This is a genomic window from Allokutzneria multivorans (assembly GCF_039537405.1).
Classification (GTDB): domain Bacteria; phylum Actinomycetota; class Actinomycetes; order Mycobacteriales; family Pseudonocardiaceae; genus Allokutzneria; species Allokutzneria multivorans.
The window spans coordinates 1-55916 of the sequence record NZ_BAABAL010000021.1 but is presented as its reverse complement, the minus strand read 5'-3'; the positions used below and the strand labels follow the sequence as shown (position 1 = coordinate 55916).

The 55916-nt window shown below is 70.2% G+C and carries 53 protein-coding genes, 1 tRNA gene and 1 pseudogene (1 of these 55 running past the window's edge); 30 read left to right on the top strand and 25 right to left on the bottom strand.

Annotation, left to right across the window (positions count from 1 at the left end; all coding sequences use genetic code 11):
* Window positions 1–459, top strand: the end of a protein-coding gene (locus tag ABD798_RS33355) for an aminotransferase-like domain-containing protein (protein ID WP_344884185.1). 942 nt of this gene lie to the left of the window's left edge; only the last 459 of its 1401 coding nucleotides appear in the window; its start codon lies off the left edge, out of view; its stop codon occupies window positions 457–459.
* A gap of 137 nt (window positions 460–596) precedes the next feature.
* Here the strand turns inward: ABD798_RS33355 and ABD798_RS33350 are convergent, their stop codons facing one another.
* The 3 genes from ABD798_RS33350 to ABD798_RS33340 all read right to left on the bottom strand — a co-directional run bounded on the left by ABD798_RS33350 (window position 597) and on the right by ABD798_RS33340 (window position 2466).
* Window positions 597–1286, bottom strand: a complete 690-nt coding sequence (locus ABD798_RS33350; protein ID WP_344884182.1) for a lysophospholipid acyltransferase family protein — start codon at window positions 1284–1286, stop codon at window positions 597–599.
* Window positions 1287–1291: 5 nt separating this feature from the next.
* On the bottom strand, window positions 1292–1750 hold the full coding sequence (locus tag ABD798_RS33345) for a hypothetical protein (RefSeq protein WP_344884179.1): 459 nt from the start codon (window positions 1748–1750) through the stop codon (window positions 1292–1294).
* Between the two features lie 125 nt (window positions 1751–1875).
* Complete coding sequence (locus ABD798_RS33340; protein WP_344884176.1) at window positions 1876–2466, bottom strand: TetR/AcrR family transcriptional regulator; 591 nt, start codon at window positions 2464–2466, stop codon at window positions 1876–1878.
* Between the two features lie 182 nt (window positions 2467–2648).
* Between ABD798_RS33340 and ABD798_RS33335 the strand changes: the two genes are divergently transcribed.
* Both ABD798_RS33335 and ABD798_RS33330 read left to right on the top strand, forming a co-directional pair.
* The gene (locus ABD798_RS33335; protein ID WP_344884173.1) at window positions 2649–4844 is read left to right on the top strand and encodes a putative bifunctional diguanylate cyclase/phosphodiesterase; all 2196 of its coding nucleotides are present in this window, start codon (window positions 2649–2651) and stop codon (window positions 4842–4844) included.
* A gap of 50 nt (window positions 4845–4894) precedes the next feature.
* Window positions 4895–5206: a transcriptional regulator gene (locus tag ABD798_RS33330; protein WP_344884170.1), complete on the top strand. Its 312-nt coding sequence runs from the start codon at window positions 4895–4897 to the stop codon at window positions 5204–5206.
* Between the two features lie 119 nt (window positions 5207–5325).
* On the opposite strand, the gene ABD798_RS33325 is transcribed toward ABD798_RS33330, so the two are convergent.
* From ABD798_RS33325 to ABD798_RS37285, 3 genes and pseudogenes are all read right to left on the bottom strand, one after another.
* Window positions 5326–5399, bottom strand: a tRNA-Arg gene (locus tag ABD798_RS33325).
* Between the two features lie 207 nt (window positions 5400–5606).
* Window positions 5607–8321 (bottom strand): ATP-binding protein, encoded by a 2715-nt coding sequence (locus tag ABD798_RS33320; protein ID WP_486303721.1) that lies wholly within the window; start codon window positions 8319–8321, stop codon window positions 5607–5609.
* Window positions 8295–8498, bottom strand: a pseudogene (locus tag ABD798_RS37285) (AfsR/SARP family transcriptional regulator); the annotation flags it as partial. The gene ABD798_RS33320 and the pseudogene ABD798_RS37285, both read right to left, overlap by 27 nt.
* 112 nt (window positions 8499–8610) lie before the next feature.
* Here ABD798_RS37285 and ABD798_RS33315 point away from each other — a divergent pair.
* The gene (locus ABD798_RS33315; protein ID WP_344884163.1) at window positions 8611–9483 is read left to right on the top strand and encodes an NAD(P)-dependent oxidoreductase; all 873 of its coding nucleotides are present in this window, start codon (window positions 8611–8613) and stop codon (window positions 9481–9483) included.
* 247 nt (window positions 9484–9730) lie between these two features.
* Here ABD798_RS33315 and ABD798_RS33310 read toward each other — a convergent pair whose 3' ends face one another.
* Window positions 9731–10147, bottom strand: coding sequence for an Imm1 family immunity protein (locus ABD798_RS33310; protein ID WP_344884160.1), 417 nt, complete (start codon window positions 10145–10147; stop codon window positions 9731–9733).
* 69 nt (window positions 10148–10216) lie between these two features.
* Window positions 10217–11179 (bottom strand): heme o synthase, encoded by a 963-nt coding sequence (locus ABD798_RS33305; RefSeq protein WP_344884156.1) that lies wholly within the window; start codon window positions 11177–11179, stop codon window positions 10217–10219.
* Window positions 11180–11495: 316 nt separating this feature from the next.
* Here ABD798_RS33305 and tkt point away from each other — a divergent pair, with 316 nt between their 5' ends.
* From tkt to ABD798_RS33275, 6 genes are all read left to right on the top strand, one after another.
* Window positions 11496–13583 carry a transketolase gene (gene tkt / locus ABD798_RS33300; RefSeq protein ID WP_344884153.1) on the top strand — a complete coding sequence of 696 codons (2088 nt, stop codon included), beginning with the start codon at window positions 11496–11498 and terminating at the stop codon, window positions 13581–13583.
* Between the two features lie 70 nt (window positions 13584–13653).
* Window positions 13654–14766 (top strand): transaldolase, encoded by a 1113-nt coding sequence (gene tal / locus ABD798_RS33295; protein WP_344884150.1) that lies wholly within the window; start codon window positions 13654–13656, stop codon window positions 14764–14766.
* A 1-nt stretch (window position 14767) separates the two neighbouring features.
* Window positions 14768–16450, top strand: a complete 1683-nt coding sequence (locus ABD798_RS33290) for a glucose-6-phosphate isomerase (protein ID WP_344884147.1) — start codon at window positions 14768–14770, stop codon at window positions 16448–16450.
* Window positions 16447–17979, top strand: coding sequence for a glucose-6-phosphate dehydrogenase (zwf, locus tag ABD798_RS33285; protein ID WP_344884144.1), 1533 nt, complete (start codon window positions 16447–16449; stop codon window positions 17977–17979). Before ABD798_RS33290 ends, zwf begins: the two co-directional genes overlap by 4 nt.
* Window positions 17976–19043 (top strand): glucose-6-phosphate dehydrogenase assembly protein OpcA, encoded by a 1068-nt coding sequence (opcA, locus tag ABD798_RS33280; RefSeq protein ID WP_344884141.1) that lies wholly within the window; start codon window positions 17976–17978, stop codon window positions 19041–19043. Before zwf ends, opcA begins: the two co-directional genes overlap by 4 nt.
* A 94-nt stretch (window positions 19044–19137) precedes the next feature.
* On the top strand, window positions 19138–19521 hold the full coding sequence (locus ABD798_RS33275) for a hypothetical protein (RefSeq protein ID WP_344884138.1): 384 nt from the start codon (window positions 19138–19140) through the stop codon (window positions 19519–19521).
* A 243-nt stretch (window positions 19522–19764) separates the two neighbouring features.
* On the opposite strand, the gene ABD798_RS33270 is transcribed toward ABD798_RS33275, so the two are convergent.
* Window positions 19765–20340: a TetR/AcrR family transcriptional regulator gene (locus ABD798_RS33270; protein WP_344884135.1), complete on the bottom strand. Its 576-nt coding sequence runs from the start codon at window positions 20338–20340 to the stop codon at window positions 19765–19767.
* 66 nt (window positions 20341–20406) lie between these two features.
* Between ABD798_RS33270 and ABD798_RS33265 the strand changes: the two genes are divergently transcribed.
* Both ABD798_RS33265 and ABD798_RS33260 read left to right on the top strand, forming a co-directional pair.
* On the top strand, window positions 20407–21495 hold the full coding sequence (locus tag ABD798_RS33265) for a cytochrome P450 (RefSeq protein WP_344884132.1): 1089 nt from the start codon (window positions 20407–20409) through the stop codon (window positions 21493–21495).
* 55 nt (window positions 21496–21550) lie between these two features.
* On the top strand, window positions 21551–22441 hold the full coding sequence (locus ABD798_RS33260) for a phosphotransferase (protein WP_344884129.1): 891 nt from the start codon (window positions 21551–21553) through the stop codon (window positions 22439–22441).
* 335 nt (window positions 22442–22776) lie between these two features.
* Here ABD798_RS33260 and ABD798_RS33255 read toward each other — a convergent pair whose 3' ends face one another.
* The gene (locus tag ABD798_RS33255; protein ID WP_344884126.1) at window positions 22777–24438 is read right to left on the bottom strand and encodes an FAD-binding dehydrogenase; all 1662 of its coding nucleotides are present in this window, start codon (window positions 24436–24438) and stop codon (window positions 22777–22779) included.
* Window positions 24439–24545: 107 nt separating this feature from the next.
* Here ABD798_RS33255 and ABD798_RS33250 point away from each other — a divergent pair, with 107 nt between their 5' ends.
* From ABD798_RS33250 to ABD798_RS33230, 5 genes are all read left to right on the top strand, one after another.
* Window positions 24546–25025, top strand: a complete 480-nt coding sequence (locus tag ABD798_RS33250) for a universal stress protein (protein WP_344884123.1) — start codon at window positions 24546–24548, stop codon at window positions 25023–25025.
* 60 nt (window positions 25026–25085) lie between these two features.
* A complete protein-coding gene (locus tag ABD798_RS33245) occupies window positions 25086–26102 on the top strand; it encodes a FecCD family ABC transporter permease (protein ID WP_344884120.1) in 1017 nt (338 codons plus the stop codon).
* Window positions 26099–27088: a FecCD family ABC transporter permease gene (locus ABD798_RS33240; protein WP_344884117.1), complete on the top strand. Its 990-nt coding sequence runs from the start codon at window positions 26099–26101 to the stop codon at window positions 27086–27088. Before ABD798_RS33245 ends, ABD798_RS33240 begins: the two co-directional genes overlap by 4 nt.
* A gap of 16 nt (window positions 27089–27104) precedes the next feature.
* On the top strand, window positions 27105–28067 hold the full coding sequence (locus tag ABD798_RS33235; RefSeq protein ID WP_344884114.1) for an ABC transporter substrate-binding protein: 963 nt from the start codon (window positions 27105–27107) through the stop codon (window positions 28065–28067).
* A 123-nt stretch (window positions 28068–28190) separates the two neighbouring features.
* Complete coding sequence (locus ABD798_RS33230) at window positions 28191–28571, top strand: peptidase inhibitor family I36 protein (RefSeq protein WP_344884111.1); 381 nt, start codon at window positions 28191–28193, stop codon at window positions 28569–28571.
* 265 nt (window positions 28572–28836) lie between these two features.
* Here ABD798_RS33230 and ABD798_RS33225 read toward each other — a convergent pair whose 3' ends face one another.
* The 7 genes from ABD798_RS33225 to ABD798_RS33195 are packed head-to-tail and all read right to left on the bottom strand — an operon-like array spanning window position 28837 to window position 35528.
* Window positions 28837–30090 carry a condensation domain-containing protein gene (locus ABD798_RS33225; RefSeq protein ID WP_344884106.1) on the bottom strand — a complete coding sequence of 418 codons (1254 nt, stop codon included), beginning with the start codon at window positions 30088–30090 and terminating at the stop codon, window positions 28837–28839.
* A complete protein-coding gene (locus ABD798_RS33220) occupies window positions 30087–31169 on the bottom strand; it encodes an MFS transporter (protein ID WP_344884104.1) in 1083 nt (360 codons plus the stop codon). Before ABD798_RS33220 ends, ABD798_RS33225 begins: the two co-directional genes overlap by 4 nt.
* Window positions 31166–31885: a class II aldolase/adducin family protein gene (locus tag ABD798_RS33215; protein ID WP_344884101.1), complete on the bottom strand. Its 720-nt coding sequence runs from the start codon at window positions 31883–31885 to the stop codon at window positions 31166–31168. Before ABD798_RS33215 ends, ABD798_RS33220 begins: the two co-directional genes overlap by 4 nt.
* Window positions 31882–32589: a dihydrodipicolinate reductase C-terminal domain-containing protein gene (locus ABD798_RS33210; RefSeq protein ID WP_344884098.1), complete on the bottom strand. Its 708-nt coding sequence runs from the start codon at window positions 32587–32589 to the stop codon at window positions 31882–31884. The genes ABD798_RS33215 and ABD798_RS33210 overlap by 4 nt, the downstream gene beginning before the upstream one ends.
* Window positions 32582–32815: a phosphopantetheine-binding protein gene (locus ABD798_RS33205; protein ID WP_344884095.1), complete on the bottom strand. Its 234-nt coding sequence runs from the start codon at window positions 32813–32815 to the stop codon at window positions 32582–32584. Before ABD798_RS33205 ends, ABD798_RS33210 begins: the two co-directional genes overlap by 8 nt.
* Window positions 32802–34190 (bottom strand): class I adenylate-forming enzyme family protein, encoded by a 1389-nt coding sequence (locus tag ABD798_RS33200; RefSeq protein WP_344884092.1) that lies wholly within the window; start codon window positions 34188–34190, stop codon window positions 32802–32804. Before ABD798_RS33200 ends, ABD798_RS33205 begins: the two co-directional genes overlap by 14 nt.
* 9 nt (window positions 34191–34199) lie before the next feature.
* On the bottom strand, window positions 34200–35528 hold the full coding sequence (locus ABD798_RS33195; RefSeq protein WP_344884089.1) for a nitroreductase family protein: 1329 nt from the start codon (window positions 35526–35528) through the stop codon (window positions 34200–34202).
* 239 nt (window positions 35529–35767) lie between these two features.
* Between ABD798_RS33195 and ABD798_RS33190 the strand changes: the two genes are divergently transcribed.
* From ABD798_RS33190 to secD, 4 genes are all read left to right on the top strand, one after another.
* Complete coding sequence (locus ABD798_RS33190) at window positions 35768–36730, top strand: GlxA family transcriptional regulator (RefSeq protein WP_344884086.1); 963 nt, start codon at window positions 35768–35770, stop codon at window positions 36728–36730.
* Between the two features lie 107 nt (window positions 36731–36837).
* Window positions 36838–38208, top strand: coding sequence for a cytosine permease (locus ABD798_RS33185; RefSeq protein WP_344884084.1), 1371 nt, complete (start codon window positions 36838–36840; stop codon window positions 38206–38208).
* A gap of 18 nt (window positions 38209–38226) precedes the next feature.
* Window positions 38227–38598, top strand: coding sequence for a hypothetical protein (locus ABD798_RS33180; protein WP_344884081.1), 372 nt, complete (start codon window positions 38227–38229; stop codon window positions 38596–38598).
* Window positions 38599–38700: 102 nt separating this feature from the next.
* Complete coding sequence (gene secD, locus ABD798_RS33175; protein WP_344884078.1) at window positions 38701–41001, top strand: protein translocase subunit SecD; 2301 nt, start codon at window positions 38701–38703, stop codon at window positions 40999–41001.
* A 98-nt stretch (window positions 41002–41099) separates the two neighbouring features.
* Here the strand turns inward: secD and ABD798_RS33170 are convergent, their stop codons facing one another.
* The gene (locus ABD798_RS33170; protein ID WP_344884075.1) at window positions 41100–42812 is read right to left on the bottom strand and encodes an ABC transporter ATP-binding protein; all 1713 of its coding nucleotides are present in this window, start codon (window positions 42810–42812) and stop codon (window positions 41100–41102) included.
* Between the two features lie 123 nt (window positions 42813–42935).
* On the opposite strand from ABD798_RS33170, the gene ABD798_RS33165 reads away from it, so the two are divergent.
* Window positions 42936–43508, top strand: a complete 573-nt coding sequence (locus ABD798_RS33165; RefSeq protein WP_344884072.1) for a TetR/AcrR family transcriptional regulator — start codon at window positions 42936–42938, stop codon at window positions 43506–43508.
* A gap of 260 nt (window positions 43509–43768) precedes the next feature.
* Here ABD798_RS33165 and ABD798_RS33160 read toward each other — a convergent pair whose 3' ends face one another.
* Window positions 43769–43912: a hypothetical protein gene (locus ABD798_RS33160; protein WP_344884069.1), complete on the bottom strand. Its 144-nt coding sequence runs from the start codon at window positions 43910–43912 to the stop codon at window positions 43769–43771.
* Between the two features lie 119 nt (window positions 43913–44031).
* On the opposite strand from ABD798_RS33160, the gene ABD798_RS33155 reads away from it, so the two are divergent.
* The gene (locus tag ABD798_RS33155) at window positions 44032–45066 is read left to right on the top strand and encodes a zinc-dependent alcohol dehydrogenase family protein (RefSeq protein WP_344884067.1); all 1035 of its coding nucleotides are present in this window, start codon (window positions 44032–44034) and stop codon (window positions 45064–45066) included.
* 17 nt (window positions 45067–45083) lie between these two features.
* Window positions 45084–45425, top strand: a complete 342-nt coding sequence (locus ABD798_RS33150; RefSeq protein ID WP_344884064.1) for a DUF3024 domain-containing protein — start codon at window positions 45084–45086, stop codon at window positions 45423–45425.
* 8 nt (window positions 45426–45433) lie between these two features.
* Here ABD798_RS33150 and ABD798_RS33145 read toward each other — a convergent pair whose 3' ends face one another.
* The gene (locus ABD798_RS33145) at window positions 45434–46807 is read right to left on the bottom strand and encodes a serine/threonine-protein kinase (RefSeq protein ID WP_344884061.1); all 1374 of its coding nucleotides are present in this window, start codon (window positions 46805–46807) and stop codon (window positions 45434–45436) included.
* A 493-nt stretch (window positions 46808–47300) separates the two neighbouring features.
* Here ABD798_RS33145 and ABD798_RS33140 point away from each other — a divergent pair, with 493 nt between their 5' ends.
* The 3 genes from ABD798_RS33140 to ABD798_RS33130 all read left to right on the top strand — a co-directional run bounded on the left by ABD798_RS33140 (window position 47301) and on the right by ABD798_RS33130 (window position 49146).
* Entirely contained in the window at window positions 47301–47705 is a 405-nt protein-coding gene (locus ABD798_RS33140; RefSeq protein ID WP_344884058.1) for an RlpA-like double-psi beta-barrel domain-containing protein, read from the top strand.
* A 14-nt stretch (window positions 47706–47719) separates the two neighbouring features.
* Entirely contained in the window at window positions 47720–48316 is a 597-nt protein-coding gene (locus tag ABD798_RS33135; protein WP_344884055.1) for a DUF5666 domain-containing protein, read from the top strand.
* Between the two features lie 77 nt (window positions 48317–48393).
* Window positions 48394–49146, top strand: a complete 753-nt coding sequence (locus ABD798_RS33130) for a MauE/DoxX family redox-associated membrane protein (protein WP_344884052.1) — start codon at window positions 48394–48396, stop codon at window positions 49144–49146.
* Between the two features lie 117 nt (window positions 49147–49263).
* Here the strand turns inward: ABD798_RS33130 and ABD798_RS33125 are convergent, their stop codons facing one another.
* Window positions 49264–50451 (bottom strand): alpha/beta fold hydrolase, encoded by a 1188-nt coding sequence (locus ABD798_RS33125; RefSeq protein ID WP_344884049.1) that lies wholly within the window; start codon window positions 50449–50451, stop codon window positions 49264–49266.
* Window positions 50452–50580: 129 nt separating this feature from the next.
* On the opposite strand from ABD798_RS33125, the gene ABD798_RS33120 reads away from it, so the two are divergent.
* Together ABD798_RS33120 and ABD798_RS33115 are read left to right on the top strand one after the other, a co-directional pair.
* Window positions 50581–51207, top strand: a complete 627-nt coding sequence (locus ABD798_RS33120) for a TetR/AcrR family transcriptional regulator (protein ID WP_344884046.1) — start codon at window positions 50581–50583, stop codon at window positions 51205–51207.
* 26 nt (window positions 51208–51233) lie between these two features.
* Window positions 51234–51953, top strand: coding sequence for a PCRF domain-containing protein (locus ABD798_RS33115; RefSeq protein ID WP_344884043.1), 720 nt, complete (start codon window positions 51234–51236; stop codon window positions 51951–51953).
* Between the two features lie 47 nt (window positions 51954–52000).
* Here ABD798_RS33115 and ABD798_RS33110 read toward each other — a convergent pair whose 3' ends face one another.
* The 3 genes from ABD798_RS33110 to ABD798_RS33100 all read right to left on the bottom strand — a co-directional run bounded on the left by ABD798_RS33110 (window position 52001) and on the right by ABD798_RS33100 (window position 53664).
* Entirely contained in the window at window positions 52001–52534 is a 534-nt protein-coding gene (locus ABD798_RS33110; RefSeq protein ID WP_344884040.1) for a hypothetical protein, read from the bottom strand.
* Window positions 52535–52671: 137 nt separating this feature from the next.
* Window positions 52672–53151: an FAD-dependent monooxygenase gene (locus ABD798_RS33105; protein ID WP_344884037.1), complete on the bottom strand. Its 480-nt coding sequence runs from the start codon at window positions 53149–53151 to the stop codon at window positions 52672–52674.
* A gap of 33 nt (window positions 53152–53184) precedes the next feature.
* A complete protein-coding gene (locus ABD798_RS33100; RefSeq protein ID WP_344884035.1) occupies window positions 53185–53664 on the bottom strand; it encodes a MarR family winged helix-turn-helix transcriptional regulator in 480 nt (159 codons plus the stop codon).
* Window positions 53665–53727: 63 nt separating this feature from the next.
* On the opposite strand from ABD798_RS33100, the gene dprE1 reads away from it, so the two are divergent.
* A complete protein-coding gene (gene dprE1, locus ABD798_RS33095; RefSeq protein WP_344884032.1) occupies window positions 53728–55095 on the top strand; it encodes a decaprenylphosphoryl-beta-D-ribose oxidase in 1368 nt (455 codons plus the stop codon).
* Window positions 55096–55199: 104 nt separating this feature from the next.
* On the opposite strand, the gene ABD798_RS33090 is transcribed toward dprE1, so the two are convergent.
* Window positions 55200–55724, bottom strand: coding sequence for a hypothetical protein (locus ABD798_RS33090; protein WP_344884029.1), 525 nt, complete (start codon window positions 55722–55724; stop codon window positions 55200–55202).
* Between the last annotated feature and the right edge of the window lie 192 nt (window positions 55725–55916).

Here is a 55916-nt window from a genome sequence, read left to right as displayed (position 1 = left end):
CGCGTGGCCGCCGTCGGTGCTCGCGGGGTCGCCGGGGCTCGGCTGCGCACCGCTCGCGTGCTCGACGACTTCTTCGTGGCAGGACCGTTGCAGGCCGCGGCGTTGGACTTCGTGACCTCGCCCGCGTGGCAACGACACCGCCGCAAGCTCCAGAGCGCCCTGAAGGAGCGCCGCGACGCCCTCCTGGACTCGCTCCGCCGACGGTTGCCCACCGTGGAACCCGCGATGGTCCCGCAAGGCGGCCTGCACGTGTGGGCCCGACTGCCCGACGGCGTCGACGACACCGCCCTCACCGCGGCCGCCGCCGCGCGCTCAGTGATCGTCTTCCCCGGCCGCCCCTGGTACGCCGCCGAATCCCCCGCCGCGCACCTCCGCCTCACCTACGGCGCCGCGGCCCCCGAGGTCCTCGACGAAGGCGTCCGCCGCCTGGCCGAAGCCCTCACCACCGTCACCCCATGACCGCCACTAAGGCCCTGAACGACCCTTTTGGTGCGCTCAACGCACTAAACGGGTCGTTCAGGGCTCCCAACGCACTGAACGGGTCGTTTAGTGCGTTCAACGCACTGAACGACCCGTTCAGGGCTTACACGCGGAGGTTAGGCGGCTTTGCGCTGGTGGTAGGTGTCGACGTACTCCTGGCCGGAGAGCTCCAGGATGGCGTACATGATCTCGTCGGTGACGGTGCGGTGGATGACCGTGGAGTGCGCCATGCCCTCGTAGCGGGAGAAGTCCAGTGGCTCGCCGAAGCGCACGGTGACCCGGTACGGGCGCGGCAGCTTCTTGCCGATGGGCTGGATGCGCTCGGTGCCGATCAGCGCGACGGGGACCACGGGGGCTCCGCTGGCCAGCGCGATCCGGCCGACGCCGGTCTTGCCGCGGTAGAGGCGGCCGTCCTCGGAGCGCGTGCCCTCCGGGTAGATGCCGAAGGCGCCGCCCTCGGTGAGCACGTTGATCGCGACGTCCAGCGCGTCCTTGGCGGCCCTGCCGCGCCCGCGCTCGACCGGGATCTGGCCGATCATCGTGAAGAACCAGCGGGAGATCGCGCCCTTGACGCCCTTGCCGTGGAAGTACTCCGCCTTGGCGAGGAAGGCCACCTTCCTCGGCACGATCAGCGGGATCACCAGACTGTCCACAAAGGACAGATGGTTGCTCGCGAGGATGACGGCGCCGTGCTGCGGCACGTTGTCCAGTCCCTCGATGCGCGGGCGGAAGATCAGCCGAGCCAGCGGGCTCAGGACCCGTCTCATCAGCTGGTAGAGCACGTGTGCCTCCTGGGGTGAGGCCACCAACTCTATTCCTGTCCTGTGACAGCCCTGTTTCCCCGGACCCGCTCCGCCAGTCCCCTGCGCAGCGAGCCGACCACGCGGCGGGGGCCCGTCAGGGTGATCTCGCGGTCATCGAGGCGCACGCTCAGGTAGCGGCAACGGGTCCGGCTGCGGCGGGCCGGGGAGTAGCCGAGGGTGTGCTCGGCGATGCGCTCCGGCTCCCCGTACCCGAGGCCCCTGAGCTGGTCGTTCACCGTGTCCACGAGGGCTTCTCCACCACCGCCCGCGACCGGGACGCGCCGCGTCACGCTGATCACCAACGGGGTCACCAGCAGACCGAACACCACGCCGAAGCCGAGCCCGAACGGTAACCCGATCAGGGGTGCGCATTCCCACACCGCGATGCTGAACACGGCGGCGGAGGCACCGGCCGTGCCTGCGATGAAGGCGAAGGTGTCGCGGAACCCGCGGTGGTGGTGGGGCATGAACGCTCCAGGCGGTCTCGTCGGAGCCTGATGCCTGAATCGTCGGCGATTCCGCCGTCCGTGTTAATGGCCGTGACCCATTGGTGTCCCAACGGTGAGCTGCGGTCAGCCGTCACCCGAACGCACTAACGCTGCGCGACGATCCCCTGACAGAGAATCGTCAGGTACTGGGCCGCGATCTCCTCGGCGCCGAGCGTGCCCTCCGGGTCGTACCACCGGACCGCCACCCACACCGTGTCCCTGATGAAGCGGTAGACCAGCGGCACGCGCAGGTCCGCGCGGAACACCCCGTCCCGCTGCCCGCGCTCCAGCACGCCCAGCCAGCAGCGCTCCAGCTCCGCCGCGACCTCCGCCAGGTAGCCGAAGCGCTCGAACTGCGCCAGGTGCGCCGCCTCGTTCTGGAAGATCGCGATCGCGTCGCCGTCGGTGTCCATCGACTCGAAGGACACCGTGACCAGCGCGGTCAGCGCGGCGCGCGGATCGGACCGCTCGGCGAGCACCTGCTCGTAGGAGGCGCGCAGCCGGTCGAGGAACCCGCGCAGGATCTCATCGACCATCGACTCCTTCGAGTCGAAGTGGTGGTAGAGGCTGCCGGAGAGGATGCCCGCGGCGTCGGCGATCTCGCGCACCGTCGTCGCGACGAATCCGCGCTCCGCGAACAATCTCCCCGCGATCCCGAGCAGCTCGGCCCTGCGGTCCTTCCTGGCGGCACCCACGCGCCAATCCTGGCCTACCGGCGCGTTCGCACATCACCCAGCCGCATCTTCGCCATGCCCTACGCGGACCCCACCGGAGATCGCTAGACTTTTGCCACCATGGCAAAGCCGTGGGGTGTGTTCGTGGCACCGCTCGTCGCCCGTCCGCCGCGGGCACCGACGCCGGAGACCGCCAGAGCAGCATGAGTGCACCGAGCCCGGCGGAGTCCGGGCCGACCGCCGCGACCGAGGTGACCCGCGAGAGCGCGGTGTCCGCCCCGGCGCTGAGCCCTGCCCGCACCTGGGTGCTCGCCAGGACCTGGGCGGCCGCGGTCACCTCGGGCACCTACACCCCACTGACCAGGGGCGAGGTCGAACGGCTGACCCACGAGCTGCTGACCATGCTGGTCTCCGCGATGGAGGCGGGCGCGGACACCGGCGGGCTGCTCGACGAGGTCGCCGAGCGGATGGTGCGCGCGAACTTCACCGGTCCCGACAGCCTCAGCCGCAGCGTCGAGGTGCTCGGCGAGGGCCTGCTCGATGTCTTCGGTGACGGAGCCGACCGGCTGACGACGCGCGTGCTCGCGCTGATCGGCGGCCTCGCGACGAGCTACACGAAGGCGATGCGCGAGCGCACGTTGCACCAGCAGCAACAGATCACCGACGCGCTGCTGCGGGCGAAGCAGGAGGCCGAGCGCCACCTGCGCGCGTCGGAGGCCCGCTTCCGCGAGGTGTTCACCTCCTCCGGCGTCGGCATCGCGCTGACCGACTTCGACGGCAGGATCGTGCAGGCCAACCCTGCGCTGACGGAGATCCTCGGCTACTCCGAGGAGGAGCTCGGCGGGCTGAACCTGTACGAGCTGTTCCAGGAGGAGGGCTCGGACACGCTGCGCAGCGCCTACCGCGAGCTGTCCGACGGCACGCGGGAGAGGTTCCGGGTGCGGCGGATGCTGGCGACGAGGGACGGCGACGCGGTGCTGGCCTACCTCGCGGTGTCGGCGCTGCACGAGATGCCCGGCCACATCGTGACCATGGTGGAGGACGCCACCGAGGTCCACATGCTCACCCAGCGCCTGCGCCAGCAGTCCCTCAACGACGCGCTGACCGGGCTGGCCAACCGGCAGCTGTTCAGCTCCCGGTTGCAGGCCGCGCTGACGCGGATGGACTCCCGGCTCGGCGTCACCGTGCTCCAGCTGGACCTCGACGGCTTCGGCGTGATCAACGCGGGCATGGGTCCGCGCGTCGGCGACCAGCTGCTCCAGGTCACCGGCAAGCGGCTGGAGCACGTCTTCGCCGACGAGCGCAACGCCGTCGTCGCGCGCTTCGGCGGCGACGAGTTCGCCGTGCTGCTGGAGAACACCGAGGACACGCCCTACCCCGGCAAGCTCGCCGTGCTGGTCAACACCGCGCTCGCCGAGCCGACCTACGTCGACGGGGTCGGCGTCGCGGTCTCGGCCAGCATCGGCGTGGTGCGGGCCAACAGCCAGAACCTGCGCCCCGAGGAGGTGCTGCGCGCCGCCGACATCACCCTGCGCAGGGCCAAGGCGAGCGGCAAGGGCCAGTGGGAGCTCTTCGACGCGCAGCACGACAGCGAGGCCAGGCTGCGCACCCGGCTGGCCGCCTCCATCCCCGGCGCCGAGGAGAACGGCGAGTTCGAGGTCGTCTACCAGCCCGTGGTGCGGTTGGCCGACGGGCAGGTCGCCTTCGTCGAGGCCCGGTTGCGGTGGAACCACCCCGACCACGGCGCGCTGCCGCACGAGCGCTGCGTCGAGCTGGCCGAGGAGACCGGCATGATCCTGCCGCTCGGCCGGTCCGCGCTGCGCGAGGCGTGCATGATCGCCGCGTCCTGGCCCGAGGGCCCCGACGGCGCAGCGCCCGGGCTGTGGCTGAACCTGACGCCGCTGCAGGCTCGCGATCCCGACCTCGCCGCAACCGTGCGGATGGCGCTCGCCGACTCCGGGATGAGCGCGGCGCGGCTGCGGCTGGGCATCCCGATGGCCTCGCTGCGCCAGCACCGCGACGAGGCGGAGGAGAACGCCGAGGTGCTCGGCGACATGGGCGTGCGCACGGCGCTGCACGAGTTCGAGGGCGGCCTCGCCAACCTCGGCGTCTGCGGGCCGCTGCGGGCCGACCTGGTCAGGATCGCGCCGTGGGTGGTGCACCGTCTGTCCACAGAGGACAGTGAGGCCGACGCGCTCAGGGTGAGCGTCCACTTCCTCATCCCGTCGCTGGAGCGCTCGGGCGCCCAGGTGGTCGTCGGCGACGTCGGTTCGGCGGAGCAGCTGGAGTGGTGGCAGCGCGCCGGAGCGGCCTTCGCGCAGGGCCCGCACTTCGGCGAACCGGTGTCTTCTCAGGAGATAGCCAAAATTCTGTCCTCCCCCCAGGGGAAGGGGATTTGACCGGTCCGGGCGTGGTGAGTATGTGTGGTCGGGACACGCCAGGAGGCCCTGTGAAGACCCGTCCCGCGTTCAACGCGATCGTCCACCCCGCCCACCGGCTGCAGATCTGCTCTTTCCTGGCGGCGGTCAAGGAGGGTGAGTTCCGCCCGCTTCGCGAGGAACTGGGTGTCAGCGACTCCGTGCTGAGCAAGCAGCTGCGCATCCTGGAGGAAGCGGGCTACGTCGAGCTGCGCAAGGCCTCCGTCGCGGGCAAGGGCCGCGTGCGCACGTGGATCACGCTGACCCGCTCCGGCAAGCGGGCCCTGGAGAGCCACATCGCCGAGCTGCACCGGATGACCAGGGGCGCCCTGCCGGTGGCCTGAGGCTCGGTCTCGGTCTTGGCCTTGGTCTTGGTCTTGGTCGCCGACCGCGGGTGGTGAACCCCGCCGGCTCTACCGGCCCGCGCCTCCCCCCGAAGGCGGCACCTGGCCGTGCAGCAGCGCATCCCCAGCAGGATTCGAACCTGCGACCTCGACGTTCGTAGCGTCGCGCGCTGTCCAGCTGCGCCATGGGGATAGGTGTTGGTGTGCAAAGAAAAACCGCCCGGAACGTCCTCGGGCGGCTCGCGTGGTCGGGCGATCAGCCCATCACGTGCGAGTGCGCCGCGAGGAGTGGCGTCGGTGCGTGCCCGTCATGCCGTCCTCCTTCGCTGGTCGCTGGTCGCTGTCGTGCTCGCCGGTGTCCGGCTCGCAGAGGGAACTATCCCCGCGCACCACGCGTTCGTCAACGGGGTTTTCCCGCACCGTCCACTTGGGACAGTGCGCGGAGGCGGGCGCGCACGCGGTCGACGTCGGCGCGTTCGGCCGAGGGCAGCGGGGCTCCCGCGGTGTTGCGCGCGGCGGCGGCCTCGTCGAGCAGGCGGTTGGCGTACTCGCGGTCGCCTGCGAGGGAGTGCGCTCCGGCGAGGCCCTCCTGGGCGAGCGCGATGGCGCGGGGGTCGCCGATGTGGCGGGCGACGGCGAGGCCCTTGGTGTGCAGCGCGAGCGCGGCGTCGGCGTCACCGCGCAGCTCGGCGACGAAGCCGAGTTCGGCGAGGATGAGCGCGTTGCCGGGGTCGAAGGCGGCGTGCCGGTTCCACTCGTAGACCTCGCGCAGGTGGTGCTCGGCGGCGTCCAGCTCGCCCTGCCTGCGCGCGCCGAGGGCGAGGCCGATCTCGGCGTGGATCTCCCCTGCCCGGTAGCTCTGCCGCGCGGCAAGCTTGCGCGCGCGTTCGTGCAGCTCATCGGCGACGGCGAAGTCCCCGGTCAGCAGCGCGAGCCTGCCGAGCCCGGTGAGCCGGTCGGCGGCCTCGGACCACAGCTGGAGGTCCTCGGCGATCCGCAGGCCGTCGCGGTTGAGGCGCTTGGCCCGCGCGTAGTCTCCGGAGATCTCGGCGAGCGCGGCCAGCGGGTAGACGGTCTGCAACTGCCCCCACTGATCGCCGTGCTTGCGGAACAGTGACTGAGCGCGTTCGCCGTCGGCACGAGCTCGGTCGAGGTCGCCGCGCACGAGCGCCTGGCTCGCGCGCACGCTCAGCGCCGCGGCGATCCCCCACTCATCGCCGAGTTCGGTGTAGCCCGCGAGCGCGCGTTCGATCAGCCGTTCGCTGGCGCCGAGGTCCATTCCGCCCCGGTACAGTGCGAAGCCGAGGAACCACTGGCTCTCCGGGTCGTCGGCCTCCGGAATCTCGACGTTCTGTCCACTGAGGACAGACATGCCCGCGAGGCACGCACTTGACTGGGGGTCAAGTGCGCCGACTCCTTCAAAGGCGCGACGGGCCTCGCTGATGCGGCCGCTGAGGTACCAGTACCAGGACAGCACCTTCGCCAGTCGGATGTCTCCGCCGAAGTCCAGCGCCTGCCGCAGGTTCGCGTTCTCGCGGTCGAGCCGCAGCACCCAATCGCGCTGTTCGGGTCCGCGCAACTGCGCGCTCTCGGCCAACCCGGCGTAGTAGTCGTGGTGACGCCGGCGCACCACGTCCAGCTCACCGGCCTCGGCGAGTCGCTCGGCGGAGTACGCGGCGACGGACTCCAGCAGCCGGTAGCGCGGGCCGTCGAGCACGACGACGAGCGAGCGATCCACCAAGCGCGCCAACGGGTCCAGGACGTCCGCCGCGCACACCGCCTCGGCCGCGTCCAACGTGCAGCCGTCGACGTGGACGGCGAGCCTGCGCAGGACGACGCGCTCCGGCTCGGACAGCAGCTCCCAGCTCCAATCGATCATCGCGCGCAGGGTCTGCTGCCGTGACGGCGCGCCCCGGTTGCCGGAGGTGAGGACGCTGAAGCGGTCGTCGAGGCGCGTGAGCAGCTCGTGCACGCCGAGCACGCGCACGCGGGTCGCGGCGAGTTCGAGGGCGAGCGGGATTCCGTCCAGGCGCTCGCACAACCGCGCGACCTCCGGCGAGGACGGGTCGACCGCGTAGCCGCTCGCGGCGGCGCGCTCGGCGAAAAGCGTTGTGGCGTCGGCGTTGTCCAGCGTCGGGACGCTCCACAGGGTCTCCCCCGCGATGCCGATCGGCTCCTGGCTCGTCGCGAGCACGCGCAGCGCCGGAGCCGTGCGCAACAGCAGCTCGACGAGGCGCGCCACCGGCTCCACCACGTGCTCGCAGTTGTCCAGCACGAGCAGCATGTTCTTGTCCCGCAAGGAATCCACGAGCCGGTCGAACAACGGCACGGGCGCGGCGTCGTCCCGGATGCCGAGCGCGGAGGCGACCGCCTCGACCACCGCGTCGTTGTCCCAGAACTCGACGAGCCACACACCGTCCGAAAAGGACTCGACGAGCTGGGCGGCGGTCTCGAACGCGAGACGGGTCTTACCGACTCCTCCAGGCCCAGTGAGCGTGACAAGTCTTTTCACCGCAAGGAGTTCACGCACTTCGGCGACGGCTGGGGACCGGCCGACGATCTCGGTCACCGGCGCTGGGAGGTTGGTGCGGCGCACGGAGGACCGCGTCAGCGCGGGGTCTTGGCGCAGGATCGCGGTGTGCAGCTCGGCCAGCTCCGGCCCGGGGTCGAGCCCCAGTTCGTCCGCGAGGCGCGCGCGGAGGTCTTCGTAGTGCTCGATCGCCTCGTTCTGCCTGCCCGCCAGGTACAGCGCGCGGATGTGCGCGGCGCGCAGGCGTTCCCGCAGCGGGTGCTCGGTGACGAGCTGCGCCAGGTCCGGCTGCTCGCCCAGCTCCAGGTGTGCCTCCGCCAGCGACTCGACGGCGCTCAGCCGCTGTTCCTCCGCGCGTTCGGCAGCCGCTCGGACGAACTCCTCGTCGGTGAAGCCAGCGAAGGCGGGACCGCGCCACAGCTCCAGCGCTTCGGTCAGCAGGTCGGCCCGGACTCGGGCGTTGTCGGCCCTGCGGGCGCGCAGCACCAGGGCTTCGAAGCGGCCGAGGTCCACCGCTTCCGGCTCCGCGAGCAGCACGTAGCCGGGCGGGCGGGCTTCGACGAGGTCGCCGAGCGCGCGGCGCAGCCTGGACACCTTGGTCTGCAACGACGCCGTGGGGTTCGCGGGCTGGCGCTGCGCCCACAGGTCCTCCGCGAGCCGGTCCGCAGACACCACGCGGCCCCGGTGCACGAGCAGGTCGACGAGCAGCGCCCGGACCTTGGTCTCGGGAACGCCGACCGGCTCTCCACCTGCGGACCACACCTCAAGCGGGCCCAGCACCCCGAAACGCACGGCCGACAGCCTAGCGACAGGAAACCGACAGCGCCGCCGAGCACGGTGATCCCACCAACGGAACACGAGCTAGGGAGACGCCATGAAGGTGACCGTGATCGGCCTCGGCAGCATGGGTTCGGTGCTGGCCGCGGTGCTGCTGCGCGGCGGGTACGAGGTGACCGTGTGGAACCGCACGCCGGAGAAGGCCGACGCCCTCGTGGCGCAAGGAGCCACCCGCGCCGACACCGTGGCTTCGGCGCTCGCGGCCAGCCCCGTGGCGATCGTGTGCGTCTTCGACACCGCCACCGCCGTGGAGCTGCTGGAGCCTGTCGAGGCCGGTAAGACCGTGATCAACCTGACCACCGGCTCCCCCGAGGACGCCCGCTCGCTCGCCGCGTGGGCCGCTGAGCGCGGGGTCGCCTACCTCGACGGCGCGATCATGGCCGTGCCCGAGGCGATCGGAACCCCCGCCGCGTTCGTCATCTACAGCGGCTCGCGGCAGGTCTTCGACGAGCACCGCGCCGCGCTGGACGCCTTCGGCGGCAGCCACTTCCTCGGCACCGACGCGGGGGTCGCGGAGTTCCACGACCTCGGGCTGCTCTCCGCCGGGTACGCCACGCTCGGCGGGTTCCTGTACTCCGTCGCGCTGGTGGAGACCGCCGGTGTGAAGGCCGGGGACTTCCTGCCGCTGGCCACCACGTGGCTCACCGGCATGGTCGCCTTCCTCGCCGACATCGCGCGCGAGATCGACGCCGGCGACTACTCCAACGGCGCGTCCAGCGTCGCCATCAACCAGGTCGCCCTCGGCACCATCCTCCGCGACAGCGCCGCCGCCGGAGTGCCCGCCGACATGCTCGTACCGTTCAAGGACCTCCTCGACCGCCGCGCCGACGACGGCCACGCCCACTCCAGCGCCAGCGGCATCATCGAGGTCCTCCGCCACCGCATCGCCACCGCCCGCGTTTCGCCCTGAATGACTCATTCAGGTACTTGAGCGTGCTGAATGAGTCATTGAGGTACTTCAACTCCCTCAATGACTCATTCAGCGCGTAAGGCCTGGGGTTGGTGTGACTGGTGGGATGCGTGGGACCACGCGAATGGCTCCTTTGACGCGCTGAGCGCACTGAACGGGTCGTTTGGTGCGCTGAGCGCACTGAACGGGTCGTTCAGGGCTTAAGACGCACCAAAGTGGGGGTTCGCGGAGTGCGAGGGGCCGGGGGTCAGAAGTCGGCTTCCTGCCAGGAGACGCAGGTGGGGCGGGTCTGGGTGTCGAAGAACTCGGCGAGCGCGTGGGCGAGGTTGATCAAGGAGATCTCGCAGTGCGCGGGGAACTCCAGGTCGGCGTAGACGAGGTCGTCGGGCGAGGCGGGGGTGGGGCCTCGGCTGTACCAGGCTCCGGTCTCGTCGGTGTAGTAGAGCGCGGCGCGGCCGTTGCGCACGCCGAAGATGAGCTCGCGCTCGGAGGGGTCGCGGTCGTCGACGGGGCGGTGCCGGTGGCGGATGATCGCGCCGTGCTTGCCGACCTCGGGCAGCCGACCGGCGAGCATGCGGTCGAAGAGCGTGGCGTTGATGCGTTCCAGGTGCTCCAGCCACTTGCCGCCGACCTCGCTGCGGTAGCTGACGTCCACGCTGGTCATGTGCCCACCCGGAAGGAGATGATCTTGGCGTCCATGGTGCCCGGTGCGACGGCCTCCCGCAAGGAGGTCCTACCAGGTCCAGGGCCAGTTCAGCACCGGGAGGCCGATCGCGGAATCCACCGCGAGGGCCACGAACACCAGCATCAGGTAGGTGTTGGACATGTGGAACAGGCGCATCGGGTTGGCCTTCTCGCCGCGCCGGACCTGGCCGTGCAGGCGGTGGGTCAGCACGGCGAACCACACTCCGGCCACGACGGCGGCGGCCAGGTACAGCCAGCCGGCGGCCGGGACCAGCAGCAGCGACCAGGCCACCATCAGCCAGGTGAAGATCACGATCTGCCGGGTGACGTAGGCGGGCTCGGCGACGGCGGGCAGCATCGGGACGCCCGCGGCCTTGTAGTCGTCGCTGAACTTCATCGCCAGCGCCCAGGTGTGCGGCGGCGTCCAGAAGAAGATCACGCCGAACATCACGAAGGCGGGCCACTCGACGGTGCCGGTCACCGCGGCCCAGCCGATCACCACGGGCATGCAGCCGGCCGCGCCGCCCCAGATGATGTTCTGCGCGGTGCGCCGCTTGAGGACCAAGGTGTAGACGAAGACGTAGAACAGGATCGTCGCGACGGCGAGCACGGCGGCCAGCAGGTTGGTCGTCGCGAAGAACCAGCCGAAGGACCCGAGCCCCAGCAGCACGCCGAAGATCAACGCGTTGCGCTTGGGCACCGAGTGGGTCGCGAGCGGGCGGGCCTTGGTCCGCTTCATCACCGCGTCGATGTCGGCGTCGGCGACGCAGTTGAGCGCGTTGGCGCTGCCCGCTGCCATGATCCCGCCGACCAGGGTGGTGAGCACCAGCAGCGGCGACGGCAGCCCGCGCTGGGCCAGCAGCATCGCCGGGATGGTGGTGACCAGGAGCAGTTCGATGACCCGCGGCTTGGTGAGGGCCACATAGGAGCCAACACTGTTGCGGACTCTGGTTTTCCAGTCTGGCCGCGGGTGGTGGTGGCTCCGGGCCGACGCGTCAGCGGTGATGCTCATCGCGTCCCCTCCGCAACGATCACCGGCGGCATGGGGCTCCTTCAAATCGGACCGGACAGTCAGTTCGGTTTCGACCCGGGGAACGCGGGTCACCCAAATGGTAGGCACGCTACTGAAGCGACGCGCGCGGGGGGTCGTGTGACGTGCCTTAAGCGACGGTGGCCCACGCCCACTACTAGGCTGATCGGTGGACGAGGGAGAACGTGCGTCACGCCGGGCGACAACGCTTGACGAAGCCGTCAAGCCCGCCCGCCGAACGCTCCGCCCTCCTCGCGCGCGACCTTGCGGAACCTCAAGCGAAAGTGGGACAGCGTCCGTGTCCGTGAACACCGACCTCACCGGTCTGACCACCCCCAACCTGCCAGAGGACTGGACCGAGCTGGACCGGCGCGCGGTGGACACCGCTCGCGTCCTCGCCGCCGACGCCGTGCAGAAGGTCGGCAACGGCCACCCCGGTACCGCGATGAGCCTGGCGCCCGCCGCCTACACCCTGTTCCAGCGGGTCATGCGCCACGACCCGGCGGACGCGGACTGGCCGGGCCGGGACCGCTTCGTCCTCTCCTGCGGGCACTCCAGCCTCACCCTCTACATCCAGCTCTACCTCGCCGGCTACGGCGTCGAGCTGGAGGACCTGAAGGCGCTGCGCACCTGGGGCTCGCTGACCCCGGGTCACCCGGAGCACCGGCACACCCCCGGCGTGGAGATCACCACCGGACCGCTGGGCCAGGGCCTGTCCTCCGCGGTCGGCATGGCGATGGCGGCCCGCCGCGAGCGCGGACTGTTCGACCCGGACGCCGCGCCCGGTGAGAGCCCGTTCGACCACCAGATCTACGTGATCGCCTCCGACGGCGACATCGAGGAGGGCGTGACCTCCGAGGCGTCCTCGATCGCCGGGCACCAGCAGCTGGGCAACCTGACGCTGATCTACGACGACAACAAGATCAGCATCGAGGACGACACCGCCATCGCGCTGAGCGAGGACGTGGCCAAGCGCTACGAGGCCTACGGCTGGCACGTGCAGTCGGTCGAGGGCGGCGAGAACGTCAAGGACCTGCTGGACGCGCTGGAGGCCGCCCGCGCGGTGACCGACCGGCCGTCGATCGTCCTGCTGCGCACCGTGATCGGCTTCCCGGCGCCGAACAAGATGAACACCGGCAAGATCCACGGCTCCGCGCTCGGCGACGAGGAGGTGGCCGAGGTCAAGAAGGTGCTCGGCTTCGACCCGGAGCAGAGCTTCGAGGTGGCGCCGGAGGTGCTCGCGCACGCCCGCGAGGTCGTCAAGCGCGGCGAGGTGGCGCGCGGCGAGTGGCAGAAGTCCTTCGACGAGTGGGCCCAGGCCAACCCGGAGCGCAAGGCCCTGTTCGACCGCCTCGTCGCGAAGAAGCTGCCCGAGGGCTGGGCGGACTCGCTGCCGAAGTGGGACGTCGACGCCAAGGGCCTGGCGACCCGCAAGGCCTCCGGCGAGGTGCTCTCGGCGATCGCCGACGTGCTGCCGGAGCTGTGGGGCGGCTCCGCCGACCTGGCCGAGAGCAACAACACCACGATGAAGGGCGCGAACTCCTTCGGCCCGGAGTCGATCTCCACCGGCGAGTGGACCGCGCACCCCTACGGCCGCACGCTGCACTTCGGTGTTCGCGAGCACGCCATGGGCTCGATCCTCAACGGCATCGCGCTGCACGGGCCGACCCGCCCGTACGGCGGCACCTTCCTGGTGTTCAGCGACTACATGCGCCCGGCGGTCCGCCTCGCCGCGGTGATGAAGTCGCCGGTCGTCTACGTGTGGACGCACGACTCGATCGGTCTCGGCGAGGACGGCCCGACGCACCAGCCGATCGAGCACCTGGCGGCGCTGCGCGCCATCCCCGGCCTCTCGGTGGCCCGCCCTGGCGATGCCAACGAGACCGCCGCGGTGTGGCAGAAGGTGCTGGAGACCCAGGACGGTCCGACCGGCATCGCGCTGACCCGCCAGAACGTCCCGACGCTGGAAGGCACCTCCGCCGAGGGCGTCGCGCGCGGCGGCTACGTGTTGGTGGACACCGAAGGCACGCCGGAGGTGATCCTCATCGGCACGGGCTCCGAGCTCCAGATCGCCGTCGCGGCCGGGAAGATCCTGGCCGAGCAGGGCGTTGCCGCTCGCGTGGTGTCCATGCCGTGCGTCGAGTGGTTCGAGGCCCAGGACCAGTCCTACAAGGACTCGGTGCTCCCGCGCGAGGTCCGCGCCCGCGTCGTGGTCGAGGCCGGGATCGCGCAGCCGTGGTACCGCTACGTCGGCGACGCCGGTGAGATCGTCTCGATCGAGCACTTCGGCGCGTCGGCCGACTACCAGACCCTCTTCCGCGAGTTCGGCTTCACCGACACCGCTGTCGTCGAGGCCGCCAAGCGCAGCATTGGAGCGACCCAGTGAGCGAACTTGTGAGCGAACCATTCAACACAGCAGCGCCGCTCGCGGCGCACCGAGTTTGCGAGGTGTCGCCGTGAGCAACCCCAACCTCATCGCACTGAGCGAGGCCGGTGTCTCGGTCTGGCTGGACGACCTCTCGCGCGAGCGGTTGGAGTCCGGCAACCTCGTCGAGCTGATCACCGAGCTCTCGGTGGTCGGCGTGACCACCAACCCGACGATCTTCGCGGGCGCTCTGTCCAAGGGCTCGGCCTACGACAAGCAGGTCGGCGAGCTGGCCGCGCGCGGCGCCTCGGTCGACCAGGCCGTCCGCGAGATCACCACCGCCGACGTGCGGCAGGCTTGCGACGTCTTCCGCGCCACGTGGGAGTCCACCGGCGGTCTCGACGGCCGGGTCTCCCTGGAGGTGGACCCGCGTCTGGCGCACGACACCGACGCCACCGCCGCTGAGGCGCAGGAGCTGTGGAAGGCGGTGGACCGGCCGAACCTGATGGTGAAGATCCCGGCCACCGTGGCGGGTCTGCCCGCGATCACCCAGACCCTGGCGCAGGGCATCAGCGTGAACGTGACGCTGATCTTCTCCGTCGAGCGCTACCGCGCGGTCATGGACGCGTTCCTGGAGGGCTTGGAGCAGGCCAAGGCCAACGGCCACGACCTGTCCAAGATCGCCTCCGTCGCCTCGTTCTTCGTGTCCCGTGTGGACAGTGAGATCGACAAGCGCATCGAGGCGCTGGGCACCCCGGAGGCGGAGGCGCTGCGCGGTCAGGCCGCCATCGCCAACGCGCGCCTGGCTTTCGGCGCCTACGAGGACGTCTTCGCCTCGCCGCGCTGGACCGCGCTGGCCGAGGCGGGCGCCCGCCCGCAGCGCCCGCTCTGGGCCTCCACCGGCGTGAAGGACCCGGCCTACTCCGACACCCGCTACGTCGACGAGCTGGTCGCGCCGGGTGTCGTCAACACGATGCCGGAGAAGACCCTGCACGCGGTCGCCGACCACGGCAAGATCACCGGCGACACCGTCACCGGCACCGCCGAGTCGGCCCAGGAGGTCTTCGACGCCCTGGCCGACGCGGGCATCGACCTCGACGACGTCTTCGTGGCACTGGAGACCGAGGGCGTTGACAAGTTCGAGAAGTCCTGGGCCGAGCTGCTGGAGACGGTGACCGAGCAGCTCGACCGAGCGAAGGGTTGAGATGACTGACATTTCGGTCACACTCGTCCACAGTGGACTGACGGCCGAGGCCGCTCCGCTGGTGGACAGGCTGGTTTCGGACCAGTTCGCGAGCAAGCTGACGGCAGGGGACGCCACGCTGTGGGGCCCGGCCGCCGAGTCCGAGGCCTCCATCCGGCTGTCCTGGACCACGCTGCACGAGACCTCCCGCCCGCTGCTCGCCGAGATCGACGCCCTGCGCGCCGACCTGCACGGCGAGGGCGTGGACCGGGTCGTGCTCGCGGGCATGGGCGGCTCCTCGCTGGCGCCGGAGGTGATCTGCGCGACGGCCGGAGTTCCGCTCGTCGTGCTGGACACCACCGACCCCGCGCAGGTGGCTGACGCGCTCGCCGGGGACCTGGAGCGCACGGTGCTCGTGGTCTCCTCGAAGTCCGGCGGCACGGTGGAGACCGACAGCCACCGCCGCGTGTTCGAAAAGGCGTTCCGGGACAAGGGAATCGACGCTGCCTCGCGCATCGTCGTCGTCACCGACCCCGGTTCCCCGCTGGCCAAGGCCTCGGCCGAGGCGGGCTACCGCAAGGTCTTCCTTGCCGACCCGCACGTGGGTGGCCGCTACTCGGCGCTGACCGCTTTCGGTCTGGTGCCGAGCGGTCTGGCCGGCGCGGACATCGCGACGCTGCTCGACGACGCCGCTTCGGCGGCTCCGGCGCTGTCGGCGGACTCCGTCGACAACCCGGCGCTGGTGCTGGCTTCCGCGTTCTCGGCCGCGCACGCGCGCGGCGCGGAGAAGGTCGTCATCGCTGACGCGGGCTCGGGCATCAAGGGCTTCGGCGACTGGGCTGAGCAGCTGATCGCCGAGTCCACCGGCAAGGAGGGCACCGGCCTGCTGCCGGTCGTCGTCGAGGGCATCGACGCGCCGGGCTTCGCCGACGCGGGCGAGGACGCCACGCCGGTCAGCATCGGCGGCGCGGCGGGAGCGGCGGCCGTCGCGGTCTCCGGCTCGCTCGGCGGCCAGTTCCTGTTGTGGGAGTACGCGACCGCCGCTGCGGGCAGGCTGCTCGGGATCAACCCGTTCGACCAGCCCGACGTCGAAGCGGCGAAGAAGGCGGCGCGCGCGCTGCTCGACGAGGTACGTAGTCCCGCCGAGTCGACATCAGACACAGCCGCTCCGTTCGACAGAACTATGGCGGCACCGGCCATTTCGGACGGTCCGATCGACGTGTACGCCTCCGGCCTCGCGGGCGACGCGGCGGGCTGGGCGGACACGCTGTTCTCGCCGGAGACCGAGACCGTCGGCGCGGCGCTCAAGGCGCTCGTCGACGCGGCCCCCGAGCACGGCTACATCTCGATCCAGGCCTACCTCGACCGGCTCGACGACGCCTCGATCGCGTTGCTGCGCAAGGAGATCGCGCGGCGGACCGGGCTCCAGACCACCTTCGGCTGGGGTCCCCGGTTCCTGCACTCCACGGGCCAGTACCACAAGGGCGGTCACCAGAACGCCGTGTTCCTGCAGATCACCGGCTACTCGCCGGAGGACCTGGAGGTGCCGGACCGCCCGTACACCCTTGGCGTGCTGCAGAAGGCGCAGGCGCTCGGCGACGGACAGGTGCTCGCCGAGCACGGTCGTCCGGTGCTGCGCCTGCACCTCACCGACCGGGCAGAGGGCCTGGTCCACCTGGTGAAGGCGGTGCAGGACTCGCTGTGAGTGCCAAGACCTGGCGCAACCCGCTGCGCGATGAGCGGGACAAGCGACTTCCCAGGATCGCCGGGCCCTGCGGCCTGGTGATCTTCGGCGTGACCGGTGACCTCAGCCGCAAGAAGCTGATGCCGGCGATCTACGACCTGGCCAACCGGGGGCTGCTGCCGCCGGGCTTCGCGCTCACCGGCTTCGCCCGGCGGGAGTGGGCCGACCAGGACTTCGAGCAGGTGGTGTACGAGGCGGTCAAGCAGCACGCCCGCACGCCGTTCCGGCAGGAGGTCTGGGACTCCCTCGCCGAGGGCTGCCGCTTCGTGCAGGGCAGCTTCGACGACGACGAGGCCTTCGACAAGCTGGTCGAGACCATCGGAGACCTGGACCGGGTCCGGGGCACCGGCGGCAACCACGCGTTCTACCTGTCCATCCCGCCGGGCGCGTTCCCGGCGGTCTGCCGCCAGCTGGCCCGCTCGGGCCTGTCGGCGCAGAACCCGGACCAGTGGCGCCGCGTGGTGATCGAGAAGCCGTTCGGTTCGGACCTGGCCACGGCCAAGGACCTCAACCGCGTGGTGAACGAGGTCTTCCCCGAGGACTCGGTGTTCCGCATCGACCACTACCTCGGCAAGGAGACGGTCCAGAACATCCTGGCGCTGCGCTTCGCGAACCAGCTGTTCGAGCCGATCTGGAACTCCAACTACGTCGACCACGTGCAGATCACCATGGCCGAGGACATCGGCCTCGGCGGGCGCGCGGGCTACTACGACGGCATCGGCGCGGCGCGCGATGTGATCCAGAACCACCTGCTCCAGCTGCTGGCGCTGACCGCGATGGAGGAGCCCGTCTCCTTCGACCCGGCGGCGCTGCGTGCGGAGAAGGTCAAGGTGCTCTCGGCGACCCGCCCGGCGGGCCCGCTGGAGGAGACCACCTCGCGCGGGCAGTACACCGGTGGCTGGCAGGGCGGCCAGAAGGTGCTCGGTCTGGTGGAGGAGGAGGGCTTCTCCCCCGACTCGACCACCGAGACCTTCGCCGCGGTCGAGCTGGAGGTGAACACCCGCCGCTGGGCCGGGGTGCCGTTCTACCTGCGCACCGGCAAGCGGCTGGGCCGCCGCGTCACCGAGATCGCGGTGGTGTTCAAGCGCGCCCCGCACCTGCCGTTCGACTCCACGGCCACCGAGGAGCTCGGCGAGAACGCCCTGGTGATCCGCGTGCAGCCGGACGAGGGCATCACGCTGCGCTTCGGCTCGAAGGTGCCCGGCACCGCGATGCAGATCCGCGACGTGACCATGGACTTCGGCTACGGGCACGCGTTCACCGAGTCCTCGCCGGAGGCCTACGAGCGGCTGCTGCTGGACGTGCTGCTCGGCGAGCCCTCGCTGTTCCCGATGAACGATGAGGTCGAGCTGTCCTGGAAGATCCTCGACCCGGTGCTCAAGCACTGGGCGGCGAAGGGCAGGCCCGACGACTACAAGGCGGGAACGTGGGGTCCAGCGTCCGCCGACGCGATGATGGCCCGCACCGGACGTCACTGGAGGCGGCCATGATCATCGACCTGCCATCCACCACGACCTCGAAGGTCAACAAGAAGCTGGTCGAGCTGCGCGAGCAGGGCGGAGCGGTGGCGCTGGGCCGGGTGCTCACCCTGGTCATCGTCACCGACGACGGCGCGCGCACCGAGGAGGCCATCGACGCGGCCAACGACGCCAGCCGCGAGCACCCGTGCCGGGTGATCGTGCTGGCCCGTGGTGCCCGCAAGGCCGCAGCCCGCCTGGACGCCCAGGTCCGGGTCGGCGGCGACGCGGGGGCGAGCGAGGTCGTGGTGCTGCGGCTCTACGGTCCGCTTGCCGACGAGGGCGCTGGGTGCGTGGTGCCGCTGCTGCTGCCCGACGCCCCCGTGGTGGCGTGGTGGCCGTTCGAGTCCCCGGAGAACCCTGCGCAGGACCCGATCGGCGCGCTGGCTCAGCGCCGGATCACCGACGCGGCCGCCGAGCGCAACCCGATCAAGGCGCTCGACCAGCGTCGCGAGTCCTATGTGGACGGTGACACCGACCTCGCGTGGACACGGCTGACCTCGTGGCGGGCCCTGTTGGCCGCCGCGCTGGACCTGCCGCCCCACGAGAAGGTCACCGCGGCAACCGTCTCCGGCGAGGCCGACTCGCCGTCGACGGACCTGCTCGCGGCGTGGCTGTCGGCGCGGCTGAAGATCCCGGTGACGCGCGCCAAGGCCAGCTCCGGCCAGGGCATCGTCTCCGCGGTGCTGGAGCGCCGCTCCGGTGCCGTCGCGCTGGTCCGCCCCGACGGCAAGGTCGGCACGCTCGACCAGCCCGGCCAGCCCGACCGCCGCGTCGCGCTGCAACGGCGCCCGGTCCGCGACTGCCTCGCCGAGGAGCTGCGCAGGCTCGACCCCGACGAGACCTACGAGGAGACGCTGCGGGCGCTGCCCAAGGTGGTCCGTGGTCGCGCGGCGCCGAAGAAGCCCGCCGCGTCCGTCAAGGCAGCGGCGAAGGCCGTGAAGAAGCCGGAGTCCGCTCCGGCGGCGGAGGCCGTTTCGCAGGAACCGGCCAAACCCAAGAAGGCCAAACCGGCAAAGGCGAAGGCCAAGAAGTAACGCGAGAGGGCGTCCACTCCGGTGGGCGCCCTCTTTTTCTCCCCCGGTCTGGGCCATCTTGCGGTGGCACATCGGGTGGGACGCGTGGGAGTCGATGACCGAACTCGAAGAGGTGCGGGCAGGACTGCGCGCCGTCAGCCAGGAGATTCCACTGCTCCGGGTCGCCTCGGCCCGCGCACGCCTTGACGACGTGCACGAAGCACGCGATTTCGGGGCTGTGACGCCATGGTCTCCTCCATCCGCGACCTCCGCGCACGCTTGCAGTCAGCCGTGGACGACCTCCCGCTCGACGACCTCACCGAGACCCTCGCCGCTCCGCACCCGCGCCGGGGTCGAGCTCACACTGCGCGGAAACCGCGACAAGGACGCCGAGATGGAGTCGATCGGACGAGCGCTGATCCCACGACTGCGCCACCGCGGCTACCTTCCAGCGAGGCTCATCTTCGGCACCCTGCTCCTCCTCGACAAGGCGGACTAGCGCCCGTCCTGCACGTCGCCGGGTTCGGCGGTCTTCAAGACCCACCAACCCCCGCCCCAGCGGTCTTCAACGACGGCAAACCTCGTGAAGCTGCTGGGTGTGCGGCGGTTAACGATGATCAACAGGGGGGTTCGGTGGTCTTGAAGACACCTCGACCCCAGCGGCACCGTGATCGGAACACTCGGCTCAACCACGTGCGGGACAGGTCCTGACCGGTGGCCGGCCCGGCAGCCCTGGCGCCGTTCAGGTCAGCTCGGGCGCCCCGCCTGCCGAGTCCACGATGGACGTCACGATCCGGGTGATCCGCTCGATCGCCGCGTCGGGCTCGGGCGCCGATTCCCGCAGCCACAGCATGATGGCCTCCAGGCAGGTCGCCACGGCCAGCCGGGCGGCCCACCGCGACCACGGCCCGTGCCCGGCGTCGCGCGCGATGCGCTCGCGCACCTCGGACTCCATCGCCTCACGCACCCGCACGGCTCGTTCCGCGTGCTCCGGTTCCCGCTCCGACCAGCAGAACAGCACGAGGAACTCCGCGGGCTCGGCGGCGGCCCACCTCACGAGCGCGCTGACGCTGCGTGCGCCGACCTCGACGTCGGTCGCCGCCGTCATCCGCTCCAAGGCGCGATCGAGCGCGGCCCGGAACAGCTCACCCTTCGACTCGAAGTGCCGGTAGAGGATCATCCGGCTGACCTCGGCCTCGGCCGCGATGTCCTCCAGGCTGGTCGCGGCGAACCCGGTGCGGGAGAACGCTTTCGTGGCGGCGGCGAGGATCTGCTCGCGGCGCTGCGCCCGCGCCATCCGGGGCTTCCCAGTCGTCACCGAACCATCGTAGACTCCAGCATGTATATTTCAGAGTATACAAACCAGAGTATACAAGGAGGGACAGTGGCGATCAGACGCGTTCGTACCCCTGCGGGCGATCCGGCCTGGCTGGTGACAGGGCACGCGGAGGTCCGCTCCGGCTACACGGACCGAAGACTCGGCCTGACCCACCACGACCCGGAGAACGCGCCGCGCGTCGAGGACCACCAGCTGCTCGGCCCGTCCCTGCTGTACTCGCACGAGGACGAGCACACCGAGCACATGGGCATGCGTTCCCTGCTCGCGCCGTTCTTCTCCGGGCGACGGATCGCCGCGCTTCAGGACGACGTGCGCGGGCTGGTGCACGATCTGCTGGACACCTTCACCGACGGAGCGGCCGATCTGCACGGCCAGCTGTCCGCGCCGTTGTCGGCCCGCGTCCTGTGCGCCCTGCTCGGCGTGCCGTCCTCCGACCACGACATCTTCAGGCGCCTGGTGGACGCCATGGGGGACACCACCGAGCGCTCCAACGCCGACACCGGCCAAGAGGAGCTGACGGCGTACCTGATCACCCTGGTCCGCGCCAAGCACGACGAGCCCGGCGACGACCTGGTTTCCGGGTTGCTCGCGGCGGGTCTGGAGGACGAGGACGTCGCAGGCATGGCCGCGATGCTGCTCTTCGCGGGCTACGACAGCGCGGCGGTAGCCGTGGACACCGGCGTCCTGTTGTTCTCCGAGCACCGCGACCAGTGGCGCCTGCTCATCGAGCACCCTGAGCTGGCACCGTCGGCGGTGGAGGAGATCCTCCGGTTCACCGAGGCGGGCGGCACCACCTTCCCCCGCTACGCGAGGCAGGACATCCGGCTCGGCGACGCGGCGGTGGCGCGGGGCGACGCGGTCCTGTTCGACCTCGGCCAGGCCAATGTGGACAGTGACGCCTTCCCTGAGCCGCAGCGCTTCGACATCACGCGCACGCCGAACCCGCACCTGTCCTTCGGGCACGGACCCTGGCACTGCGTCGGCGCACCGCTGGCCCGCCTGGAGCTGGCCGAGGTCTTCAGCGCACTCCCCCTCCGTTTTCCCGCGCTCCGATCAGCCGGGAACAACGACGACCTGCGCACTGAGGGCACCGCGTTCACCGAGCGCGTGCGCGAGCTACCAGTGATCTGGTGACCTGGGGCGCGCCAAATCGCTAGCCCCGCACCAGCACCGCCACTACCGTCCGCCCATGAGCTTGTTCCCGCCTGAGAGCACCGACGACGACGCGGTCCTCCTCCCCGGCGTCACCGCGATCCTCGACCGCCACGGGATCAGCGGGCGCCCGCTCCGCTTCGAGGACGGCTCGCTCCCGGTGTACGCCGTCGACGATCTCGTTCTCAAGCTCTACCCACCGATCCACCGAGCCGAGTGCGCGCTGGAGGCGGGCGTGCTCGCCGACCTCGCCGGGCGCCTGCCCACACCGACGCCTGAAGTCGTTGCGACGGGCGAACTCGACGGCTGGGGCTACCTCCTGATGACGCGGCTGCGCGGCCGAGGACTGAGCGAGGTCTGGCCGACGCTGAGCGCACGGGAACGCGACGGGATCGCCGACCAGCTCGGGGAGACGTTGGCGTTGCTGCACAAGGAAAAGGTCCCGACGCTGCCCGCGACGGACTGGGGCAAGGTCGTGATCGGCCAACGCGCGCGGCTGCTGGAGCACCACCGGAAGCGCGAGCTGGACGAGGTGTGGCTGGAGCAGCTTGACGGGTTCCTCGACACGGTCGATCTGATCACGCCACGCGAGCCGGTGCCGTTGCACACGGAGGTGATGCCGGCGCACCTGTTGGTGGGACCGGACGGGAGGCTGAGCGGACTGTTCGACTTCGAGCCCGCGATGCGCGGAGCGCGGGAGTACGAGTTCGCCAGCGTCGGCCTGTTCTTCGCGCGCGGTGACGGCCGAGTCCTGAAGCGAGTTCTGAAAGCGTACGGCTTCACCGATATCGGGCCGGAGCTGTCACGGCAGTTGCTGGGCATGACGATCATCCACGTGTACAGCAACCTCGGTTGGTACATGCGCGAACTGGGCATTCCTGCCGAGAAAAGCCTGGACGCCTTGGCGCGCCACTGGTTCCCGCTCTAGATGCGAACGAGGGCAGTGCGCGTGCACTGCCCTCGTTCAGCTGTAACGGGCTACTTGTAGATGGTCTTGCCGTTGTTGAGCACGCCGTCGATGGTGAGCTTTTTGATGGACCGAGCCCGGGGCTAGGACCTGTCCTGTAAGCGGTTGAGCTGGGTATTCCGGTCACGGTGTCGCTTGGGGTTGGGGTGTCTTCAAGACCCGCAAACCCCGCTGTTGATCATCGTTAACCGCCGCAAACCCTGCGGTGTTGCGGGGTTTGTCGTCGTTGGAGACGGTTGGGGTGGGGGTTGGGTGGTCTTGAAGACCGGCGAACCTGATGACTTGCAGGACAGGGTCTAGGCCGTCGCCTCCGCTGCCGCACGCCCGGCGACCCGGCCGGAGAAGATGCAGCCGCCGAGGAAAGTTCCTTCCAGGGCGCGGTATCCGTGCATGCCACCACCGCCGAACCCGGCCGCCTCGCCCGCCGCGTAGACGCCGGGCAGCGGCGAACCAGACGCTTGGAGCACGCGGGAGGACAGGTCGGTCTCCAGGCCGCCGAGGCTCTTGCGGGTGATGATCGACAACCGCACGGCGATCAGCGGACCGGCCTTGGGATCGAGCAGGCGGTGCGGTGTGGCGACGCGGATCAGCTTGTCGCCCAGGTAGTTCCGGGCTCCGCGCAGCGCGGTGATCTGGAGGTCCTTGGTGAAGGGGTTGAGGATCTCGCGGTCGCGGGCGCGGATTTCGCGCTCGACCTGCTCGACGTCGAGCAGTGGCTCGGGGGTGAGCGCGTTCATCCTGGCGATGAGCGTCTTCAGGTCGTTCTCGACGATGAAGTCGATGCCGTGCTTCTTGAACGCCTCGACCGGCCCGGGAGCGCCGGGCAGCGCCCTGCCGAGCACCCCGCGCACGCTGCGGCCGGTGAGGTCGGGGTTCTGCTCGGAGCCGGAGAGCGCGAACTCCTTCTCGATGATCTTCTGAGTCAGCACGAACCACGTGTGCTCGTAACCGCTGCGCATGATGTGCTCCAACGTCCCCAGTGTGTCGAAGCCGGGGAACAGCGGGACGGGCAGCCGCTTGCCGCGCGCGTCCAGCCAGAGCGAGGACGGGCCGGGCAGGATGCGGATGCCGTGCATGGGCCAGATCGGGTTCCAGTTCTGGATTCCCTCGGTGTAGTGCCACATGCGGTCGCCGTTGATGGCGTTGCCGCCCGCTTGCTCGGTGATCCCGATCATCCGGCCGTCGACGTGCGCGGGCACCCCGCTGAGCATGTGCTCCGGCGGCGTGCCGAGCCGCGAGGGCCAGTTGCGGCGGACGAGGTCGTGGTTGCCGCCGATGCCGCCGGAGGTCACGACGACCGCCTGCGCGGAGAACTCGAACGGCCGCAGTTCGACGCGGGAGCTCTTCTCGCCGCGTGCGACGTCGCTGTGCTCCAGCACCTGCCCGCGCACGCCGTCGACCGCACCGGCCGTGACGGTCAGCTCGTCGACGCGGTGGCGGCTCTTCAAGACCACCAGACCCTTGTCGATCGCCGCGCGCACCCGGCGCAGGAACGGCTCGACGACACCGGGGCCGGTACCCCACGTGATGTGGAAGCGGGGCACGGAGTTGCCGTGGCCCATGGCGTCATAGCCACCGCGCTCGGCCCAGCCGACAACCGGGAAGAACTTCATGCCCTGCTCGCGCAGCCACGCGCGCTTCTCCCCGGCGGCGAAGTCGACGTAGGCCTCAGCCCACGCGCGCGGCCACCGGTCCTCATCGCGGTCGAAGCCCGCGGTGCCGAGCCAGTCCTGCAGCGCCAGCTCGTGCGAGTCGCGGATGCGCATCCGGCGCTGCTCGGGGGAGTCCACGAAGAACAACCCGCCGAAGGACCAGTGCGCCTGCCCGCCGAGCGAGGCGGGCGGCTCCTGGTCGAGCAGCAGCACCTTCCTGCCGGCGTCGGCCAGTTCGGCCGTAGCCACCAGCCCGGCCAGCCCCGCTCCGACGACGATCACGTCAGCGCTCGCATCTGCCGCCATCTCAGCACCCTTCAGTCGCGCAACGCTTCGATCGAGGACGAACGATTGTCCCCTGCGGATCACACCGATGCGTGATAGGCCTAGTCAACCCTGAAGGGAGGCCTCACATGTCCACTTGCTCGCACCGCAACACGATCGTCGTCGGGGTCGACGGGTCGGAACCGAGCGTCCAGGCGCTGCGCTGGGCCTTCAAGGAGGCGATGCTGCGCGACGCGTCGGTGACGGCCGCGATCTTCTGGACACCTCCGGGAATCTCACCGGCGAGCATGCCGATCCCGGTGGTCACGCCGATGGACGACGAGACCGAGGTCTACCGGGAGGTGCTCGCCGAGGCGCTGCGCCGGGCCCGCGCGGGCTACGAGGAGGTCCCGGTGCACGAGGTCGTCGAGCCGGGGCTGGCCGGCACGCGGCTGACCGAGCTGGCCGAGGGCTCGGAGATGCTGGTGCTCGGAAGCCACGGGCACGGGCACGTGATGACGGCGCTGATGGGCTCGGTGAGCGCGGCGGTGATCCGCAAGGCGAACTGCCCGGTGGTGGTCATCCCGACGCGCCTGGTCGCCGAGCTGGGGCCGTCCTGCTCCCAGTAGTTCCCCCAGTTTCTCCCCCGGCCGCGCGACCTCGAAGTTAGGCATGGCTATCCTCACCGGGTGAAGTGGGGAAACGCTCTCACGTTCCGTCGGCGGACCGGGCTGCTGCTCGCGCTGCTCGGGCTGGCCGCGTGCGCGCTGCTGTCGATCATGGTCGGCAGCCGGTGGCTCGGCGTCGGCACCGTGCTGGAGGCGCTGGCCAACCCCGGCGGCGATGAGGCCACCGACGCGATCGTCTGGGGCCTGCGCGTGCCGAGGACCGGGTTCGGGCTGGCCGTGGGCGCGGCGCTGGGCATGGCGGGCGCGCTGATGCAGGGCCTGACGCGCAACCCGCTCGCCGACCCGGGACTGCTCGGGGTGAGCGCGGGCGCCTCGCTGGCCGTGGTGCTCTCGACCGGACTGCTCGGCGTCACCTCGCTCAGCGGCTACATCTGGTTCGCCTTCGCGGGCGCGGCGGCGGCCTCCGTGGTGGTGTTCCTGCTCGCCGCGCGAGGGGTGGGCGGGCCGACGCCGACGAAGCTCGCGCTGGCCGGGGCCGGGGTGACCGCGATGGCCGGTTCGGTGACGACGAGCCTGCTGCTGGCCGACGCGGCGACGCTGGACCGCTACCGCTTCTGGTCGGTCGGCGCGCTCAGCGGCCAGGACCCGGCGACGCTCGGCCAGGTGCTGCCGTTCCTGCTGGTGGGAGCCGTGCTCGCGGCGGCGATCACGCCCGGCATGAACCTGCTCGCGCTCGGCGAGGACACCGCGCGCGGCCTCGGCCAGCGGATCGGGCTGATCCGGGTGACCGGGGTCGTGGCGATCACGCTGCTCGCCGGAGCGGGCGTCGCGGTGTGCGGCCCGATCGCCTTCGTCGGCCTGGTCGTCCCGCACATCGCGAGGGCGATCTGCGGGGCCGACCACCGGTGGGTGCTGGCGTTGTCGGCGGTGCTCGCGCCCGCGTTGCTGCTGGCGGCGGACGTGCTCGGGCGGTTGGTCGCGCATCCCGACGAGCTGCACGTGGGCATCGTCGTCGCTGCACTGGGGGCGCCGTTCTTCATCGCCTTCGTGCGCCGCAGCAGGGTGGCTGAGCTGTGAGGGCCCGGCCGAGGACGGTCCTGGTCTGCTCGCTGCTCGCGGCGGCGGCGTTCCTGTTGCTGTGCTTGGAGATCACCATCGGCGACTTCCCGCTGACGGTGCCCGAGGTGGCCGCCGGGCTGTTCGGTTCCGGCGATCCGGCCGCGCTGCTGGTGATCAACGAGATCCGGTTGCCGCGCGCGCTGATCGGCGTGCTGATCGGGCTCGCGTTCGGGGTCGGCGGCCTGCTCTTCCAAGCTCTGGCGCGCAATCCGCTCGCCAGCCCCGACGTGATCGGCGTGACCGACGGCGCGAACACCTTCGCCGTCGCGACGCTGCTGACCGGAGCCGGTGCGAGCTTCGGGCTCGGTGTGTCCGCGATGGCCGTGCTGGGCGGAGTCGTCGTGTCGGCCATCGTGGTGGCCCTGTCCTGGAAGCGCGGCACGACCGGCTTGCGCATCGTGCTCGTCGGCATCGGCATGGCCGCGCTGTGCGGCAGCATCACCGACTACCTGCTGCTGAAGTCCGGGGCGTTCCAGGCGCAGCAGGCGGTCGTGTGGCTCGTCGGCAGCCTCAGCGGTCGCACGTGGGGCAGCGTCTACCCGCTCGCCATCGCCGTGGTGGTGCTCCTGCCCGCCGCGCTGCTGCTGTGGAAGTGGTTGGCGGGCCTGGAACTCGGCGAGGACTCCGCGACCGGCTTGGGCGTCCCGGTGCAGACCGCGCGCCTGGCGGTCATGGCGGTCGGAGTAGGTCTCGTGTCCTTCGCGACCGCCGCTGCCGGGCCCGTCGCGTTCGTGGCGCTGCTCGCCCCGCAGATCGCGCTGCGGCTCGTTCGTCCTTCCGTCCCGCCGATGGTGACCTCCGGCCTGGTCGGCGCGGTCGTGGTGCTGGCGGCCGATCTGATCGCGCGCACGCTGTTGTCCTCCGGTGAGCTGCCCGTCGGGGTGGTGACCGGGGTGGTCGGGGCCCCGGTCCTGCTGTGGCTGCTCGCCCGAAGTTTCCGTTGATGTGAAGGGAAAATCCATGAACACGACACGACGCGCCTTCCTCGGCGGCATGGGCCTGCTCGCGTTGAGCGCCTGCGACGTCCCGCGCGGGACCGCCGGTGGCACCGCGTGGGAGTTCACCGACGACCGGGGCAAGAAGGCGGGTCGCCCGGCTCGGCCGCAGCGCGTCGTCGCCCAGATCACCGCCGCCGCCGCCCTGTGGGACCTGGGAATCCGGCCCGTCGGCGTGTTCGGCCCGCAGAAGCGCCCCGACGGCTCCGCCGAGGCCATGATCGGCAACGTCGACCTGTCCACAACGCAGTCCGTCGGCACGACCTACGGCGAGTTCAACGTGGACAAGTTCCTGTCGCTGCGCCCGGACCTCCTCGTGACCGTGATGTACGGCGAAGAGCTCTGGTACGTCCCCAAGGAGCCCACGCCCACCATCGAGTCCGTCGCGCCCATCGTGGGCCTGCGGCTCAACGGCCGCTCCGCGCGCACCAACATCGAGTCCTTCGTCAAGCTCGCCGAGGCCCTCGGCGCGGATGTCAAGGCTCCCGCCGTCGTCCAGGCGAAGGCCGAGTTCGACCGCGCCGCCGAGGAGCTGACCGCCAAGGCCAAGTCCGGTGTGAAGGCGCTCTTCGTCAGCGCCACCAAGGACAAGCTCTACATCGCCACCCCCGAGTACCACGGCGACCTCAAGCTCTTCAAGGAACTCGGTGTCGACGTCGTGGTGCCCAACGCGGGCAAGGACGCCTTCGAAACGCTCAGCTGGGAGCAGGCCGACCGCTACCAGGCCGATGTCGTCCTCGTCGACAACCGCGCCGCCACGTCCATGCCGCGCGCCGAGCTGAACGCGATCCCCACGTGGGCGCGCCACCCAGCGGTGAAGGCCGGGCAGGTCTTCGACTGGGCGGCCGAGACCCCGTACAGCTACAACCGCCTGGCCCCCGTGCTCCGCGCGCTCTCCGAGTCGCTCGCCAAGGCCCGGCGCGTGTAGGTCTGCCCCGTAGTCAACAGTCGAGCGGTGGACATCGGCGTGCCCGAGCCGAAATACCGTGAAAGGGCACTGTTGACCACGAGGGGGGAAACAATGTCTACGCGGAATTCTTTGCTACGGCGCGTGCTTGTGGTGGGAAGCGTGGTGGCGGGCACGTTGCTCGCCACCGCTCCGGCGCAGGCCGCTGAGGCCGCGGCCAAGTGCCCCGACCGCTGGATTTGCTTGTACGAGCACCAAGACGGCCGTGGCGGGTCCATCTCCTTCCCCGAGGGCTCACCGGGGAGCGACGACCTTTCCAAAGTCCCCTGCCCCACCTGCGAGGGCGGTGGCACGTTCGCTAACCGGTTGTCCTCGTTCATCAACAACACGAGCCAGACCTGGTGGGCGTTCTACGAAACGCATGGGCGCGGAGAGCGGCACAACATGAATCCGACCGGCAACCGCGTGCTCAACCTGCTTCTCAGTGATGAGGACAAGGTGTCGTCGATCTACTCCTGGCGTTGATCTGAACGCTCGCAGCGGGGTCACCTCCCCCGCTGCGAGCGCCCCGAACGAGCTAGGGCCTGTCCTGTAAGTCATCGGGGTCGCCGGTCTTCAAGACCCGCAAACCCCCGCCCCAGCCGTCTCGAACGACGGCAAACCCCGCAAGGCCGCTGGGTTTGCGGCGGTTAACGATGATCAACAGAGGGGTTGGGTGGTCTTGAAGACACCCCAACCCCCGGCGACACCGTGACCGGAATACGCAGCTCAACCGCTTACAGGACAGGTCCTAGCCGGGCCTGGCCAGGCACACGGCGGGATCGCGCACCCCGGCCTCCAGGTACTCCCGCACATCGGCCAGGAACGCCTCGCACCACGCCCGGGAGAACAGTTCCTCGCGATACACCAGGCGCAGCCACAGAGAACCTCCGTCAACCCCAGCGGTGATCTTCAGCCCTCCGGCGGGAGCCTGCACCACGGGAACGGAGACCCGCTCCACCAGCAACCCCGGAATCCGGCACAGTTCGAAGTCCTGCGAAACATTGAGCTCCAGGAAGGGGATCTCGCCCCGGTAGACCGCCCCGTAGCGAGAAGGCTCCAATCGCCGCAGCAGCAAGGCGTGGGGAACGCGCTGGTGCCGCAGAGCGCCCCACAACGTCTTGGCGGCGCGGTCGACGACCTCGACGAAACCGGGGTCGCCGCCGAGGTCCGTGCGCAGGACGGTCCGCGTGGCGAAGTAGCCGACGGTGTCATCGACCATCGGGGCGATGCGGTTGGCGAGCCAGCTCATGATCGCAACGTCTGAAGAGCGCTCCGAGCGGCGCTTCCACGTCACCGCCTGCACGGCCCCGGTGATCACCGGCACGACGCTGACGCCCTGCGAGCGCGCGAAGCCGACCACGGGAGCCGCGTCCGTGGTGACCGACACCGAGCCCGCGCCGGGCGAACCCGCTCGATCACGCAGACCTGATTCTGGCACAAGGGAAATCCCGGCAAGCTGCTTGCGCCAGTAGCGCACGTGACGGTCGTGGTCGCGTTCACGTTCCGACCGGATGAAGCTCGCGAAGCTCATGGACTCCGGAAGCGGAGGCGGGCGCTCGTCGGCGGCGAAGGCGGCGTAGACGCGCAGCAGGTCGTTCACCAGCACGCGGTTGGACCAGCCGTCGGTGATCTGGTGGTCGAGTTCGAGGCCCAGCAGGTGCAGCCTGGGCTCGACGCGCACCAACGTCACCCGGAACAGCGGCCCGTTCGCCAGGTCGAAGGGGCGGGACGCGTTGCCGGCCAAGAACTCCAGCGCACGTTCGGGGTCCTCGACGTCGAAGGTCCACAGTGGAATTCTGTGTGCGTGCAGCTCGACGGAGTCGTTCGTCGGGAACACCATGCGCAGCGCCTCGTGCCGACTCAGCAGCTCCGAGACGGCCCGGCCCAGCGCGTCGACGTCGAGCGCTCCGATCAGCCGCAGGCCGACAGCGACGGTGTTGGTCACCGAGTCGGTGTGCCGCGCGCCGATGAGTCGTTGGTGTTGGGCGTAGGAAGGAATCATCTTGTCCTGCTCAGGAGGTAGCACCCCAGAACGGGGATGACGAGCGCGGCGCAGATCGCGTTGAGCGCCACGAAACCGAGCTGGTCCAGCACGACGCCCGCGCCCACTCCGGCGAGGGCGGCGCACACGTTCATCAGGACGTCGGACAGGCCCTGCGCGCCACACTCCATCGCCACCGACGACGACACGAGCACGCACGACCACCCGAGGCCGAGCAGCAACAGACCGACCGCGAGCCACCCGGCTGCCGAGAATCCGAAGGACGCCAACAACATCAGGTGTCCGAGGACGCTCGTACCCCGCGTCCCCCATCGATCCGCGATGAAGCCGAACACCGGCGAGAACGCGTACATCCCGGCCATGTGCACGCTGAAGACGAAGCCCACCGCCCCCAAGCTCGCACCGCCGTGCTTCATGTGCAGCGACGTCATCGACATCACCGCGATCATGACCGCGTGCCCCGCGCACAACGACACCAACGGCAGCCAAGAACCCTGAAAACGTTTGCGCGAAACGGTTTCAGAGCTTGCGGGAGTCGCAGGAAGCGTGCTCACCACACCTGCGGCGACCAGGAAACCCACCAGTGCGAAAACATAACTGCCGGAGAGGTCGGGCAGTCCCACCGCCGAAGCGAGCCCTGCGGTGTTCGGGCCGACGACCGCGCCGATGGTCGTGATCCACACGATCAACGACAGCGCCCGCCCGCGCTTCTCCGGCGCGGCGTTGTCCGCTGCCGCGTACCGAGCCTGGAGGTTCGCGGCGGAGGCGGCCCCGTAGCTGACCATGCCGAGCACGAACATCCAGAACGATCCGAAAGCGGCGGCCAGCAAGCACGTCGCGGCCCCGAAAGCTCCGACGAGGTACCCGGCGCGCAGCGCGACCCGCCGCCCCCGCTGCGTCGCGAGCAGCGCGAGAACCCCGGCCGCGGCAGCAGATCCCGCGGTGGACGCGGTCTGCGCCAGCCCGGCCAGGCTCGCCGAGGGCGCCAGGTTCGCGGCCAGCAGCGTCGCCACCACGAAGCCGCTGGACACGCCGACGCTCCCGAAAGCCTGGCTGAACACCAGGGTTCGCGTGGTCACGCCCAACTCGCGGACTCCGGCCAGTGCCTGTTCACCCGGCGGACCGCGTAGTCCCAATAGGACCGAACGGAGAGGTCGGCGTAGATGAAGTCGCGCTTCAGCGTCACATCCCACTCGCTGGACCACGTGTACGGCACACCGGAGGCCTCGGCCGCGAGTTGAAGTCGGCACGCTCGCTCCAGCACCTGCGCGAACACCGCCGCGTGCCGGACGCTCTTGCCGATGACCACGCCGCCGTGGTTGCGCAGCAGCACTCCTTCGCCAGCACCGAGCTCCTTGGCGATCGCGTCGCCGGTCTCGATGTCCAGCACCGTGTTGCTCGTCGTGGTGAACAGGCCGAGCCGGTCGACGAAGTACGAGCCCTCGTGGGACAACGGCCGCAGCTGGAGATCGGTCGCGCCGAAGATCAACGTGTGCGGCGCGTGGCTGTGCACGATCGCGTTCACGTCCGGTCGCGCCCGGTAGATCCCTTGGTGCAGCGGCAGTTCCGGTGGTGCGATGGCCGGGACCTCGGCGTTCGGGTCCACCGCGGCGCGCACCACCTGGTCGGGGTCGGCCTCGTCGAAGCCGCACAGCGCGTTCTTGATGAAGAAGGTGTCCGAGCCCTGCACGCGAGCCGAGATCTGCCCCTGGTTGAAGTCGTCGTGCCCGTCGAGGGACAGCATCCGCGCACCGAGCGCGATCTGGTTGACCAGGCGCTGTTCGGCCCTGTTCATGAAGTACTCCGATCAGCGAGGTAGTCGTCGTAGATCACGCGCATGCAGGCCAGTCCCGCAGCGCGCCCGTGCGCCCATTCGGCCGCGATCACCGCTCCGGCGGCGGCAGCGGCGAGGTCGGTGACGGAGTGCCGCAGCACCAACGTTTCCGCCGCCCACGTCCACTGGATCTCGTGATCGCTGACCGCGAGCCCGGCGCGCCGCGAACACACGTCCCAGACCTGCTCCCCGCTCGCGGCCGTCCACTCGTCGGCGAGCCTGCTCGCGGTCGCGCTGGGCCGGTGGGCCTTGGTGACCGGGTGCCGCTCGAAGACCGAGGCCTCCACGTCACCGACCGCCTCACCGAGCACCCCCGCGATCTCGCGGACGATCCGGCGCTGGAGGTGGTGGGCGAGCGAGAGGTTCACCGCCCGCACCACGGGAACGACCTCTGCCAACGACTCCATCTCGCGCAGCTGCTCGGGCAGGAGGTTGGAAACGCACTGCACCAAGGGGATTCGGTTCTGTCGGCAGTGGTCGACGACGCGCCGGTTGGCCTCCGGCGCGCTCGCGTCGACGATCACCGACGGCGTCGCGGTCGAGCGCCAGCCGCCGAAGGAAGCCTCCAGCACCACCGGGATCGCACGCGCCGCGCAGAGCTGGCCGATGGCCGTTCCCAGCCTGCCCGTTGCGCCGATCAGGCCGAGCGCAAGGCCCTCACCCACCGACGTGCTCCACGAGCTTGTCCACGGTGGACAGGACGTGCGGGTCGGCGTCAGGGTCGACGTAGACCCCCAGCTCGTTCTCGATCGCGTCGATGAGCCGCATGTAGGCCAGCGAGGAGTAGCCGAGCGCGGTCAGCGAGCCCCCTGCCGCGTCCAGCTCCGCACGGGAGACCGCTCCGCCGGAGGACTCCACGACGAGGCGGGTCAGGTGATCACGCAGGTCCATCGACGACTCCTGAGCTGAGGGCGGCCAGCGCCCGTACGGCCTCCATCGCCGGTTTGCCGATGGAGTTGGCCGGGATCTCCGGCACGAGGTGGACGCGCGCGGGGACCTTGTACCCGGGCAGCCGGGCCCGGCAGTGCGCTCGGAGGTCCACAGTGGACTCACCGGCGACCACGGCGACGATCACCGGGTCCCCGTTGGTGTCGGCCTCCTCGAAGACCACGGCCGCGCGGACGTCCGCCGCAGTCAGCAGCACGTCGGAGACCTCGACGGGGTCGACCTTGCGACCGCCGATGTTGATCGTGCGAGCCGATCTGCCGGTGAGCACCAGCTCTCCGTCGCGCAGGTGGCCCTCGTCGCCGGTGCGGTAGAACCCGTCCGCGTCCACACGCGACTCGAACAGTCCAGGCGCGTTGAGGTAGCGCGAAGCCATGGACTCGCTGTGCACCGACACGCCGTCCTCGCCGACCTTCAACCGCACGCCGGGCAGCGGCTTCCCCAGTCCGTCCACGGGTACTCGGGCGAAGGTGAGCGGGCCGGTCTCGGCGATGCCGTAGTAGTCGCTGATCCCCGGCAGCGCGGCCTTCGTGTGCGCGGACAGCGGAGCGCCCGACGAGATCGCCAACTGCACGTCGAGCTTGCGGATTCCCCTTCGCACCAACGAGTCGTAGAGCGCGGGGAAGCCGACGAGGCGGGTCGCCCCGGTCTCGTCGAGTCGGCGGAGCACCGCGCTCGCGGTCGGCAGTCCGCGTGCGAAGTGCAGCGATGCCCCGGCGAGAAACGTTGCCAGCAAAGAGGTGTTGAACGCCAAACCGTTGGACAGTCCGGCGAAGCACAACGTCCGGTCCTCGGCGGTGAGCCCGGTTCCCGCGACCCAGTTGGTCGCCGCGTTGGCCACGGCCGCGCCGGAGAACTCGACGCAGTTGGGCTTGCCGGTCGAACCGGAGGTGAACCTGCACACCTCGGTTCCGGGCAGCAGTTCGTGCACCGGATCGGTGTCCGTGACCAGCTCGGACAGCCTGATCTCGCCACCGCCGGGCACGCGCTTGCCCGATTTCCCCTCGTAGGCGAGGAAGTTCAGCGAACAGTCGTAGCTGATCCTCGCCAGCTCGGAGGCGCCGAGCGCCGCATCGATCAGGAACGGCACGAAACCGGCTCGCAGCGCGGCGACGTACCAGAGCACGTAGTCCGGGGAGTTGCTCGCGTAGATCCCGATCCTGGCGCCCGCGCGGGCTCGGCCGCAGTCGCGCAGCCGGTCGGCGAGCGCGGCGCTGCCGACGTCCAGGTCGGAGTAGGTCAGCTCGGTCACGCCGTCCGAGACCGCGAGCCGGTCCGGGTGCGCGCGCAGGCAGGCGGAGAACACTTCGGGCAGTACCACGTCGTCCTCTCAGTTCTCGTTGTGCGCGTAGGCGTTGGCGAGCCGGTCGAGCTTCGCCCCCGCGCCGCTGTCCGGCCCGAGCGCGAGCGCGTACAGCACCTCCTGGTCACCGGGCAACCGCGCCGCGTGCGCCCACTGCGCGCTGTCGAACCCGCCGATCGCGGTGATCCCCACCTCCGCCGCCGTGGCGCCGAGGTAGAGCAACTGCGCCGTCGCTCCGGCCCGGAAGAGCTGTTCCCGCAGCAGGCGCCGGGAATCGACGAGATCGGCGCGCGCGGCGTGCAGCAGGACGATCGCGGCGGCGTCACCGATGTGCTTCTGCCCCATGCACAACCTCGACACCAGCAGGTCGCTGAGCGTGCCGGGCAGCCGCCGCTTCCCCTCCCCGGTGAGGCGGTAGGTGCCCGCGTGCAGTCCGGCCACGCGCCGCGCGACCATGCTCACGTGCACCCCGGGCTGAGCGGGCAGGTCGGTGGGCAGCAGCACCTGCATCGCCGAGAGCGCGTCGGCGACCCGCTCGGCCGCGACGCTCTCGCGCTGGAAACCCCTGCTGGAGAAGCGGTTCCTGGACACCCTCGCCCACGTCGCGCCGACCCCGAACGGCACTGACGGCTTGATCCGCTGGTGCGGCGCGACCAGCGCGGTGGCGCGCACCGGTGACGACGGGCCGCTCCACCCCTCGTCGAGCAGCGGCGCGAGCTGGGACCAGCACGCCGCCTCCAGCGCGCCGAGCCGGGCGGTGCCAACGGTTTCGCGCCGGTCCTGCACGGTCCACCCGGCCAGCGCGTCGGCGATGAGACGCCCGGAGGGCCGCAGTGTCACCACCGAATGCGCCTCGCGGCAGCTGTCGGCGAGGCCGAGCAGGAGTGCGAGCGGTCCCCGGTTGATCCGCAGTCGCAGCTCCGCGTCGCCGAACTCCCCCGCGACACCGAGCAGGTTGGTGGCCAGGTGCGCCGCGTCGAGCTGGCAGTAGAGGTACCCCCGATCCCCGTACTTGCGCATGGACAGCCACGGCCGCACCACGACGATCACGTGCGCGCCCGCCTCGGCGAGGACCGGGAGCCCGGCGGCGGCCAGTGCGAGCGTGACCGAGTGCGGCACCGCGATGCGAGAACAGCGCCTGCGCGCCGCGTCCACGTGGAAGACCGCGATCCCGTCGGCCTCCTCGGTGACCACGTAGCTCTCACAGGGGTGGATCGCCCCCGCCGAGGGCACCGCGACGGCGGTCTCCAGGGCGGCGAGCGCGCGCCTCAGCCCGGCGCCCGTCGGCCGGTACCCGGGCGGCTCCGCACCGGCGGCGCGCACCAGCATCCGGTCCCAGAACTCGGTTGCGGCCATTGTTGGTCTCATCACCGAACCCCTTTGCGACCTAATCGTAAAGTCGGGCCACGTTTTCTTTCCCTGGACTGGACCACTGCCCCCGGACTACATCCCTGGAAATTCTTCGATGCGAGCTTGATCACTGTGAAAATCCCAGCTACCTGCGGAAACGCTTGTGGAAATCCTGCGGTAATCCTGGTTAGAGTGCCGCTGTCCGCAAAAGTGGATAATCGGTCAGCACTGGAGGATTTTCCGCCATGCACGAGGTGGTGGTGCTGGCTTTGCCGGGCACCGTGGCATTCGACCTGGCAACGCCGTGGCAGCTGTTCGAGTACAGCCTCGACGACTACGAACCCCCGCACGGCCTGCCTCCCCGGCCCTACCGCGTGCGGCAGGTGAGCCTGGACGGGGCGCCGGTGCCGACCGCGAACGGGCTCCGCGTGGAGGTGCACGGCGGCCCCGAGCTGATCGCCGAGGCCGACACGTTCATCAGCCCCGGGCTGCACGACGAGCAGATCGAGGTGCCCGAGTCGCTGCTCGCCGAGATCCGGAAGGCCCACGAATCGGGCACGCGGATGGCGTCGATCTGCAGCGGCGCGTTCGTGCTCGCGAAGGCGGGCGTGCTGGACGGCCGCGAGGCGACGACGCACTGGCTGCTCGCGGAGGTGCTCGGCGAGCAGTTCACCGGCATCAAGGTCGACCCCGACGTGCTGTACGTGGAGTCGGGAACGGTGTTCACCGCGAGCGGCGGCTGCGGCAGCACGGACCTGTGCCTGCGCTTGATCAGCCTCGATCTCGGCGTGGCGGCGGCCAACCACGCGGCGCGCAACATGGTGCTGCCCGGCCATCGCGGGGCCCAGCGCTCCCAGCTGATCGAGCAGCCCGTGCCCGCCGACGCCGACTACTGCCTGGACGAGCTGCGCGAGTGGATGCTGCGGCACGTGCACGAGAGGCTGTCCGTGCGCGCGCTCGCCGCCCGCGTCCACATGTCCGAGCGCACGTTCACCAGGCGGTTCCGCGCCGAGACCGGGGTGTCGCCCCAGCAGTGGTTGCTGCGCCAGCGGATCGCGACCGCTCAGCGGCTGTTGGAGCTGACCGAGATCCCCGTGGAGGGCATCGCCCGCGCGGTCGGCTTCAGCTGCGCCGCCGCACTGCGCACGCACTTCCAGTCCACAGTGGACACCACGCCGACCAAGTACCGGGCCCGCATGCGCGCGTGACGTGCTCGGAGGGGTTCGCCGGTCTTCAAGTACACCGAACCCCCCTCCCAGAGGTCTCCAACCACCACAAACCCCCCGCACTTCAGAAAGCGCCCTAGAGTGTGCCGATGGCGTTCGACGCGCACGGCATTGAGCCGATCCCCACGGAGCACCGCGACTCCACGCCGTGGGAGCAGTTCTGGATCTGGTCGGGCGCCAACATCGCGCCGATCAACTGGGTGCTCGGGGCGCTCGGCGTCACGCTCGGGCTGAGCCTGGCGGAGACGCTGGCGGTGATCGCGCTGGGCAACCTGGTGGGCTGCGCGGTCTTCGGGCTGTTCAACGTGATCGGGCACCGCACGGGCGTGAACCAGATGGTGCTGGGGCGGGCGCCGTTCGGCAGGCGCGGCGCGATCGTGCCGGGCGTGGTGCAGTGCCTGGTCTCGATGGGCTGGGTCGGCGTGAACACGTGGGTGGTGCTCGACCTGGTGATGGCGGTGCTGCGCCAGTTCGGTGTGCACGGCGGCACGGGGATGAAGTACCTGATCGCGGCGATCATCATGGTGGTGCAGCTCGGGCTCGCGCTGTACGGCTTCTACGCGATTCGGACCTTCGAGAAGTACACGGTGCCCGCCACCGTGCTGGTGATGGCCGTGATGACGGTGCTCGCGCTGAGCCAGGCGGACCTGAACTGGACCGCCGCGACGGCGACCGAGCCCGCTGACAAGCTCACCGCGATCACGCAACTGCTCACGGCGATCGGTATCGGCTGGGGCATCACGTGGTTGCCGTACTCGGCGGACTACAGCCGGTTCGTGCGGCCGGGAGCTTCGGCGAAGTCGGTGTTCTGGGGGTGCGCGCTGGGCATGTACGTGCCGACGGTGTGGCTCGCGGCGCTGGGCGCCTGCCTGGCGAGCACGGGAGGCAGCACCGATCCGTCGGCGCTCGTGGTGGGCGCGTTCGGCGCGATGGCGTTGCCGGTGCTGCTGCTGATCATGCACGGGCCGGTGGCGACGAACATCCTCAACCTGTACTCGTGCTCGCTGGCCGCGCTGTCGATCGGTATCAAGGCGGCGCGGTGGCAGGTCACGCTGGTCGCCGGGGTGGTCGCCTCCGCCGTGCTGGTGGTGTTCGTGCAGGCAGAGGACTTCGCGAGGGCCTTCGACCACTGGTTGGTGTCGATCTTGGTGTGGATCAGCCCGTGGGCGAGCATCGTGCTGGTGGACTTCTTCCTGCTGCGCAAGGGCAAGATCGTCGTCACGGATCTGTACGAGGAGTCCTCCTCGGTGAACGGTCGCGCCCTGGTCAGCCTGGGTGCGGGCCTGGTGGCGGGCTGGGCGTGGCAGTACGGCACGGTCCCGCTGATGCAGGGCCCACTGGCGAAGGCCCTGGGCAACACAGACTTCTCGTGGTTCTCCGGTGCTCTGGTCGCCGGAGTCCTCTACTACGTCCTCTGTGGAGAACGCACTCCGGATGGCCGGAGACGGGCTGTGACCTAGCCCGCTACTGTGTGCCACATGCAGCGGACGAGCCAGCGACAGCGCCCCGTGCTGTCGGTGCTGCTCGTCCTGCTCGCGGCGCTGGCCGCCCTCGGGCTGGCCTCCCCCGCGTTCGGCTCGGCCCCCGACGACGGCGACAAGCAGGCACGCCATGTCGTCTCCGAGCTGGCCCACCCCAGCCCGGCGCTGCGCGGGCGCCAGCAGGCCCACGCCGTCCCGGTGCGCGGGTACCTCGCGACCGGACCGGTGCTGTTCGCACTGCTGCCGCCCGCCGAGCCGGTGCCGCAACCGCTGGCACCGCTGGGTTTCGCTCCGCAGGACCGTTTCACAGGGTCGTTCTCCGCCCCGACCGCTCCGGTCGGCTCGCGCGCACCGCCTCGGCGCGCCTGATCACGAGAGACCGTCATCGTTCCCGTTCGTCCACTGTGGACGGACGGCTCATCCGGAGGCATTCCACCCATGTCGCGCACCCAGGCGCGCCGGGGACCCGTCGTGAGGGTGTTCGTCGCCCTCGCGGTCCTCGCCGCGTCCGTCTACCTCATTCTCACCACCGCGCCGCGCCTCGGCCTCGACCTGCGCGGCGGCACCCAGATCGTGTTGCAGGCCAAGGACTCCCCCCAGGCGAAGGCCGACGCGCCGACCACCGACCGAGCGCTGGAGGTGCTGCGCCGCCGCGTCGACCAGCTCGGTGTCGCCGAGCCGACGCTGGCCCGCTCCGGCGAGAACCGGATCATCATCGAGCTGCCCGGCGTGCAGGACCCGCGCCAGGCCGTCGAGGTCATCGGCCGCACCGCGCAGCTCACCTTCCACCCGGTGATCTCCGCGCAGCAGCCGGGCGCGCAGCCCAAGCCGGGCCAGAAGGTGCTGGCCACCGCCGAGGGCGAGCAGCTGGTGCTCGGCCCGGCCGCGCTGACCGGTGAGGGCGTCTCCGACGCCAACTCCGGCCCGGCGCCGGACGGCCCCGGCTACGTCGTGTCGATCAACTTCCAGTCGGCGGGCGGCGCGGCGTGGGGCAAGCTCACCGGCCAGGCCGCGTGCGCGCCCATGGGCAGCCCGGTGCGCCGGGTCGCCATCGCGCTCGACGACAAGATCATCTCGGCGCCCGAGGTGAACCCGCAGGTCGGCTGCAACGTCGGCATCCTCGGCGGGTCGACGCAGATCACCGGCAAGTTCACCAACCAGCAGGCGGGCGAGCTGGCGCTGCTGATCAAGGGCGGCGCGCTGCCGGTCCCGGTCGAGGTCGTCGAGCAGCGCACGGTCGGCCCGACCCTCGGCGCCGACGCCATCCGCGCCAGCCTGGAAGCGGGCGTCATCGGCCTCGCGCTGACCGCGCTGTTCCTGATCGTCGTCTACCGCCTCGCCGGGTTGATCTCGGTGATCGCGCTCGTCGGCTACTCCGCGCTCTCCTACGCGATGCTGCTGTTCATCGGCGCGACGCTGACGCTGCCCGGCCTCGCGGGCCTCGTGCTCGCCATCGGCATGGCGGTGGACTCGACCGTGCTGGTCTTCGAACGGACACGGGAGGAGTTCCTCGGCACGCGCACGCGGCAGCCGCTGCCCAAGGCGATCGACCGAGGGTTCGGCAACGCGCTGTCGGCGATCGTGGACTCCAACATCACCACGCTGCTCGCGGCCGGTCTGCTGTTCTGGCTGGCGACCGGTCCGGTGAAGGGCTTCGGCGTCACGCTCACCATCGGTGTGCTCGGCGCGATGTTCGCGACCCTCGTGCTCACCAGGGCGCTGCTGTTCCTCGCCGTGCGCGGTCCGCTCGCCAAGCACCCCAAACTCACCGGTCTCGCCCACCACGGCGTGGTCAGGCGCAAGCTCGAAGCGCGCGACCCGAAGCTCTACGACCGCGCCGGCCGCTGGCTGATCGGCTCGGCGATCGTGCTCGTGCTGCTGTTCGCCGGCGTGTTCGTGCGCGGGCTCAACCTCGGCGTCGAGTTCACCGGCGGGCGGGTGCTGGAGTACTCCACCGGTGCCGCCGCCGACGCCCGAGATCCGCTTGCGGGATCGAGCATCGACATCGAGAAGATTCGCCTTGCACTTACTGACGCCGGTTTCCCCCGCGCGATCGTGCAGGCGTCGAACCAGGACGCGGTCACCGTGCGCACCGAGCCGACCGAGAACACCGCGCCGATCCGCGACGCGGTCGCCAAGGCCGCGGGCAAGGCGGAGCAGATCCGCGACGAGAAGATCGGCCCGAGCCTCGGTGCCGAGCTGCGCAACAACGCCCTCATCGCGTTGCTGCTCGCCGTGCTGGCGCAGTTGGCGTACCTGGCGTACCGCTTCGACTGGCGCCTCGGCGCGGCCACGGTGCTCGCGCTCAGTGCTGACGTGCTGATCGTGCTCGGCACGTTCGCGTGGATGGACAAGACGCTCGACGCCGTGTTCCTCGCTGCGATGCTGACCGTGATCGGCTACTCGGTGAACGACTCCGTCGTCGTCTTCGACCGCGTCCGCGAACTGCGCGGGCTCCGGCCGAAGGAGAGCTTCGCCAGGGTCAGCAGCGCTGCCGTGCTGCAAACCCTGCCGCGCACGGTGAACACCGGTATCGGTGTGATCTTCGTGCTCGGCGCGCTCCTGGCGCTGGGCGGCGGATCGCTGGCCGACTTCGCGCTGGCCATGCTGCTCGGCCTCGTCGCGGGCACGCTCTCCACCATCGTCACCGCCGCGCCGATCGCGGTGCTGCTCGACAAGCGGTGGCCCGGCGCGGGCAAGGCGCGCACTAAGAAGAAGTCGCACTACTCCACTCCGGCCCACAAGCGCGACCGCACCGGCGCCGTGGTCTGACCGCGCCGCTTAAGCCCTGAATGACTCATTGAGGTACTTGAGGGTCCTCAATGAGTCATTCAGGGAACTCAACGCACTGAGCGGGCCATTGGGCGGGATCAGGCGGGGACGGCGATGCGGAGTGCTCCGACGAGGTCGCGGTAGAGCTCGTCGGAGCGCACCAGCTCGCCGTGCGTGCCGATGGCGCGCAGCTTTCCCTTCTCCAGCACCACGATCTGGTCGGCATCGACCACTGTGGACAGTCGGTGGGCGATGGTCAGCACCGCTCCCTTGGTGGCGGCGCGCTTGATGACCTCCTGCACGGCCGCCTCGGTGAGGCCGTCGAGCTGAGCGGTGGCCTCGTCCAGCAACAGGATCTCGGGCTCGGTCACCAGAGCGCGGGCCAACGCGATCCGCTGGCGCTCACCTCCGGAGATGGCCGCGCCGGACAGGGGCGTGTCCAGCCCGTTCTCCAGGCGCCGCACCCGCTCGTCGAGCCGCACGGCGCGCAGTGCCGCCCACACGGCTTCCTCGGAAGCGTCGGTGTGCGTGTAGAGCACGTTGTCGCGCACGGTTCCCGGCAGCAGCGGCGTGTCCTGCTCGACGTAGACGATCCGCTTGCGCACGTCCTCGATCGACAGCTGCCCGAAAGGCACTCCGTCGAGGGACAGCTCTCCGTGCTCGGGCTGGAGGAAGCGCAGCATCAACGAGAACATCGTTGTCTTACCGGCACCGGAGGGGCCGACGAACGCGGTGTGCCCGACGCGCGGGATCTCCAGGTCGACGCCGTCCAACGCGGGCGGTCCTCCGGGAGCGTAGCGAGCCGTGACTCCGGTGAAGGACAGCACGTTCGGCGATCCGCGCTCGCTGATCGAGGTGACGCTGGCGGTGGTCTCCTCGACGCCGAAGCTCTCCACCTCGCGGATGCGCGCCGCCGCCGCGATGCCGGACTGGAGGTGCGTGACGGCCTGGGTCAGCGTGTTCACCGGGTCCATCACCTGGAAGGCGTACAACAGGAACGCGACGAGCCCGGAGACCGCGAGCTGACCGGAGCTGACCCGCCAAGCACCGAGTGCGAGCACGAACAGGATCGCCAGCTGCACGCCGAAACTGGAGGCGCACCAAGCGATCGCCTGGATGTGCACGGCGCGCACGCTCTGCTTGTTGGACTCGCGGGCCTCGGCGAGGACGCGGTCGCTCTCCCTGGCCTCGGCGCGGCTGGCCTTGACGGTGCGGATGGCCCGCAGCGCGCCTTCGAGCACTCCGCCGAGCCTGCCGACGGCGGCCTGGGCCTCCTTCTGCGCGCCGGACATGGCGGGCATCAGCACCGCGACCACGATCCCGACGATGGCGAGCATGCCGAAGGTCGTGGACAGCAGCACCCAGTCCAGCGTCGCCATCAGCACGAGCGAGCCGACGAGCAGCACGGTGCCGTTGACGAAGTCGACCAGGCTGGCCGCGGCGGCCTCGCGCAGCAGCAGCGTGTCGGAGGTGACGCGGGTGACCAGCTCTCCGCTGGTGCGGCTGGACAGTTCGGCGACGCGGACGTGGAACAGCCTGCGCACCATCGAGGTCCTGGCGTCGAGCACGATCCGCTCGGCGAGCCTGCCCAGCAGCGTCCACTGCCCGAGCCCGAACAGCGATCCGGCCACCAGCAGCACGACGAGCGTGATCACCGGCCCGCTCACCGACTCCGAGACCGCGAGCGAGTCGAGCACGACCTTGGTCACCATCGGCGTGGCCAGCGCGGCGCCGGTGGCCCCGAGCGCCAGCAGCAGCCCGGCCAGCAGCACCTTGCGGTGCGGGTGGACGAAGCTCCACAGCACGCGCATGTTCTGCCATCTCTTCGGTTTCGGCTCCACAGGCTCCCCCTCGCGTCGGACTCCACCGTAGCACTTTGGGACATCGATGTCCCACAAAGAGAGTTGAGCGTCTCGAACCGCTAGGGTGGGCGGATGTCGAGCACCACCAGGGAGTCGGGCAGCCGCAACCGGACCAGGCGCGCGATCCTCGACGCGGCGATCACCCTGCTGGCCACGCGCCCGCAGGCCTCGCTCGCCGAGGTCGCGGAGGCCGCCGAGGTCGGCAGGAGCACGCTGCACAGGTACTTCCCGGAGCGCACGGAGCTGCTCTCGGCGGTGGTGGAGGACTCGCTGGCGCAGCTGACCGTCGCCGTCTCCACGGCCGAGCTGCACAGGGGAACCCCGGCCGAGGCGCTGCGCCGGATCACCCACGCGTACTTCGAGCTGAGCCCGGTGCTGCTGGTGCTCTTCGGCGAGCACCTGATCGACACGCGCAAGGACCTGATCGGCGATCTCGACGAAGTCGACGCGCCCGTCTTCGAGCTGCTGGAGCGCGGCCAGCGCGAGGGCTACTTCGACAACGGCGTCAGCGCGGAGTGGCTCAACCGCGTGCTGTGGTCGGTGGTCTACACCGGTATCGCCGCGTGCGCGGAGGGCGCGATGACCAGGCACGCCGCGCTGGAATCCATCACCAGGACGGTGGAGCGCGGCACGCGCGCGGATTAAACCGTTGCGCGACAAGGACGGCGGTGCCTAACCTGGCCGTACACGTGAGAGGAGGTGGTCCAACGTTGAGTATCAACAGGACTCGTGAGGTGGCTGTCCGCTAGGACTGCCAACGGCCTTCACAACGTCGGCCCCGTGGTGCACCGCGGGAAAGGTGTCCGGCGAATACCAGGCAGCTACCCGACCCCCGGAGCTCCGAGCGTCAGTCCACGCTCGGCCTGCGCGAGCAGGAAGTAGCCCGGGGGTCGCTGCTCTTTTCCCTACCTCTTGCGGAACTTCCGCAGCGCGTCGCTGACCTTGCGGCGCGTGTGCGGGTCCTGAGCGATCTTGCGCGCCTTGTGCTGGAGTTCACGTCCCTTGGGACTGCGCAGGAAGCGCTGGATCTTGCTGAAGAGTCCGGCCATATCGCGTCCCCTTTGTCCGGTTGCTGAGTCCAGTCTGCCAGGTTTCGGGATGCCGGGTCCCGTGGTGCAAGCTGGTGGAGCCGCCGCCGCGTGCACCGCCGACACCCAGGGACACTTCCATGCTTGCGACCACCCTCCACGGCCCCGGCGACATCCGCGTGGAGCGGGTACCCGACCCGGTGATCAACCAATCGACGGACGCAGTGGTCACGGTCACCCACTCCTGCATCTGCGGCAGCGACCTCTGGCCCTACCAGGGCGTCTCCCCCTCGCAGCCGGGTGCGCGGATCGGCCACGAGTTCCTCGGCCGCGTCGCCGAGGTCGGCTCCGAGGTCTCCAGCCTGCGCGTCGGCGACCTCGTCGTCGCGCCGTTCATGTTCAGCGACGGCGACTGCGTGTACTGCCGCGAACAGTTGCCCACCTCCTGCCGCAACGGCGGCATGTGGGGCAAGGCGAACGATGGCGGACAGGGCGAGGCCGTTCGCGTGCCCTTCGCCGACGCCACGCTGGTCAAGCTCCCCTCCGACGTCGACGAGGCGCTGATGCCCGCGCTGCTGTCGCTGTCGGACGTGCTGCCGACCGGCCACCACGCCGCCACCATCGCCGGAGTCCGCCCCGGAGCGACCGTCGCGGTGGTCGGTGACGGCGCGGTCGGGCTCTGCGCGGTCCTCGCGGCGCGGCGGCTCGGTGCCGAGCGGATCATCGCGATGGGCCGCCACGAGGCGCGCACCGCGATCGCCCGCACCTTCGGCGCCACCGACGTGGTCGCCGCGCGCGGTGACGAGGCTGTCGAAGCGATCAACGAGCTGACCGGCGGCGAGGGCGCGCACGCGGTGATCGAGGCCGTCGGCACCGGGCAGTCCATGCAGACCGCGATCTCCATCGCCCGCGCGGGTGGCGGGATCGGGTACGTGGGCGTTCCGCACCTGGGCGGCGAGGGCCTGGACATCGACCGGCTGTTCAAGCGCAACATCGCGCTGCGCGGCGGAGTCGCGCCCGCCCGCGCCTACATCGAGGAGCTGCTGCCCGACGTGCTCTCCGGGGCCGTCGACCCGTCGCCGATCTTCGACACCACGATCAAGCTCGACGCGGTGGCCGAGGGCTACGCCGCGATGAACGAACGCCGTGCACTGAAGGTCCTGATCACCCTTTGACGTGGCCGTGGGCGGCCATGTCACCATCTCGCATGGCCGTCCCGGACCCGCACCTGCGCCAGATCCTCCGCTGGTGCGAAGAGCGCATCCCCGAGCAGGCTCTGCACCAGGTCCGGGTCGAGTGCACCGTGCGCACATCGCACGTCACGATCTTCGAGGTCCGCGCGCCGCTGACCTGTGACAACGGCAGCGAGTGGACGCGCAGGCCCATCGCCCAGCTGCGCCACGACGGCCTGCTGTGGCGGCTGTACGGGCCCGACCGCAAAGCACGCTGGTACCTGCTGGACGACGTGCCCGCGCACGGCTCCCCAGGGCCTTTGCTGGCCGTGGTGGGTGATCCGGCGCGCGGGCTCTGGTAGCCAGGGGCTCAGTGCAGGCGGTCGGGGCCGCCGATGTCGATGCCACCGCCCGGGTTGGGCTGGCTGGACGGCGAACTGGGCTGCGTCGTCGGCTTGGTCGAGCTCGGCTTCGTCGGCGTGGTGGTCGTCGGCGGCGGCTGACTGGTGGTCGTCGGCTGCTCCGACGTCGTCGAAGGCGTCGTGGAGGGCGTCGTCGACTGCGGACGGCTGCGCTTGGACGAGGTCGTTTCCTCGCCGCTGACCATCGGAACCGACGGCTGGCTGTAGCTCGGGTAGGTGCCGGTCCCGCCACCGCCGCCACCGCCGCCCGGGTCGCGCTCCTGCATCAGCAGCACGACGGCCAGCGCCGTGCCCGCGGTCAGCACCGCGAGGCCAAGGCCGGCGCCGACCTTCGCCGGAGTGCTGCGGAACCAGGGCTGCGACGCGGCGGCGGCGGCCTTCAGCGCGGGCTGCACGCGGGTCGGCTCGCCCTTGACCAGCGACGCCGTCGCACCGCCGCTGACTCCGGAGGAGACGAGCACCGTCGCGGCCTCGTCCTCGCCGAGGTCGCCGAGCGCGACGCGGCGCAGCACGCCCTCCACCTCGGCCGGGGTCGGGCGCTGTTCGGGGTCCTTGCGCAGCATCGCCTCGATCAGCGGGCGCAGCGGCCCGGCGTTCTGCATCGGCTCGGGGTCTTCGGTGAGCACCGCGGTCAGCGTCGGCAGAGCGCCGGTGCGGTCGAAGGGCGGCTTGCCCTCGACGGCCGCGTACATGGTGGCCGCGAGGGACCACAGGTCGGAGGCGGTGCCGACCTCAAGGCCGCGTGCGCGCTCCGGGGCGATGTAGCCGGGCGCTCCGACGAGCATCCCGGAGACGGTCAGCGACGCGTCGCCCTGCACGGTCGCGATGCCGAAGTCGGTGAGCACCGTGCGCCCGGTGTCGTGCACGAGCACGTTGCCCGGCTTCACGTCGCGGTGCAGGATGCCGTGCTCGTGCGCGGCGCTGAGCGCGGCGAAGACCTGGAGCGCGATCGCGGCGACCCGGCTCGGCGCCAGGGCTCCGTCGCGCTCGACGACCTGGGCCAGCGACGGGGCCTTGACCAGCTCCATCACGATCCACGGGCGGCCGTCCTCGTCGACGACGTCGTAGACCGTCACCACGTTGGGGTGGCTGATCCGCGCGGCGGCCCTGGCCTCGCGCATGGTGCGGTCGGCGAGCGAGCGGCGTTCCTCGTCGCTGACCCACGCGGGCGCGGTGACCTCCTTGACCGCGACGTCGCGGCGCAGCATCTCGTCGACAGCGCCCCAGACGGAGCCCATGCCGCCGCGCCCGATCAGCTCGCCGAGGCGGTATCGCCCACCCAGCAACCGCCCCTGATCGTCGCCGGCCTCTGTCGACGTCATCTACTACCCCGGTTCTCCGCACTCGTCGCTTCCTGTTCGCCCCCTAGCCTAGGAGGAGGCGACCCCCGTCCGGATGACAAAACACCGGCGGTCTTCGGGCAGCGCCGGGTGGACGGCCGTGACCTGCGACTACTCCGTTCGATGGACCCTGTGGCACAAACCACGCGGGGCTGCGTGCAACCTGCGGCGCGCGTGCTCCGTTAGGCGGTACCCGCTGCCTCGGACGGAGCCTCCCGGAAATCTGTTCGCGGGTTTATGGTGAAGTTGGTTACTCGATAACCAAACACTGCGACAGCACGCCGTTCGCCGACGCGACGGCCAGCCCGGAGACGGCGGGCTCGCCCAGCGCGGTTCGTGAGTTCCCTCGAACGGCGTCGTCCGCGCGGCCGGACCCCCTGCCCCGGCCGCGCGGATCTTTCCCACGGGGTCGCCCCCTGCACCCGGTGACCCCGTCAGTTCGCTGTGCCCCGTCTTGCGAAATGAGGGCAGCCACATGGCTCCATCCACCGGGTCCACGACCTGGTTCTGCTGCGGTGCCGCCTGGGGACCGTGCGGGTCCACGGGCAAGGGCGCCTGCGGGACCTGCAACTCCGCGAGCCTCCAGTGCGCGTGGCCGAACGCCTCGGCCGCGTGCTTCGACATCACCAGGCCCGACAAGTGCGGCAAGACCCTGACCCGCCGCACCTGCGGTCACCAGTTCACGATCACCAGTCTGTGCAACAACAAGGCCGTTCGCGTCAAGATCGCCGACTGCGGGCCGCAGACCGACCTGTGGTGCGGCGAGAAGACGTGCTGCGGCAGCAAGTGCGGAACGAACCGGATCATGGACCTCACCCCGGCCGCGTACAGCGCGATCGGCAGCCTCTCCGGCGGGCGCCTGCCCTGCACGGTCGCGTGAAGGGGGCTGAAACCATGGCTTCCTTGGGACGCAGGCGTTTTCTCAGCACGGCAGTGCTCAGCGGCGCTGTTGTCGGCGCGACCGCGTTCGGCTCGGTGGCACCGGAGCAGGCCATGGCCTCGCCGGGGCCGGAGCTGGACCCGTCGCTGCCCGACCCGAACTTCGCCGAGGGACGGATCTCGGCGATCACCGGCTCCATGCTGGTGGTGACCGGGTCGGACCGGACGTTGCACCGCATCCACGTCACCGACGGCACCAGCCTGTGGAAGCTGCGGCCGACCACCTTCGACGCGATCAAGGTCGGCGACGGGCTCTACGCGCGGGGCCTGAAGCTGGAGGACGGCACGCTCGCCGCCGACTCGGTGTGGGTCAACATCGTGAACCTGACCGCCCACATCGCGGCCATGGAGAAGGACGTGCTGCACCTGGACCACCACGGTGACCGGGTGGTCGGGCACGTGGTCGCGGGCACCACCGCGGCGGTCTACAACGACACCCCGGCCGTGTCCGACCTGTCCCTGTTGCAGGTCGGCAAGCACGTGCAGGTGATCGGCGCATGGCGGCCCGACACCAACGAGGTCGACATCGCGACGGTGTTCGCCGCCGCGTAGTCCAGCGCCGGACCACGAGGGTTCCGGGCGGCCCTGCTCCGCCCGGAACCCTCCCCCGGCAGTGGGAAGGAGACCCCATGGTTGTCGTTGTGGTGATCGTCCTGGCGTGGGCCGGTTGCGTGAAGCTCTTCGGCCCCGCTCGTCGAACCGCGCTCGACCGCTTCGTCGGCCGCTTCGCCTACCGTCTCGTCGGCGTCGTCGAACTCGTCATCGCTCTTGCGCTCGTCGTGCCTCCGTTCTTCGTCGCCGAGGGTGTGGCTGCGACCGTGCTGTCGCTGGGTTTCGTCGCCTATTTGGCTTACGCGCGGCGAGTTCGACCCGAATCCGACTGCGGTTGCATGGGCGGCAAGGGCGGCCCGATCGGCTGGCGTTCGTTCGCGCGCGCCTGGCTGCTCGTGCTTTCCTCGGCTCTCGCAGCTCTGCCCGCGTCACCGTTGGCCATGCTGGGCGTGCTGCTCGTTTTCGTTGCGCTGTCGGCAGAACTCGACCGGTACTGGCTTCTTCCGTTGCGGCGCTTGCGGGTGCGGCTCAGCCATCCATTGGCGGGACTGCCTTCTGGAGTTCCGTTGGCGGCGGGCGTCGAGCAGGTGGAGCGCAGTGGCGCTTACCGTGCCGTCGCCGCGTTCCTGCGCTCCGACGTCCGCGAGACGTGGACCGAGGGCGACTGGCGCTTCCTGAGCTATTCCGCACGCTTCCAGGACCGCTCGGCAACGGTGGTCTTCGCCGCCCCCACCGACCGCTTCGCCCCAGAAGACGTCCAAGCGGCCCTCGTCGACGAGGCCACCGAGGAAACCCTCTGGCGCTTCACCCCTGTTCCCCTGGCCGCCTAACCCCCGCCCACTCCACCTGACCCCCACCCCAACGGCCCCTTTGGTGCGTTGAACGCGCTGAACGACCCGTTCGGTGCGCTCAACGCACTAAACGGGTCGTTCAGGGCTTAAGCGAGGTCAGCAGGAGGTGGTGGCGGGGCGGCCCGCGAAGCGTGCGGAGAGCCACTCCATGGCGAGCGGGGTCGCGACCACGTCGCCGGTGATGTGGCCCGCCAACGGGATCGTGCGCCACTGCACCTGCGCTCCGAGCGAGCAGTAGGAGTTCAGCAGCGGCTTGGCGATGCTGTGCGGGATCAGCGGATCGATGTCGCCGTGCACCAGGTAGACGGGCGCGCGCGGCGCTTTCTGCCCGGCGCGGTTCTCCGCCAGGCGCGCCTGCCACTGCGGGTCGGCCAGCGGATCGGGCACGGAGGCGATGGTGGCGAAGCTCTGGAAAGCGTTGCGCGGCACCATGACCGCGACGCAGTCCTTGCTGGTCTCCTCCACGAGGCGACGGCCGTTGGCGTTGAGGAGCGACTCGTAGGGCAGCTCGGGGTACGCCGCCTTGTAGCCCGCCATCACCCCGACCGCGAGGCCGAAGAACGGTCCTCCGTTCATCACCGGCGCGAGCGCGGCGAGATCACGCGGCACCCCGCCCGCCGCCACTCCGACGACGTCCAGCTCCGGCGCGTAGCTCGGGTGCAGCTCCCCCGCGAACGCCGAGGCTTGGCCGCCCTGCGAGAAACCCCAGAGCCCGACGGGGCCGGAGCCGATGATGCGCTGCGCGGCGCGGGCGGCGTCGAGCACGCTCCGCCCCTCCGCCTGGCCGACCGCGTAGGTGTGCACCCCGGGCGTGCCGAGGCCCTGGTAGTCGGTGATCACCACGGCCCAGCCCTTGAGCAGCGGCTGAGCGATCAGCGCGACCTCGTTCTCGATGCCCGTGCGGAGGGTGAACGACGGCGCGCAGACGTCGCCGAGCCCGTGCGTGCCCACGGCGTAGGACAGCAGCGGGCGCGGCCCGGACAGCCACGGCGTCGGCGGGACGAGCAGGGTGCCGGACACCGCGATGGGCTGCCCGGTCGCGGAGGTGGAGCGGTAGAGGATCTGCCACGCCTGCACCGGCGCGGGCAGCAGCGCGAATTTCGCGACGATCTTCCTTGAGCGAATGACGTCGCCGGGCTTTCCCTGCGGAAGCGGCTCCGGCGGCTGGTAGAAGGGGTCGGCGGAGGGGATCGGGACCGGTGTCGCTGACGCCGTTACCGGCGCGAACAGGGCCAGCAGCAGGGCGAGGACGACGGCGGCGCGCGAGCGGGACAGCGGAGACATCGACGGCTCCTTATTGCTTGCTACCCGACTTTGATAAGCAGGATTTTCACAAAGTAGCCACTGAAACCCGTTCTGACAATCCCCCTGACCACTAAGCTGGTGATCACCGAGACAGCAGGAGGACCCGCCATGGCCCGCTCGACCCGCACCTACCGGGGAGTGCCCGCAGAGCAGCGCAGGGCCGAGCGCCGCAGCAGACTGCTCGACGCCGCGCTGGAGCGCTTCACCGCCGACGGCTACCACGCCAGCCGGATCGAGCGGATCTGCACCGACGCCGGGGTGTCGACGCGGAACTTCTACGAGGAGTTCCCGACGAAGCAGGCGCTGCTGCTCACCCTGCACGACCGGATCAACGAGGCGGCCCTGGAGCGCGTCGCCACCGCGCTGGAGGAGCTGGACGGCCAGGACGTGCCCAGCCGGATCTCCACCCTGCTCGGCGCGTTCATGGGCAGCGTCACCGCCGACCCCCGCCTGCCCCGGCTCAACTACGTCGAGGCCGTCGGCGTCAGCCCGGAGCTGGAGCGCCAGCACCAGGAGTGGGTGGCCCGCTGGGCGGCGCTGATCGAGGACGAGGCCGCGCACGCCGCCTCCGTCGGGCACGCGCCGGAGCGGGACTACCGGCTGATCTCCATCGCCCTGGTCGGCGTGGTCACCGGCCTGCTGCGTGAGTGGCAGGCGCACGACACGCTGCGCCCGGTCGAAGAGATCACCGACGCGATCCGGCACGTCATGGTCGCCGCGATCACCGCCCCCTAGCTCCCACCCGGCGATACGATCGCCCAATGACGAGGTCGGTGTTCGAGGACGTTCTGTCCGAGTACGCCGACCTCGAGTCTTCCCTGGCCGCCCCCTCGGTCCTCCGCGATCATCTTCGAGCTCGCCGACTACGCCGCTGCCTGGCCGCACTGGCGCCACTGCACGCGGCCGTCCTCCGATTGCGCGCGGTCGAAGAAGATCTGGCGGCAGCTGTCGAACTGGAGCTGCGAGCCGAGGCGGAACAGCTGTCCGCGCAGGTCGCCGAACTGCGGGACGACCTTGCCGCCCGGCTGGCGCTGCGAGATCCCCGCGACCCCCTCGACGTGATCGTCTTCATCGAGGGCGACACACACTGCGTGGCGTTGCTGGCAGGCCGTTATCGCGATCTCGCTGAGGAACGCGGTTGGACCGTGCAAGACCTGCAAGGCTGGCACGGTCCAACGGCTGCGTTCGCCGTCACGGCCCGGGAGGGCGCCGAGGGGCCATGGGCAACGCTCAAGCACGAAACCGAGGCGTCCGCCCGGGTGACCGTGGTGCCGGAAGGCCCGGACATGCCCACCCTGCGCGAGGACGATCTACGCCTCGATCACTACTGCACACGACAGCCTGGGCAACCGCCGAGCGTCAAGGTGACCCACCTGCCCACTGGCATCGGAGTCCGGGGCACGGGCACCCATCCGATCGAGGCCAGGACGGCGGCGCTGCGACAGATCCGCGCCCGGCTCGCCGCGATCACCACGCCCTAGCACTCCAGCCGGACTTTGTGACGTCGCGGCCAATTCTTGATTTCCGGTCAGCGGCGGAAGATGTTGAAAGAGGCCGTTCGGTCGTTGAACTGCGGCAGCGAGTTCCAGCGGGCCGCCACCACGCCAGGATCGGAAATGTAAGCCGAGCCCGCCGAAGGGTCCCGGTAGGAATTGTGAAACAGGGTGAGGCTGTTGCACCAGTTGTTGGTCAGGATGGAGGACGTCTTGTGGTGCATGACGGCGCCGACCCAGTCGATGCCGTAGCCGGAGGCGTCACAAGGGCCGTCATCGCCCTGGTACATCCGCCAGGTGCCACCCAGGTTGTCGTGCTCGTGCAGGAAGGCGAGCGAGGTTGCGGCGCTCTTGGCCATCTCGAAAGCGGCCGGATCGTCGCCGCACCGCTGGGAGGTGACCTTGGAGGTGGCCTCGCCCGGTTGGAGTTTCTTCAGCGTGATCACGCAGTACTTGCCCGTCGCGGCGTCGGGCCGCAGCGCGGCCGAGGCGCTGCCCGAGCCGATCAGGCTGACGACGCCGACCAGTCCGGCGACGATGGCCGCCGTTTTCTTGTTTCCCTTTTTCACGCCAGCGAAGATCGCATGGGTTTCGATTTGCTGTCGAACCCTTTCAGGAAAGCCTGAAGCAGCCTCCCGCGCCGCCGGGACAGCGGATGCCGCATGCCGTCCGGAGCGGCATCCCGGCCTGCTCCACCAATGCCCATCTATTCTTGCGCGGTAAATCCGACAACAACCCCAGCGCCAACCTTGAATGGTTCTCGCACACCATCAATGATCAACTGGCGCCCGCCTTCTGCCAAGATCGCGAAGTCCGGCTGGAGCACTAGGTGCCGATGCCGGCGAAGGCGCGGCGCTTCAAGGCGGGCACCGCGTCCATCACGCGGAAGGCGGTGCGCCCGGCCAAGCGCGCGACCCTGTTGTCCCCCACAGACTGCTGAGCCGTGCGAAGCGAGGCGCGACAGCAGCGGGCGATCGGGCTCGATCAGCTTGCGGCACAACAGTTGTGCGTCGCGGAGCGCGATGTCGGCGCCGATCCCCCTGAACGGCGTCATGCTGTGGATCGCATCACCGAGAACGGTGACGTTGCTGCTCTCCCACTTCGGCACGGGCACCGACGTGCGGATCGGCAAGCGCTTCGTGGAGTCCTGGCGCCTCAAGGGAATCCACGTCGACGCCGTCAGCATGTACTTGCCCGCCCCCGACGACGATCACCTCGGTCATGTCTCGCTCCACCCGAACCGACGTTTGGCGCGGTGCGCGCGCTGGTGGTCGGTCCCCTTCTCCGCCCAGTCGGCGAGCAGGCGGTCCAGCAACCCGGTGAGCGCGCGGACGTCCTCGCCCGGCCAGTCCGCGACCACCGCGCCGAAGACGTCGACGCCCGCCTGGACGAACTGGCGGACCTGCTCGCGCCCGGCCTCGGTCACCTCGATCAGCGAGGCCCTGCGGTCGCTGGGGTCCGTGGTGATCACGAGGAAGCCCACCTCGGCGAGCACCTGGACGTGCCGGGTCACCGAGGACGGCAGCACGTCCAGCACCTCGGCGATCTCCCCGGGGCGGACCTTGCCGCGCTCGGCCGCGACCCGCAGCACGCCCACGCGCACCGGGTCGTAGACGCGCGAGGTGCCCCGGCGCAGCGACTCGCCGAAGCGCTCCACGGTGGCCACCAGCGTGGCGAGGTCCGACTTGCTTGCTTGCATGAAACAAACGGTAGAACAGTTGTTTCACCGAAGCAAGCATCCACCGTCCCTAGACTCGGCGACGTGGCAGTCACCGAGATCCCCACCGAGACCCGCACGCTCACCGGCTGGGGCCGCACGGCTCCGACGACCGCCAAGGTGGTGAGCACCGGCAACGTCGACGAGATCGCCCGCGCGGTGCGCACTGCCGGACAGCGAGGGGTGATCGCGCGCGGTCTCGGCCGCAGCTACGGCGACTCCTCGCAGAACGCGGGCGGCCTGGTGATCGACATGACCGCGCTCGACAAGATCCACGCCATCAACGTGGACGAGGGCGTCGTCGAGGTGGACTCCGGTGTCAGCCTGGACACCCTGGTGCGCCGCCTGCTGCCCTACGGGCTGTGGGTGCCCGTGCTGCCCGGTACCCGGCAGGTCACCGTCGGCGGTGCGATCGCGGCGGACGTGCACGGCGGCAATCACCACACGCAGGGCAGCTTCTGCAACCACGTGCTGTCGATGGACGTGGTGACCGCCAACGGCGAGATCCAGCGCGTGACCCCGGACGGGGACAACGCTGAGCTGTTCTGGGCGACCGCCGGTGGCATGGGCCTGACCGGCATCGTGCTGCGCGCCACGATCCGGCTGAAGCGCGTGGAGACCTCCTACTTCCTGGCCGACGTCGAGCAGACCGACAACTTCGACCAGCTGCTGGAGCGCTTGCAGGACAACGACGACCAGTACACGTACTCGAAGTCCTGGTTCGACTCGCTGACCACCGGCGAGCGCATGGGCCGGGGCACGCTGCTGCGCGGCTGGCCCGCGAAGCTGGAGGACCTGCCGAAGAAGCTGCGCAAGGACCCGCTGAAGTTCGACGCGCCGCAGCTGCTGACCGTGCCGGACATCTTCCCCAACTGGTGCCTCAACAAGCTCACCGCGAAGATCATCAACGAGGCGTACTACCGGATGGGCGCGACGCGCTTCGGCGCGGTGCAGAACATCACCCAGTTCTTCCACCCGCTGGACCTGGTCGGCGAGTGGAACCGCGGCTACGGCAGCAACGGCTTCCTGCAGTACCAGTTCGTGGTCCCGTTCGGCCAGGAGCCGTTCCTGCGCTCCACGATGGAGACGATCTCCTCCTCCGGCCACATCTCGTGCCTGAACGTGCTCAAGCGCTTCGGCGCGGGCAACTCCGGGCACATCTCCTTCCCCGAGCCGGGCTGGACCCTCGCGATGGACCTCCCGATCAAGCCGGGCCTGCACCAGCTCTGCGACGAGCTGGACGAGCGGGTGCTGGCGGCGGGCGGGCGGCTGTACCTGGCCAAGGAGTCGCGCACCCGCGCGGAGACGATCGAGAAGATGTACCCGCGCATCGACGAGTGGCGCAAGGTCCGCGCGGCCGTCGACCCCGAGGGCGTCTTCGCCTCCGACCAGTCGCGTCGCCTGGCGCTCTAGCCGCTCCATGCCCTGTCCTGCAAGCGGTTGAGCTGAGGGTTCCGCTCACGATGCGCCGGGGTTCGGTGGTCTTCAAGACCACCGAACCCCCTTGTCGATCATCGTTAACCGCGGCAAACCCCGGTGCTCGATGAGGTTTGCGGTACTTGAAGACCGCCGAACTCGAAGACTTGCAGGCCGAAGTCCCTGCGGCGCAGGGCGATCAGCCCGCCGCCGAGCAACACCGCGGAGAACGCGGCCAGCACCACGGCTGGTCGCAAGTCGAAGGCGACCGCCGAGACGGTGTTCGGGATGCAGTGGAACGGCTCGAACGGCGTTCCACCCGAGACCCCGTTCAGCGGTCCGACGACCTGGCCGAGGGCCAGCCACGCGGAGGACACCATGCCGACCGCGCCGATGAAGATGCGCATCGCGTCCGCCGGAACGCCGACGAGCCAGGCGAAGAAGACCCCGAACACCAGTCCCGCGATCACGAGCAGGGCGGCCGTGCCGAGGCCCGCGACCACCGGGTGCCCGCCCATCCAGCGCACCCGTGTCGCCGGTGCGGCCTTGACGATCTCCGCGCGGCCGGAGCGCTCGTCCTCGCGCAGCCGCTGCCCACCTCCGACCTGTCTGGTACAGCGGAGCATCGAGGCAAGCGCCAGGCATCGCTCGGAATCGCCCCACGGTCGCCGTCGCCTCTCAACCAGCTCTAGACCGGCAAGCCGACACTCGTTTCGCGCGCATGCCGAATACACCCTCCGTTCCCGTTGTCGCGCGTGTGTCTATCTCCTGAGTCGTGGGTCGACCCGGATGTTGCGCCGAGGCTTCTGCTCCGGATC

Excerpts from the sequence above, each read along its gene's own strand:
- ABD798_RS33150 (WP_344884064.1), top strand. The coding sequence starts at position 45,084 with ATGTCACCATCTCGCATGGCCGTCCCGGACCCGCACCTGCGCCAGATC.
- ABD798_RS33135 (WP_344884055.1), top strand. The coding sequence starts at position 47,720 with ATGGCTTCCTTGGGACGCAGGCGTTTTCTCAGCACGGCAGTGCTCAGC.
- ABD798_RS33090 (WP_344884029.1), bottom strand. The coding sequence starts at position 55,724 with ATGCTCCGCTGTACCAGACAGGTCGGAGGTGGGCAGCGGCTGCGCGAG.
- ABD798_RS33225 (WP_344884106.1), bottom strand. The coding sequence starts at position 30,090 with ATGATTCCTTCCTACGCCCAACACCAACGACTCATCGGCGCGCGGCAC.
- ABD798_RS33130 (WP_344884052.1), top strand. The coding sequence starts at position 48,394 with ATGGTTGTCGTTGTGGTGATCGTCCTGGCGTGGGCCGGTTGCGTGAAG.
- ABD798_RS33335 (WP_344884173.1), top strand. The coding sequence starts at position 2,649 with ATGAGTGCACCGAGCCCGGCGGAGTCCGGGCCGACCGCCGCGACCGAG.
- ABD798_RS33165 (WP_344884072.1), top strand. The coding sequence starts at position 42,936 with ATGTCGAGCACCACCAGGGAGTCGGGCAGCCGCAACCGGACCAGGCGC.
- ABD798_RS33275 (WP_344884138.1), top strand. The coding sequence starts at position 19,138 with ATGACCGAACTCGAAGAGGTGCGGGCAGGACTGCGCGCCGTCAGCCAG.
- ABD798_RS33190 (WP_344884086.1), top strand. The coding sequence starts at position 35,768 with ATGCACGAGGTGGTGGTGCTGGCTTTGCCGGGCACCGTGGCATTCGAC.
- ABD798_RS33310 (WP_344884160.1), bottom strand. The coding sequence starts at position 10,147 with ATGACCAGCGTGGACGTCAGCTACCGCAGCGAGGTCGGCGGCAAGTGG.
- ABD798_RS33345 (WP_344884179.1), bottom strand. The coding sequence starts at position 1,750 with ATGCCCCACCACCACCGCGGGTTCCGCGACACCTTCGCCTTCATCGCA.
- ABD798_RS33140 (WP_344884058.1), top strand. The coding sequence starts at position 47,301 with ATGGCTCCATCCACCGGGTCCACGACCTGGTTCTGCTGCGGTGCCGCC.
- ABD798_RS33125 (WP_344884049.1), bottom strand. The coding sequence starts at position 50,451 with ATGTCTCCGCTGTCCCGCTCGCGCGCCGCCGTCGTCCTCGCCCTGCTG.
- ABD798_RS33100 (WP_344884035.1), bottom strand. The coding sequence starts at position 53,664 with ATGCAAGCAAGCAAGTCGGACCTCGCCACGCTGGTGGCCACCGTGGAG.
- ABD798_RS33205 (WP_344884095.1), bottom strand. The coding sequence starts at position 32,815 with ATGGACCTGCGTGATCACCTGACCCGCCTCGTCGTGGAGTCCTCCGGC.
- ABD798_RS33180 (WP_344884081.1), top strand. The coding sequence starts at position 38,227 with ATGCAGCGGACGAGCCAGCGACAGCGCCCCGTGCTGTCGGTGCTGCTC.
- ABD798_RS33185 (WP_344884084.1), top strand. The coding sequence starts at position 36,838 with ATGGCGTTCGACGCGCACGGCATTGAGCCGATCCCCACGGAGCACCGC.
- ABD798_RS33195 (WP_344884089.1), bottom strand. The coding sequence starts at position 35,528 with ATGGCCGCAACCGAGTTCTGGGACCGGATGCTGGTGCGCGCCGCCGGT.
- ABD798_RS33160 (WP_344884069.1), bottom strand. The coding sequence starts at position 43,912 with ATGGCCGGACTCTTCAGCAAGATCCAGCGCTTCCTGCGCAGTCCCAAG.
- ABD798_RS33155 (WP_344884067.1), top strand. The coding sequence starts at position 44,032 with ATGCTTGCGACCACCCTCCACGGCCCCGGCGACATCCGCGTGGAGCGG.
- ABD798_RS33290 (WP_344884147.1), top strand. The coding sequence starts at position 14,768 with ATGACTGACATTTCGGTCACACTCGTCCACAGTGGACTGACGGCCGAG.
- ABD798_RS33305 (WP_344884156.1), bottom strand. The coding sequence starts at position 11,179 with ATGAGCATCACCGCTGACGCGTCGGCCCGGAGCCACCACCACCCGCGG.
- ABD798_RS33250 (WP_344884123.1), top strand. The coding sequence starts at position 24,546 with ATGTCCACTTGCTCGCACCGCAACACGATCGTCGTCGGGGTCGACGGG.
- ABD798_RS33260 (WP_344884129.1), top strand. The coding sequence starts at position 21,551 with ATGAGCTTGTTCCCGCCTGAGAGCACCGACGACGACGCGGTCCTCCTC.
- ABD798_RS33170 (WP_344884075.1), bottom strand. The coding sequence starts at position 42,812 with ATGCGCGTGCTGTGGAGCTTCGTCCACCCGCACCGCAAGGTGCTGCTG.
- opcA (WP_344884141.1), top strand. The coding sequence starts at position 17,976 with ATGATCATCGACCTGCCATCCACCACGACCTCGAAGGTCAACAAGAAG.
- ABD798_RS33105 (WP_344884037.1), bottom strand. The coding sequence starts at position 53,151 with ATGCTGACGGCGTCGACGTGGATTCCCTTGAGGCGCCAGGACTCCACG.
- ABD798_RS33145 (WP_344884061.1), bottom strand. The coding sequence starts at position 46,807 with ATGACGTCGACAGAGGCCGGCGACGATCAGGGGCGGTTGCTGGGTGGG.
- ABD798_RS33215 (WP_344884101.1), bottom strand. The coding sequence starts at position 31,885 with ATGAACAGGGCCGAACAGCGCCTGGTCAACCAGATCGCGCTCGGTGCG.
- ABD798_RS33115 (WP_344884043.1), top strand. The coding sequence starts at position 51,234 with ATGACGAGGTCGGTGTTCGAGGACGTTCTGTCCGAGTACGCCGACCTC.
- ABD798_RS33255 (WP_344884126.1), bottom strand. The coding sequence starts at position 24,438 with ATGGCGGCAGATGCGAGCGCTGACGTGATCGTCGTCGGAGCGGGGCTG.
- ABD798_RS33120 (WP_344884046.1), top strand. The coding sequence starts at position 50,581 with ATGGCCCGCTCGACCCGCACCTACCGGGGAGTGCCCGCAGAGCAGCGC.
- ABD798_RS33235 (WP_344884114.1), top strand. The coding sequence starts at position 27,105 with ATGAACACGACACGACGCGCCTTCCTCGGCGGCATGGGCCTGCTCGCG.
- ABD798_RS33315 (WP_344884163.1), top strand. The coding sequence starts at position 8,611 with ATGAAGGTGACCGTGATCGGCCTCGGCAGCATGGGTTCGGTGCTGGCC.